Annotated in this window: 37 protein-coding genes and 5 tRNA genes (2 of these 42 running past the window's edge); 38 read left to right on the forward strand and 4 right to left on the reverse strand. The window is 31.5% G+C overall.

All coding sequences use genetic code 4. The features are described 5' to 3' along the window. The 37 genes from hemW to H3143_RS00990 form a co-directional block, all read left to right on the forward strand. Window positions 1-910 carry the 3' portion of a radical SAM family heme chaperone HemW gene (gene hemW, locus H3143_RS00810; RefSeq protein ID WP_182078942.1) on the forward strand. It extends 137 nt beyond the left edge of the window, so the window shows 910 of its 1,047 coding nt (coding positions 138-1,047); its start codon lies beyond the left edge, outside the window; the stop codon is at window positions 908-910. 106 nt (window positions 911-1,016) lie between these two features. Beyond that, window positions 1,017-3,968 carry an AAA family ATPase gene (locus tag H3143_RS00815; protein ID WP_182078943.1) on the forward strand — a complete coding sequence of 984 codons (2,952 nt, stop codon included), beginning with the start codon at window positions 1,017-1,019 and terminating at the stop codon, window positions 3,966-3,968. Next, complete coding sequence (gene ftsY, locus H3143_RS00820; protein WP_182078944.1) at window positions 3,968-5,014, forward strand: signal recognition particle-docking protein FtsY; 1,047 nt, start codon at window positions 3,968-3,970, stop codon at window positions 5,012-5,014. The genes H3143_RS00815 and ftsY overlap by 1 nt, the downstream gene beginning before the upstream one ends. Beyond that, entirely contained in the window at window positions 4,995-5,315 is a 321-nt protein-coding gene (locus tag H3143_RS00825; RefSeq protein WP_228444801.1) for a DNA-binding protein, read from the forward strand. Before ftsY ends, H3143_RS00825 begins: the two co-directional genes overlap by 20 nt. Before the next feature lie 57 nt (window positions 5,316-5,372). Then, window positions 5,373-5,999, forward strand: a complete 627-nt coding sequence (locus H3143_RS00830; RefSeq protein WP_182078946.1) for an MPN555 family protein chaperone — start codon at window positions 5,373-5,375, stop codon at window positions 5,997-5,999. Then, window positions 5,999-6,283, forward strand: a complete 285-nt coding sequence (locus H3143_RS00835) for a DUF3217 domain-containing protein (RefSeq protein ID WP_182078947.1) — start codon at window positions 5,999-6,001, stop codon at window positions 6,281-6,283. Before H3143_RS00830 ends, H3143_RS00835 begins: the two co-directional genes overlap by 1 nt. 51 nt (window positions 6,284-6,334) lie before the next feature. Then, window positions 6,335-8,017, forward strand: a complete 1,683-nt coding sequence (thrS, locus tag H3143_RS00840) for a threonine--tRNA ligase (RefSeq protein ID WP_228444802.1) — start codon at window positions 6,335-6,337, stop codon at window positions 8,015-8,017. Window positions 8,018-8,028: 11 nt separating this feature from the next. Beyond that, window positions 8,029-8,853, forward strand: coding sequence for a hypothetical protein (locus tag H3143_RS00845; protein ID WP_182078949.1), 825 nt, complete (start codon window positions 8,029-8,031; stop codon window positions 8,851-8,853). Window positions 8,854-8,966: 113 nt separating this feature from the next. Further along, complete coding sequence (locus tag H3143_RS00850; protein WP_182078950.1) at window positions 8,967-13,343, forward strand: hypothetical protein; 4,377 nt, start codon at window positions 8,967-8,969, stop codon at window positions 13,341-13,343. Next, the gene (locus H3143_RS00855; RefSeq protein ID WP_182078951.1) at window positions 13,343-14,152 is read left to right on the forward strand and encodes a phosphotransferase; all 810 of its coding nucleotides are present in this window, start codon (window positions 13,343-13,345) and stop codon (window positions 14,150-14,152) included. Before H3143_RS00850 ends, H3143_RS00855 begins: the two co-directional genes overlap by 1 nt. Before the next feature lie 92 nt (window positions 14,153-14,244). Further along, the gene (locus H3143_RS00860) at window positions 14,245-15,129 is read left to right on the forward strand and encodes a P30/P32 family tip organella adhesin (RefSeq protein WP_182078952.1); all 885 of its coding nucleotides are present in this window, start codon (window positions 14,245-14,247) and stop codon (window positions 15,127-15,129) included. A gap of 161 nt (window positions 15,130-15,290) precedes the next feature. Then, the gene (locus H3143_RS00865) at window positions 15,291-18,689 is read left to right on the forward strand and encodes an adhesin P1 (RefSeq protein ID WP_182078953.1); all 3,399 of its coding nucleotides are present in this window, start codon (window positions 15,291-15,293) and stop codon (window positions 18,687-18,689) included. Between the two features lie 23 nt (window positions 18,690-18,712). Beyond that, window positions 18,713-21,910, forward strand: coding sequence for a cytadherence protein A (locus tag H3143_RS00870; RefSeq protein WP_182078954.1), 3,198 nt, complete (start codon window positions 18,713-18,715; stop codon window positions 21,908-21,910). A 213-nt stretch (window positions 21,911-22,123) separates the two neighbouring features. After that, the gene (locus H3143_RS00875) at window positions 22,124-24,844 is read left to right on the forward strand and encodes a cytadherence protein B (RefSeq protein WP_228444803.1); all 2,721 of its coding nucleotides are present in this window, start codon (window positions 22,124-22,126) and stop codon (window positions 24,842-24,844) included. Window positions 24,845-24,850: 6 nt separating this feature from the next. Beyond that, complete coding sequence (locus H3143_RS00880; protein ID WP_182078956.1) at window positions 24,851-27,439, forward strand: cytadherence protein C; 2,589 nt, start codon at window positions 24,851-24,853, stop codon at window positions 27,437-27,439. Window positions 27,440-27,516: 77 nt separating this feature from the next. Then, window positions 27,517-28,776 carry a histidine--tRNA ligase gene (hisS, locus tag H3143_RS00885; protein WP_182078957.1) on the forward strand — a complete coding sequence of 420 codons (1,260 nt, stop codon included), beginning with the start codon at window positions 27,517-27,519 and terminating at the stop codon, window positions 28,774-28,776. Window positions 28,777-28,786: 10 nt separating this feature from the next. Further along, window positions 28,787-30,538, forward strand: a complete 1,752-nt coding sequence (gene aspS / locus H3143_RS00890) for an aspartate--tRNA ligase (protein ID WP_182078958.1) — start codon at window positions 28,787-28,789, stop codon at window positions 30,536-30,538. 10 nt (window positions 30,539-30,548) lie between these two features. Beyond that, the gene (locus H3143_RS00895; protein WP_182078959.1) at window positions 30,549-32,717 is read left to right on the forward strand and encodes a RelA/SpoT family protein; all 2,169 of its coding nucleotides are present in this window, start codon (window positions 30,549-30,551) and stop codon (window positions 32,715-32,717) included. A gap of 7 nt (window positions 32,718-32,724) precedes the next feature. Continuing rightward, window positions 32,725-34,347, forward strand: a complete 1,623-nt coding sequence (locus tag H3143_RS00900; RefSeq protein ID WP_182078960.1) for a CTP synthase — start codon at window positions 32,725-32,727, stop codon at window positions 34,345-34,347. A 10-nt stretch (window positions 34,348-34,357) separates the two neighbouring features. Beyond that, on the forward strand, window positions 34,358-37,285 hold the full coding sequence (locus tag H3143_RS00905) for an MPN396 family protein (RefSeq protein WP_182078961.1): 2,928 nt from the start codon (window positions 34,358-34,360) through the stop codon (window positions 37,283-37,285). Between the two features lie 7 nt (window positions 37,286-37,292). After that, window positions 37,293-37,829, forward strand: coding sequence for an adenine phosphoribosyltransferase (apt, locus tag H3143_RS00910; RefSeq protein ID WP_182078962.1), 537 nt, complete (start codon window positions 37,293-37,295; stop codon window positions 37,827-37,829). Window positions 37,830-37,914: 85 nt separating this feature from the next. After that, the gene (locus H3143_RS00915; protein ID WP_182078963.1) at window positions 37,915-38,700 is read left to right on the forward strand and encodes a hypothetical protein; all 786 of its coding nucleotides are present in this window, start codon (window positions 37,915-37,917) and stop codon (window positions 38,698-38,700) included. A 60-nt stretch (window positions 38,701-38,760) separates the two neighbouring features. Further along, complete coding sequence (locus tag H3143_RS00920) at window positions 38,761-39,291, forward strand: MG319/MPN454 family protein (RefSeq protein ID WP_182078964.1); 531 nt, start codon at window positions 38,761-38,763, stop codon at window positions 39,289-39,291. Window positions 39,292-39,324: 33 nt separating this feature from the next. Beyond that, a complete protein-coding gene (gene greA / locus H3143_RS00925; RefSeq protein ID WP_182078965.1) occupies window positions 39,325-39,804 on the forward strand; it encodes a transcription elongation factor GreA in 480 nt (159 codons plus the stop codon). Window positions 39,805-39,895: 91 nt separating this feature from the next. Then, window positions 39,896-39,981: transfer RNA gene (locus H3143_RS00930), tRNA-Tyr, on the forward strand. Window positions 39,982-39,984: 3 nt separating this feature from the next. Further along, window positions 39,985-40,059, forward strand: a tRNA-Gln gene (locus H3143_RS00935). A 5-nt stretch (window positions 40,060-40,064) separates the two neighbouring features. After that, window positions 40,065-40,139 (forward strand) — tRNA-Lys (locus H3143_RS00940). A gap of 9 nt (window positions 40,140-40,148) precedes the next feature. Next, window positions 40,149-40,234: transfer RNA gene (locus H3143_RS00945), tRNA-Leu, on the forward strand. Between the two features lie 4 nt (window positions 40,235-40,238). Next, window positions 40,239-40,312: transfer RNA gene (locus H3143_RS00950), tRNA-Gly, on the forward strand. A gap of 453 nt (window positions 40,313-40,765) precedes the next feature. Then, window positions 40,766-42,226 carry an APC family permease gene (locus H3143_RS00955; RefSeq protein WP_182078966.1) on the forward strand — a complete coding sequence of 487 codons (1,461 nt, stop codon included), beginning with the start codon at window positions 40,766-40,768 and terminating at the stop codon, window positions 42,224-42,226. 105 nt (window positions 42,227-42,331) lie between these two features. Further along, a complete protein-coding gene (locus H3143_RS00960) occupies window positions 42,332-42,805 on the forward strand; it encodes a ferritin-like domain-containing protein (protein ID WP_182078967.1) in 474 nt (157 codons plus the stop codon). A gap of 328 nt (window positions 42,806-43,133) precedes the next feature. Beyond that, window positions 43,134-45,227: an FIVAR domain-containing protein gene (locus H3143_RS00965; RefSeq protein WP_182078968.1), complete on the forward strand. Its 2,094-nt coding sequence runs from the start codon at window positions 43,134-43,136 to the stop codon at window positions 45,225-45,227. 129 nt (window positions 45,228-45,356) lie between these two features. Next, window positions 45,357-45,575, forward strand: a complete 219-nt coding sequence (locus tag H3143_RS00970; protein WP_182078969.1) for a hypothetical protein — start codon at window positions 45,357-45,359, stop codon at window positions 45,573-45,575. Further along, window positions 45,554-47,575: an FIVAR domain-containing protein gene (locus H3143_RS00975; RefSeq protein ID WP_182078970.1), complete on the forward strand. Its 2,022-nt coding sequence runs from the start codon at window positions 45,554-45,556 to the stop codon at window positions 47,573-47,575. Before H3143_RS00970 ends, H3143_RS00975 begins: the two co-directional genes overlap by 22 nt. A gap of 1,476 nt (window positions 47,576-49,051) precedes the next feature. Further along, complete coding sequence (locus H3143_RS00980) at window positions 49,052-50,974, forward strand: P68 family surface lipoprotein (RefSeq protein WP_182078971.1); 1,923 nt, start codon at window positions 49,052-49,054, stop codon at window positions 50,972-50,974. 449 nt (window positions 50,975-51,423) lie between these two features. Next, window positions 51,424-53,292, forward strand: coding sequence for a P68 family surface lipoprotein (locus H3143_RS00985; protein WP_182078972.1), 1,869 nt, complete (start codon window positions 51,424-51,426; stop codon window positions 53,290-53,292). A gap of 385 nt (window positions 53,293-53,677) precedes the next feature. After that, window positions 53,678-54,121 (forward strand): dUTP diphosphatase, encoded by a 444-nt coding sequence (locus H3143_RS00990; RefSeq protein WP_182078973.1) that lies wholly within the window; start codon window positions 53,678-53,680, stop codon window positions 54,119-54,121. An 82-nt stretch (window positions 54,122-54,203) separates the two neighbouring features. Here the strand turns inward: H3143_RS00990 and tsaB are convergent, their stop codons facing one another. The 3 genes from tsaB to H3143_RS01005 are packed head-to-tail and all read right to left on the reverse strand — an operon-like array spanning window position 54,204 to window position 56,626. Continuing rightward, window positions 54,204-54,779, reverse strand: coding sequence for a tRNA (adenosine(37)-N6)-threonylcarbamoyltransferase complex dimerization subunit type 1 TsaB (gene tsaB, locus H3143_RS00995; RefSeq protein ID WP_182078974.1), 576 nt, complete (start codon window positions 54,777-54,779; stop codon window positions 54,204-54,206). Between the two features lies 1 nt (window position 54,780). Then, window positions 54,781-55,719 (reverse strand): RluA family pseudouridine synthase, encoded by a 939-nt coding sequence (locus H3143_RS01000; protein WP_182078975.1) that lies wholly within the window; start codon window positions 55,717-55,719, stop codon window positions 54,781-54,783. Further along, window positions 55,712-56,626, reverse strand: coding sequence for a signal peptidase II (locus H3143_RS01005; RefSeq protein WP_182078976.1), 915 nt, complete (start codon window positions 56,624-56,626; stop codon window positions 55,712-55,714). Before H3143_RS01005 ends, H3143_RS01000 begins: the two co-directional genes overlap by 8 nt. A gap of 132 nt (window positions 56,627-56,758) precedes the next feature. Between H3143_RS01005 and H3143_RS01010 the strand changes: the two genes are divergently transcribed. Next, window positions 56,759-57,340: a DJ-1/PfpI family protein gene (locus H3143_RS01010; protein ID WP_182078977.1), complete on the forward strand. Its 582-nt coding sequence runs from the start codon at window positions 56,759-56,761 to the stop codon at window positions 57,338-57,340. An 83-nt stretch (window positions 57,341-57,423) separates the two neighbouring features. Here H3143_RS01010 and H3143_RS01015 read toward each other — a convergent pair whose 3' ends face one another. After that, window positions 57,424-57,671 carry the end of an alpha/beta fold hydrolase gene (locus H3143_RS01015; RefSeq protein WP_182078978.1) on the reverse strand. It continues 568 nt past the right edge of the window, so the window shows 248 of its 816 coding nt (coding positions 569-816); its start codon lies beyond the right edge, outside the window; it ends in the stop codon at window positions 57,424-57,426.

Here is a 57,671-nt window from a genome sequence, read left to right on the forward strand (position 1 = left end):
ATTTAATGATGAACAATTTTTAAGCATCTATTTAGGAGGCGGAACGCCTAACGTTTTTGATGACGAATTATTAGATTATTTCTTATCAAAAATTAAAAAATACGCGGCAAAAACGTGCGAATTCACTATTGAATGTAATCCAGATTTAGTAACCAAATCACAAGCACAAATCTTAAAGAAAAATTTAGTGAATCGAGCATCGGTTGGAATTCAGATTGTTAACAATAAAATTTTGAAATACCTTAACAGAACTCATGACATAAATCATTGTTATGAAGCGATCCAAAATTTATATGATGCAGGCATCACTAACATTAATATCGACTTAATGTATGCATTGCCTCATATGACAAAAGACGACGTTCTAGAGAATGTTAAGTTCATTAAAAAAACCAAACCTAATCATATCTCTTTTTATGGTTTGGATCTAAAACCTGGAGCTTATTTAACTAAAACACCTTATGAGATTGATTTAGATCAAGAAGCGATGCAATTAAGGGTAATGAAAGCTGAACTAAATAAGATCAACTACAAGCGTTATGAAGTAGCTAATTGATGCCGATTAAAGAAGTATCAATCAGTCCACAATAAAGCATATTGATTAACTAAAGATTATGCAGCGATTGGCTGAGGTGCTCATGGATTTGAAAACAAAGTTGAATACTATTACGATGGCTCAATTCAACAATGAGAAATCAAGAAAAACCCATTAACTGATGATCAATTTTATCAACGTGTTTTAATCATGGGTTTAAGACTAAAAGACGGTATTGATATTACTAAGGAACCATACAAAACTGCTTATGAAAAATACCAAGACAAATTGAAGTTTGTAACGATCAAAAACAACCATTTAAGAGCAGATAACATCGATCTTTTAAACAACTCAATCATCGATATTTTGGAATAAATATTAGTAATAATACTAATAAAAAGAAAGCAAATTTTTGGTGCTTTATTTTCTATATAATCTTTATACTTACAAACTATGTAAGAATTGAAAAAGGTTATATGATATGTTATTTCTAAAAAAATTTCATGCCCAAGGGTTCAAATCTTATGCTGATAACATTAGTTTCACATTCGATGAACATGTAACAGGAATTGTTGGTCCTAATGGGTCTGGTAAATCAAACGTTGTTGATGCCTTGAAGTGAGTTCTTGGCGAACGTTCGATGAAGAACCTAAGAGGTAAAACCAGTGATGACGTTATCTTTTTTGGGTCACAAGCAAAACCAGCATCTAAGTTTGCTGAAGTAAGCTTAACGTTTGATAACTCTCAAGGTTACTTACACGATAAACGTAAAGAGATCACGGTTACCAGAAGAGTGTATCGTGGTAGCGGGGTATCTGAATACTTAATTAATAATGAACCATCATCACTTAAAGAGATTAATGATATCTTTCTAGATTCTGGTTTAACTAAAGGTTCGTTATGTATCATTTCACAAAACACCGTATCTAGTTTTATTGAAGCTAAACCAGAAGATCGAAGACAGATCTTTGAAGACGCTGCTGGGATTGGAAGATATGCCAAGAAAAAACAAGATGCAATTAGACAGATCGCAAGAACCAACGATAATTTAAAAGAAATAACAACAATCGTTAACGAATTAAATCGTGATCTTAAGAAGTTAAGTCAACAAGCTGAAAAAGCTAAGTTGTATGCTGAAACAAAAGAAAAACTTAAAGATCTTGAAATAACCCTATCAGTTAATGAATACTTAATCTCACAAAAAGAGATTCAAGCATTATCTGAACAGATTGCTGAAATCGACGAACGTTTATTAAAAAACGATCCTCAATTGCAGATCAATCAAGAAAAGTTAGAAGCATTTAAAAAACGCTATAACAGTGCTGATCAAAATGTTCAAAAAATTCAGGACGAATTACAAAAAATCTACGATGAAATCGTTCTATTAGAAAAACGTAATGTCTTTAATGATTTGCAACTAAAATCAGATTTAGATTCTAATGATAAGAATAAAAAGATTAATGCGTTAGAACAACTATTAAAATCATCTGAAGAACAATTAAAAAAATACTTTGATCTAATCACAACTTGAGAAGAAGAATTAAAAGAAAAAGACGTTGATAAAACTGATTTAGCTAATGAACTAGAAAACCTAAAAAAATCATTAGCATCTTATCAAGTTAAACGTTATGAAGCTAACTTGCAAGTTCAGTTTTATCAAAATCAAAAGATTAATCAGTTCGCACAAGATGCTGGTGTGCGTACGGTATTAAATAATAAAGATGCGATTGGTGGAGTTCATGGTGTTGTTCAAGACTTTATTCAAGTTGAACCTCAATTTGAAGTGGCGATCTCAACTGCTTTAAATAAAGCTGCTAAAAACATTATTGTTGATTCAAACCAAGACGCAATTAATGCTGTTAATTTCTTAAAAGCTAATAAAGCAGGAAGAGCAACCTTCTTACCACTAGCTAACTTAAAAGATCGTGATGTTAAAGCAGAACACTTAGAAGTATTAGAACAAGTTGAAGGTTATTTAGGGATTGCTGCAAACTTAGTTAACTATCACGATCAATACGATCCAGCTATCCGTGCTTTATTAGGTCAGATCATTATTGCTAGTGATCTTGAAGCTGCTACTAAAATCTCTAAATTCACATACCAACTTTATCGGGTAATCTCACTAGGTGGAGATATCGTTAATGCTGGTGGGGCAATCACTGGTGGTGCTGAATCAAAGCAAACTCACAGTTTATTTAATCTTGATGAAAAGATTGATACACTTAAAAACGAACTATTAGTTGCTGAAAAAAACATTAATGAACTTAATAAAAAACTAGAGTTCTTAAATGCAGATTATCTAAAAAAAGATAAAGAATACAACGAACAAAAGATCGCAGTTCAACGTTATCAAGATCTAATTGTGATCGAACAAAAGAAACTTGATGATTACAAGATCCAATACGAACAATTAACTGACAAAACCTTTGATGGTAAAGATGTTAAGTGAGATGATAAAAAGATCAAAGATAAACTGTTTGATCTAGAAACTAAAAAAGCTACTTTAGTACAAGATCTAAAGATCAATCAAGAAGCTAAAGATATGTATCAAAAACAAGTTAACCAACTTGAAAAAGATGTAACTGTTTTCTATAAAGAGATCGATGAAGATAAAAATGATAAACTAAAAAGAAGAGAACAACTAACTAAACACGAAAACATTATCTATTTAGCTAAATCTAAGATTAATGAAGCTTATAATATGGCGATTGAGTTTGCGATTGAAAACTACAATAAGCCATTGCCAATCTCTTTATCTCAAGCACGTAATGAAGTCGTTAAGCTTCAAAGCACCCTAAATAATTTAGGGGCAATTAATATGGAAGCAATCCAAGAGCTTGATATCAAAAAAGAACGATATGAAAAACTTTATGGTCAACAACAAGAATTAATTAATGCTCGTGAACGCATTAATGAAGCAATCGTTCGATTAGATGAAAAAGCAATCTATGAATTTGATCAATTAATTAATAACCTTAACCAAGAATTACCTAAAACATTCTATTACCTATTTGGTGGTGGTAATTGTGAGATTAGATATTCTAATCCTGAAGAAAAACTAACCAGTGGGATTGAAGTGTTTGCTTCACCTCCTGGGAAGAATATTGGTAACTTAAATTTACTATCAGGTGGTGAAAAAGCTTTAGTTGCACTATCAGTTTTATTTAGTATTCTTAAAGTATCTTCATTCCCACTGGTTGTTTTAGATGAAGCAGAGAGTGCACTAGATTTAGCTAACGTTGAACGTTTTGCTAATATCATTAAGAACTCTTCTAATCAAACCCAGTTCTTAATCATCACTCACCGTGAAGGAACAATGGTTAAATGTGATAAGTTGATTGGTGCAACGATGCAAACCAAAGGTGTTACTAAGATGTTATCAGTGTCGTTACACCAAGCTAAAGATATGGCTGAAGAAGTTGAGAGTGAATAATGAGCTTTATTAAAAGATTATTTAGTAAATTTAAGAAAAAGCCTGACACCGTTGAAGAGATCAAAAAGAAGAATCAAGAAAATTCTTTATTTGAATCAACCCAAGAAAAGTTTGATGATGGCTTAAAAAAGAGTTCAAACTCTTTTTCAGAGATCATCAACCAACTATCAACTAAATACGTAAATATTAACGAAGCATTTTATGAAGATCTGTTTGATGCATTTGTTCAATTAGATATTGGATATAATGCAACTAAAAAGATCGTTGATGCGATCGTTGAAGAGATCAAATACCAAAAAGTAGTTGATGCAACTCTAATCAAACAGATCATTATTGATAAACTGTTTGTTTATTACATTCAAGATAGTGAAGTAAATATTGATCTAAATTATCAAGATGATCGACAAAATGTCTTTTTAATTGTTGGGGTGAATGGAGTTGGTAAAACAACATCGATTGCTAAGTTAGCTAACTACTATAAAAAGCTTAATAAAAAAGTGTTGTTGATAGCAGCTGATACATTTAGAGCTGGAGCAATCCAACAACTAAATATCTGAGCAGAACGATTAGGTGTAGATATCTATAAAGATGAATCTAAGAAAGATCCTGCTGCAGTTATTTATGAAGGATTAAACTTTGCTAAACAACGTGAGTATGATTTAGTAATTTGTGACACTTCTGGAAGACTACAAAATAAAGTTAATCTAATGAATGAACTTAAAAAAATCAATAATGTGATTGAAAAGTTCATTGGTCGCAACGTTGATGAAACGTTGTTGGTACTAGATGCTACAACAGGTCAGTCTGGTCTAATCCAAGCTAAGGTCTTTCATGAAGTAAGTAAGATCACGGGAATCATCTTAAGTAAGATGGATTCATCTTCTAAAGGTGGAATCATTCTTGGAATCAAAGATCTATTTAATATCCCGGTTAAACTAATTGGCTTGGGTGAGCAATTAGACGATCTTGTCAGTTTTGATCTGCAAAAATACTTAATTTCATTAACAGCTAATCTAAATCTTGATTATGAAAAAACAAGCAATTAGTTTTGAAGAATGAAATCTGCTAAATGAACTGTTCTCTTACTATCACAAGTTGTTATCTGATAAGATCAAACTCTATTTAGAAGAGTTTTTAATTAACAACTTGTCATACAACGAGATTGCTACCAACTACCAGATCTCAAAATATGCTGCTTATGATCAGATCAAAAAAGGGATCGAACAATTAAAGAACTACGAACAGTTATTGTCACTAAATCAACTATCAAAACAAAGACTTAAGTTATATGATCAGATTCAAGATAGTGATCTAAAACAAGCATTACTAATTCTTGAACAAAAATAACTTATTTAAAAATATTAAAATTAATAGATTGAATAACAACATAAGGTAAATAAAGATATGTCATCAAAATTAAAATTAATTAAACCAATCGATTACGCTCATGAAGTAAAGATTACCCAATTCTTCATTGATCCAGCTATGATGGAACAACAACGTCAAAGAATTAAGGCTGCGTTACCTAAAGAAATGAACGACGAAACAATGATGCAATATGAATTGTTACAACTAAGTATTAAGGATAATGTGTTCTCAGCAATCATGAACTATTTGGCTGAACACTTTGAGTTTGAAATCGACCAAGAAGAAGTTAAAAAACTAGTTGAACAACTTAAATCTAGTGGACTTGGTGCTCAAAGAGAAGAGTTATTAGCTAATATGGCTGATAAGATTGTTAAGAAAGGTTTAATGTTTGATTACTTAGCAGAACAATGAAAAGTTAAAGTGTCTGATCAAGAAGTAAAAAACATGCTAGACATCTACTATGAGAAAACTAACCAATCAATCCATGATGTTTTAAATGATTCACAAAAATTTGAATCAGTACGTTCATCAATCTTTGAAGAAAAGATGGTATTAAAAACAATTAGTATGTTCTTAATCCGCTTTAATATGCAAAATCCTAATTATATGGATGATTCACAAGAAGAAAGCCAACCATCAGCTGAACAAAAGAGTGTTAATTAATGCTTAATACTGTTTTAATCGAAGGTTTAATAGATAGCTATAAGTGATCTAAGAATAAAACAGGTTTTTATGTAACAATTACACAAAAACGTAAATTTGGTAACCAAACCTATACTGATTATTATGTTATCTATGCTAATGATCAATTAGGTTTGGAACTAGAAAAATACGTACTTGAACACGAATATCTTGCCATCAAGGGTGTTTTGACAACTTATCAAGATAAGAAAACTAAAGTTTGAAAAACACAGATTCTAGCTGAGAAAATTTTAGTCAGAAAATAACAATATCAATATATGCTTAACTATTTTAATACTGCTTTACTAATGGTTCAAATGATCTTGAAAAAACAAGATCCTTTGATTAAGTTTGGTAATATGTCAGTTAATGATCAAGGGTTTTATCTTGATTACTTATCAGAGAGTTTAAATATTAACCCAGAAGACTTTAATAAGCTAATTAAGTCATTAGCTAAACTGTGTTCATCAGCTAAACCGATTGCTTTATCTAGTGTTGATCTTAAAAAAGCTAATGAACTATTAAGTGATCAACCTTATCTATTAGAACTAATTAATGAAGCTAATCAAGATACAGTTAACTTAGTAACTGTAGATAATCATCATTATTATCTACCATCAACTGAACTAGTTGATAATACTAAACTTGTTAAGGCGTTTAATTTCCAATCAGTAGGTGGAGCTTATTTTAAGGGTGATAAAGATAATGTTGTAATGGTAAGACTAAATGGTTTTGGGTTTGAAAACGACAAAGTGATGCAAGACTATTTGGAGATCATTGAAGAACAAAAGCAACGTGATCACCGTCGCATTAATAAGATCCTAGAATTATTTACCTTTAATCCGTTAGCGGGTGCTGGGATGCCGATCTGATTACCAAACGGTCAGATCGTGCGCCAGTTAATCGGGGATTATGTTCACAGCGTGCAAAAGAAATATGGTTTTATGGCAGTGAACACCCCGATTCTAGGTAATGTAGATCTTTATAAGAAATCTGGACATTACAATCACTATGCTAAAGATATGTTTCCCGAGATTGCTTTATTAGATGGGGACAAGATGATGTTAAGACCGATGACATGTCCACATCACTGTTTGGTATATCTAAATAAGCAACGCAATTATTATGATCTACCAATGCGTTTATCTGAAGACGCATTATTACACCGTTATGAAGCTAGTGGGGGATTAACGGGTCTTGAACGGGTAAGATCAATGATGTTATTGGATAATCACATTTTCTGTCGATTAGATCAGATTAAAGCTGAGATCTTAAATGCTTATCAAGTAATTAAAGAAGTGATTGGCACCTTTAATCTGAAGTTCCATCGCATTGATCTATCATTACATGATCCTAATGACAAGCAAGGATTTATTGATAATGAAGAGATGTGAGCTAGATCTGAGAACCAATTAGAAGATGCACTTAAAGATCTTGGTTTAGAATACACCAAGCAAGTTGGTGAAGCTGCTTTTTATGGTCCTAAGATTGACTTCCAAGTAAAAACAGCACTAAATAAGATTATTACGGTATCAACAATCCAATTGGATTTCTCATTACCTAGTGAAGAGAAGTTTGATATTAAATATAAAACTAAAGATAACACCTTTGAGCAAGGTGTGATTATCCACTTAGGGATTATTGGAACATACGAACGATTCGTAGCAACCCTATTAGAACAAACTAAGGGTGCACTTGATTTATGACTAGCTCCAAAACAAGCTGTGATCATTCCAGTTAATAACTCAGTTCATCTAGAAGGTTGTAACCAGTTACTTGATAAGCTGTTATCTCATGATCTAAGAGTAAGTGTTGATAGTCGTGATGAGCGACTAAATAAAAAGATCCGTGATCATCAAGTTAATAAGATTCCAGTGCAGATCATTGTCGGAGACAATGAATTAAAAAATCCAAACCTGATCACGTATCGATTATATGGAAAAGAAGATTCCAACCAACTAGAATTAACCAAGTTCATTGAGTTATTTAAAAAACCTTAATTAGTTATTCAATGGATCAAAACAAACTATTAATAATCGATGTTGACCAACATCTGGTGTATGATCAAGGTTATGATATTGATCAATTAACTAAAACCATCCAAGAATTAAAAGAACATTTTGAGATCTTAATTAGTTCATCTAGTTGGTTCGAAAACATTATCAATTTTAATAACCTAATTAAATTAGGACTAAATGACATTAGTTATTTAGCAGCTAACGGGGCTTGTTTAAGAAAAAAGAGTGATCAGAAATTCTATTATGAAGCATTCTTTAAAAAGAATGATTATGACTTAATAAATCATTTAGCTCTAATCAAACAATCGGGAATCTTAGTTAAGGGAGCAAGTGCTATTGATAGTTATGATAATGTATTAGCAACCTATATCTTAAACTACAACACGATCAAACAAGCAAGAATGCGTTGAAAAGATCAGATCGAATGAAACAACGATTATAAGAGTTTTGATCAAGAAATCCAAAAGATGTTAATTAACCAGATTTATCTGTTTAATATTAAAGAATGGATTAACTCCCCAGATTTTAACCAAACGATCTTAAAACACGACCGGTTTAGTTTTATCCAACTTAATCAAACTGATGGGCTATTTATTAATAAAGAGATTAATAAGTATTCAACAATTAAAAAGCACTTTCCCAATACCTTTTTAATCTACTTGTCCTTACATAACCAAATTGATCTAGCAACCAGTCAACAATTCAATTACTTAGTAGTGCCAAATAATGTTGATCAAAGTGTTTTACAAAGTGCACATTTTGTCTTTAAACCAAATGAACTAAATCTTTTAATAGACAACTTAAAATCGATAATTTAACAAGATTTTTATTATTTAATAATAAGTAAAACTCTTTAATCTCAATCCTTAAAAATAATTTAATATAAAGATATATTGAATTTAAAACTTGCGTTTAAATAAATGAGTGAGCAATGATAACCAATCCTAAAATATATAAAAAAATCCTTAGTAATCTAGCAAAGTTAAAAAAGAAAGCATTCACTAAATATGCTGCTTTTGATTTTAACTTTGCTTATGACAAGAGTGGTAAGGTCTATCTTGTTGGGATAGATAATGAAACCAATCAAACCTTTAATCTGATTAAACCAGTCTTTAAATTCTTAAATAAACCATTACCAGCTGAATTATATGGTTTAGATCAACAACCATTTTATTTTGTTAATAACCATCATTATATTGATGCACTAAACCGAGATACTGGTGAACAAGAACTATTAAGATATAACGCGATTGACCAATCATTAGTTAACGCTCAAACTAATGATGCTGTTGATCCGGCTTTTTATAGTGATTTAGAAGGTTATGATCTTGATTTAACTCAATATGGTGGTTCGTTATTAGATTTAGGTGATGAGATCATACCAGTTGAAGAACAACCAGTTGATGAAGAAGTGGTTGGTGAAGAACAACTAGGTGAAGAAGTTCCAGTTGAAGGACAAGAAGAGGTTGGTGGTGCAGCTGAACAAGCTCAAGGTGAACAACCAGTTGATCAAACTAACGTTGAACAAGTTGATCCAAATATGGAACAACAACAAGTTCAACAAGCTGATCCTAATGTAGATCAAGCGCAATATGACCAACAAGGGTATGATCAAGGATATGACCAACAGGGTTATGATCAACAACAATACGATCAACAAGGTTACGACCAACAAGCTTACGATCAACAACAAGCTTACGACCAACAAGGTTATACTGATCAAGCTACTGATTATGCTTATGATGATCAACAATACACTCAACAACAATCTGATTATGTTGATCAAAGTCAACAGTATTATGATGAAACTCAACAATATGACCAACAAGGTTATGATCAAGGATATGATCAACAACAATACGATAATACTCAACAAGTAGACCAACAGGGTTATGATCAACAGTATGATGATGCTCAACAATATGATCAAGGTTATGATCAACAATACACTGATCAAGCTTATGACCAACAAGGTTATGATCAAGTAGCTGATCAACAATACGATCAAGGATATGATCAACAACAATACGACGATCAACAACAATTTGATGATCAACAATTAGATCAACCAGTTCAAGAAGTTCAACCTACACAACAAGTAGAAGATGTTGTTGATACTGTTGCTAATGAACCTGTTGTAGAAGTTCAACCAGAAGAACAACCAGTTGAGGTTGCTAAACCTGAACCTACTAAACCAGCAGCTAAGCCAGCACCTGCAAAACCTGAACCTACTAAACCAGCACAAGCTAAACCAGGAGAAGCTAAGCAACCAAAACCTGGTAAGAAAACTGTTAAGTATGCAATTAAAAAACCAGATCCTAAACCAGAAGAAGTTAAGGATGAACCGGTTGTAGAAAATGCAGAAGTAATAACTCCAGTTGATCAAGTGGTTGATCAACCAGTTGAAGCTGCTAAAGTTGAAAAAGAAGAAGTTGTTGAAGCTACTAAGATTGAAAAAGAACAACCAGTTGAAGCTGTAGAAGCTCAAAAAGAAGAAGTTGTAGAAGTAGCTAAAGAAGAGAATGAAGAACCAGTAGAAGTTACTGAAACTCAAGAAGATCAACCTGCAGAAGTTGAAGCTAAGAAAGAAGAACCTACTGAAGCTGAAGCAGAAGAAGCTAACAAAGAAGAACCTTCTCCAGCAGTTGATGCTGATGATGAAATCAAATTAGCTGAACCACAACCTGTTAAGAAAAAAATCAACTTAGACGATCTACAACAAATTCCAGTTGAGATCAAATTACCTAAGTTTGATACTCCTAACTTAACTCAACCTACAGCTGCTTCTGAACAAAAAGTAGAACAAGTTGTTCAGTTTGAAGTGCAACCAGTTGATGTTGTGACACCTCAAGCACAAGAACCTGTACTTGATCAACCATTACCTGAGTTTAAGTTTGAAGAAGATCAAGAAGTTGTATTAGTTTCACCTGAATTAGATGATCGTTACGATCTAATTGAAGAAGAAGACGATGACTTCTTTGTAGATAAGTTCAAACTAGAAGACATCAAATTAAGTGATGTAGTAGTTAAACAAGAACCAATTAAAGCTGAACAACCTGTTCAACCAGCTCAACCTGCTCAAATTGTTCAACAACCAGTTCAACCAGTTCAACCAGCTCCACAACCTGCTCCACAGCAAGTAATAATTGAAGCTATCCCAGCTCCAGTTCAAGTTCAACCTCAAGTTGTTGCTCCACAACTAGAGATCTCTAAACTAGAAGAACTTGTTGAGATCAAAGAAGATACTTCACAATCATTACATAAATTAGAAACCCTGATTGATGAAAACAAAAAGATCATTGATCAATTCAAACAACTTAAAGAAGAAGCTAAAAAATCTAATAGTAATATCGACCTAGAAAAAGTTGGGAACCAATTAGTTGATTATTTAACTAATAAGTTAAATGAAAAAACACTAGATTCAAGTAAATCTCAACCAAGCTTAGCTGAACAAATTAAGTTAGAAGAAACTAACAAGAAGCTGGTTGAACAACTAGTTCATGAACAAGTAAAACAATTAGTTCATGAACAAATTAAAGATGTTGTTCCACAACAATCATTACAATCTAAGCGAGAAATAATTGAACAATTTATTGCTCACCAACCTAAAGAAGCTGCACCTAAACCATTCTTTGAAGAATCAGATGATCTATTAGCAACTTTATCTAATAAATCAAAACAACGATCTTCTGAAAATTTAGACTTCTTAGTTCAACAAGTAGTTGATGATGAAGAAGATGACTTACCACCACCTACTAGCTTTGAAAAACGTTCAAACCAAAACGTTCGTCAAAAACTAGATGAAATTAATCAAGTTGAAATTGAAGAAGCAGATGAACCTCAATTTGTTCGACCACAAAACTTAAGCCACCCTCAAGTTCCTAGCCATCAAGCTCAAGCACCAAGACAGCAAGTTCAACCTGAACAATTAAATCAACAACAGTTTGTTCAACAACAAACTGTAAACCAAGTAGAAACACCTACTCAACAAGTAGAAGCTACTACTCAAAGATTATTCTCTGAAGCTGATTTCCAAGTTCCTTCACAAAACTTAAACGAAGTTCAAACTCCGACTCAAAGATTGTTCTTAGAACCTGAAATCCAAGTTCAACCACAAGCTTTATATACAGCTGCTAGAGAACACGAGCAAGTTCCTCACAGACAATTACACCAGCAACAACCTACTACTAGAATTCAACCTGAACCACTACCAGGTCCTGCTAGAGTTGATTATCGTTCAACTAAGCAGATACAAGATCATTATCAAAACCAATACGATCAAAGAACTGAACAATATAACCAAAGAACAGTTGGTATTGGTTCACAAGATCCTTACTATGATCAAGGTTATGAACAACCTGGTTTATATCAAGATCAACAACAATATCCACAAGAGCAATATCTAGATCCAAGATTTGCTCAACAGCCTGATCCAAGATATCCACAACAAGTTGATCCAAGATTCCCTCAACCAGTTGATCCTAGATTCCCTGAACAAGCTCAATCTAGATTCTCACAACAAGGACTTGATCCAAGATTCCCACAAGAAATGGATCCAAGATTCCCTGAACAAGGATTCGAACCTGGATTTGAACAACCAATGGATCCAAGATTCCCACAACCTGTTGAGCCTAGATATCCTGAATCGCTAAATCCTAGATTTGAACAATCAATGGATCCAAGATTCCCGCAACAAGAACTTGAACCAAGATTTCCTCAACCAGCTGAACCTAGATATCATCAAGAAGCTTTCAGAGAGTTTGATCGTCAACTTTCAGCTAACCAAGAGTTTAACAACTACCCACCAAGCTTTGAACCTAGAAGGGATTATCAACCTTATCAACCAAGAAGATCTAGTTATGAAGTTCGTAAACCATTAGCTTACGAACTTAATAGACAACCTTCTACACCAAGATATCGACAGTTACCTAACCGCTATAATGAGTTTGAGCCTTCTAGAACACCAGCTTATCCAACTAATAGATCAACACTAAGACCTCAAAGTGACTTCTTAAGATTTAGAGAAGGTTATGGTTATGATTATGATCGACCATCAACTCAATACTACCGATCTAATTACGACACATATATTAGAGAAGTAAGAAGACCTACTAGATCACTAGGTATGATGGAAGCTGTTCCTTCACTAAGACCTAGACCACTACCTGCAAGAGCACTACCTCCAAGAGGACCAGCTAGAAGTGCTTATGGGGTTAGAAGGGTTTCTAGAATGCCTTCATTAGCTCCAAGGGGTTACAACCAACAACCAAGAGTTAGAAGAGTACCAGTATCAAGAGGCTACTGATAATGGATAAATCAAAAAATCACGCACTAGATTTTTTCATTAAGCATACTGATTATTCAGCTAATCAGGTGATTAGAATTGAACCGATTCATAATGGGTTCACTAATCAATCTTATTTAGTTGAAACTAATGATAAGAAAAAATATCAAGTCAGGTTTGCTTTAAATAATGAACTAGTTAGTCGAACTAATGAATATCAAGTAATCACCTTATTAAAAAATGACCTATTCATTTATTTTGATCAATCAACTGGTGATTGCATCAAAAAATGAATTGAAGGTCATGAAGTTGATTACTTTGATAAGACTAGGTTAGAAAATTTAGCTAAAGCAATTAAAAAAATTCATCAAACTGATCTAGGTAATAGTTCAATCTTACCGATTGACTATTACACTGGGATAGAAAATGCTAAATTAGCTACCAGACACAAAAAGCTTTATGTTTATCTAATTAATAAACATAAAGATCTAGAAAAACACTTAACCCATTCAGATCTGAATGCTCATAATATGTTGGTAGATGAACACAATCAGATCCACCTAATTGATTTTGAATGGTCAAGAATTAATAATGCTTATTTTGATCTAGCCAATATGGCTAGAGAATCATTAAACCTAGATCAAGCCTATTATTTAGTTGAGTGTTATGGCGGGCTTGATCTAGAGATCTTTAATGAGTTCTTAATTGTTAGTTGTATCTTTGCATTAATCTGAACTTATAATATGACTCCTACCGATAAGATCTTATCTTATCGTAAGAGTGTAGAAAAACGGTTAGATTATTATTTACAGTCTTTTGTAGTCAACTTATAAAGATTCAAATTTTAAAATCGTATAATATATATGATCTGTAAATATAAAAAAGTTCATAAAAAAATTATGTTTAGTAATAATAGATAACAAATATGTTTAGTTTTAAAAAGTTAAAGTCCAAACTTGTTGGAGTTAGCTTTGTGTTCTCGGGTGTTGCCGTACTTGGAACCACAATCGGTCTAAGTAGTGAACACAAATACGAACATTCACCAACACTAGTCTTACATGATGGTGAATCTAACTCCGTTGGTCCTAGAAAAATTACATCCGAACCTTGGTTTTATCCAGTTGTAGGTGCAGGTGCAGGGTTGATTGTGGTTTCATTACTCTTAGGTTTAGGAATCGGGATTCCGATAGCTAAGAAAAAAGAAAGAATGATGATCCAAGAACGTGAAGAGCACCAAAGGATGGTTGAGTCGCTTGGAATGATTCAAGAAGAAAACAAAACTGAAGCAGTTGAAACTACTGCTGCATTACCAAGTGAAGAAGCTAATGTTAGTGAACCTACTCAAACATCAAGTGTAGAAGCAGTCACTCCTCAACTAGGTGTTGGTCAACCTGGATTTAATCAACCACAGATGGCTCCTCAATTTGGTGCAAACCCTCAACAAAGAATGAATCCGCAAGGATTTGGTGCTCCAATGGGACCTAACCCAATGGGTCAAATGCCTCCACGACCAGGGTTTCCTAACCAAATGGGTCAAATGCCCCCAAGACCAGGGTTTCCAAACCAAATGCCTAACCAAATGGGCGGTATGCCCCCAAGACCAGGCTTCCCGCCTAACCAAATGGGACAAATGCCCCCAAGACCAGGTTTCAGACCACAACCTGGTGCGCCTAATCAAATGGGCAATCAACCAGGACCTGGTTTTCAAGGTCCACCCAATGGTCCTAGAATGAACTTCCCTAACCAGGGAATGAATCAAGGAATGCCAGGACCAAGACCTGGTTTTCCACCACAAAATGGACCTAGATAAAACAATAAAAAACCAAATATTAATCTTATCAACTAAAATAATAAAGATATTTAGACCAAAATATTATTATTAAATCCTTATAAACTTTTTATAATTTATATAATGATTACCAAAGCTTTAGATAACCTAAATATTTGTTAACATAGTAAAGAATTGAAATCGTGAAAAAACTTATTTTTAAATTATCAGTCGGAATAACTCCTCTTGCCTTAATTGGTTTAGGTAGTTTTGGATTAGCACTTCATGGTGCTAAGCCAAATAATTTTAAACCAGTTAACCAAGCAGATGAAATGGCTAATGGCCAATCTAAACTTTTAGAAAAAGCTAGAAGATGAAGAAACTCTAACTTTACCTCACTTTCAGTTGATGGTTCTAATGCTGGAGCATTAGTTTTAACTGGAACTAAATCAATTAGCAGAATTGATTTATATGGTAACGTACTTTGAACGTTTGATCCTAGTAATAGTGATCTAACTAACAAAGTAGGGTTTTATGATTCTAACAACCGTTTAACACCTTTCTCAGGTAGTACAGACTTTAATGTTAGTGATCTAAGCTCTAAAACAGTGGTAGAAGCTACCCAAGATCAAGAAGATCCTAATGTGTTCTACTTATTATTAATTCCAGATGCTGCAGTTGCTCAAGAACAAAAGACTAAAGATCAAGTATTTGAAAATTATTATATGGCGGACCCTACACCTGTTGCACCTGTAGCTGGCGGTGAAACTGGAGCTCAAGGTGGTGAAGCTGGAGGAGCAGGAGCTCCTGCAGCAGCTGCTGGAGCGGCTGCTGTACCTGGAGTTGGTGGACCTGCTGCAAGATCAGCGAGTTCAGTTACTAGACTTGTAGAAGATGGTGATACAGGAATGGCTGGAATGACACCTGGTTCTGCTACACAAAACATGGTTATAGGTTATGAAGATCCTACTAACATGATCCCTAAACCTAAAATGTTATTAGATAGTTCTGAAGATTATCAAACTATTAATGCTAACAAATCTTACAGCAGCATTAACGCTCAAAAGAATTTACAAGGTGTTATTGTAAAAGTTAACGAAAATTTATTTAATGCTGAAAATCCTTACGCAATTGAAAACATGGCTTTCATTACGCCTAAGGATATGGTTGATAATTACCCATCAACTTGAAAACAAGGTTCTAGTAACGGTAAGATGTCTAACGTTACTAAATTCTATCAACATGATAATCCTATGGCTCAAGATAATCTATCTTTCAGAGCTAAATACTTCCCTGCACGATTACAAACTCAAATTAATACACCTTTAGTTGATAGTTCATTCTCACCATATGAACACCCTGAATGATATGAAGGTGATCAATTCGTAATGCCTTGGATGCAATACATTACTAACTTAGGTGGTCTATATGCTAAAGATGGTATGGTATACCTATTTGGTGGTAATGGTACTTGAGTTAATAATGAAAGTGCATTAAGTATTGGGGTATTTAGAACTAGATTTGAATCTAGAACTGCTGATGCTCCTGGTAAAGTTAAAACTGTAGGTTATCCTTATGGTGTACTATTATCAGCAATTTCATCTGATGCTGCTAGAAACCAATCTCCAAGTCTTGCAGGTTTAGGGCAAGACCCTGGTTATCACTTTGTACCTAGATTAGCTGTTGGTGGGGTAAGTTCACCTAAAGGTGCTAATGGTAATATCTTCTTAGGTTCAGCAATTACTTGAGGAACTAATGGTGGTAATATCTTAGATACTAAATGAGACAGTCCAACTGTGATGAGAAATGCGCCGACTACTTTCGTTACTGTAAATAATATGGGAACAGTAGTTTCAACCGGTACAACAACTGGAAATCAAGCAAATACAAATGGTATGCCAATGCCCACTGGTGACGGAAATGAAGCTGTTCCGGCTAGATGATCAAACTCATACGATTACAACTCAACTAGATTTGCTGCACTAATCAGCAAACCTGCTGGTGGTAACACTAAACAAGTTGAATCATTATTTACGACTGCACTTAAATTAGATACATTAAATTCTTTACCTGATCAATTTACTCAACAAAATAACGTATTCTTTAGTTATGCAATGTTAGATGGTCGTCAATGAAGTCTTGGTACTCACAAAGACAGTTCTTGATTAACAACTAATATGCTTAATAACTTCACTGCTAATACTCAAGCACAATTAGGTACTACTAGTGAAAACGCTAATCCAAGAAACGTACTAAACGCTTTAACAACTGCTAAAGGGTTTGATCGAAGAGATATTGGTAATGTAGTTTATACATTCTCTAATAACACTAATAATTACACTTATTACTATCAAGTTGGTAGCACGATTACAACTTGACCAGAAGTTGGTGTAAATTATAAGACTAGTGCTAATATTAATTTCTATGGTTTAACTAGAACTGATTTTGGTAGTGTGACTCAAGTTCCAAGTCAAGACAACAACCAATCTGCTTCTAAACTAAACGGTGCTTACTTATCATCTACAGGTGATTCAGCTGGTTGATACAACGGTTCAATCTATGTTAAACAAGCTAACTTCACACCAAGTAGTCAAGGTTATACTTGACAAGACTTCAAAGGTTTAACAACTACAGCTAGTAATGCAGTTATTTCTAACTGATCTAAAGCTGGATATAGTATTAGACCAGATGATGATACAGTATTTAGTGTTTCTAAGATTCCTTTTGATAAACAAATTGATGCTGCGATTAATGTAAGATCACTTGATAGTTACTACGTACAATTACAAGGTGATACTTCAGTAAACTCTGTAGCAAGACTTAGTCCTGAATCAACTGCTTTAGCACTAAACAATACTAGAATTACTAACCCATTAACTAACCGTGATGATGTAATTGGACAAGGTGCTTTTGTAAGTAGAAATGATATTCCATCATCATTCTTTGAAAACAAGATTAATGATCTTGTTACTGAACAAGATGGTGTTGAAGTATTAGATCCTAAGTTTATTAACTCTATTTATAGATACACCCCTCCTCAAAACAATCCTGATATTAAATTAAGATTATTAGTAATTGATCGTTCAAGAGCTACTAATGACTTCATTAAGTTATTACCTCAAGTAAAAGTTGATGGTCAATTCGTGGCTGTTCCACAAGCTAACAGTGTGTTTGTATCAGACCAAGAATTTACTGGATTTAATGCATTACCTGGTTATGTCTTACCAGTAGCGATCTCAATTCCGATCATTATTATTGCATTAGCATTAGCTTTAGGTTTAGGGGTTGGTATTCCGATGTCGCAAAACCGTAAGATGTTAAAACAAGGATTTGCGATTTCAAACAAAAAAGTTGATATCCTTACAACTGCAGTTGGTAGTGTGTTTAAACAAATTATTAATAGAACTTCTGTTACCAACATTAAGAAAACTCCACAAATGCTTCAAGCTAATAAGAAAGCTGGACCAGCTAAACCAGCTAGTGCTTCTTCACCTGCTGCCAAAAAACCGGCTTCACCAGCTAAACCATCTGCACCAGGATCAAAACCAGCAGCACCAGCTAAACCAAAAGCTCCAGCAGCTCCAACTAAGAAAGTTGAATAATTGAAGGTAATATATTAAAAGTTATGAATATTTCTAAAAAACTTAAAAGTTATACATTAATAGGTGGATTAGCTGTATTAGGAACGCTTGGTTCTGCTAGCTTTGGTTTCAAACAAGCAGAAAAGTCTTATGATAACCCTCAATTAGTTAATCAAGCTAAAGAATTAGATGCAGGCTCAATTCGACTTAATGGTCTTGGACAAAACGGTTCTTTATTCAACACCGTTTTAAGAGATGTTGATGATAACTTCATTACATCTGTAGATGGAACGATCGTTAAATTAGATAGTTTTACTAAACCATTATATGGTTTAGATCTAAGTGATGATTTTGCGGGTTATAAAGTTAAGCAAATTGTTGCAGATTATACAACTAGTAGAAACCGCTTTGATCAAAGACAAACAAGAGCTTATTATGCTTTGTTAGTTAATGATGATGCAAATGTTCATTTAAAGAGAATTAATCAAAATCCTAATCGAATTGGTACTTCTAATAATAATTCAAAATACGTAATTGGTGGAGTTGATAATCCTGCTCACGTAATTAGATTTACTGATGATGGAACTAAACTTAACTTTACTAAGCAAACTCAAGGTGAAATCGTTAATGATTTCATTTTAGATGCTCCGTTATTACCTAAAGATTTAGCTCCAGATTGATATAACTTATATATTCAAAGACAGATCTTACCCAACGACGTAAACACTGCAGTTGTTCCTTGACCTGTTGGAAGAGTGAGCGGTAATAGTGCAACTGATGGATCATTTGATTTTGGTAACGGTGTAATTGGAACAATGGATCCCATTGCTGCATCTAAAACTCCAACTAGTGATCAGTCGATGATGTTTGATTCATCTAAAGCTCCTAGTTCTATGAATAGATACGATTCTGAATTAAACGTTAAACACAGAATTAAAACATCATTTGAATTAGATGAAAAATTCGTTTATCCTGAATGAACTGGAACTGAAAAGAATGATAATCTAACAAGATTAGCAACAGCACCTACTAGTAGCAATAGAGATTTAAATAATTATTACAATCTTAATATCCCGGGAACTCCTAATGTAACTTTAAAAGAAGACTCAGTTAACGTATTTTCAAGATTATACTTAAACTCAGTTAACTCTTTATCATTCATTGGTGATAGTATTTATATCTTTGGTACTTCTGATTTACCATCATTATGATACTATGCATTCCCTACTAGATTGTCTGATTTAACTACTTTAAATCAAGTTAAAGCTAATGATGCTGAAGCTTCAGCTACAGACTCTGGAACAATAACTAATGGGAATATGGCTACTGCTGGTGCGACAGCTGCTGATGGTGCAGGTGCTGGAGCTGGAACTGTAACACAACCTGCAACTGGAGACGCTGCAGCTAACACAACAGTTGCTAACCCTATCTTAAGCACTTTCCGTAGTTTTGGAATTGATAGCAAACCAACTTCTGTTAACAAAATTGATGAAACCAATTGAGCAGATCCTAACGTTATTGAAGCTAGAATATATGCTGAATATAGATTAGGGATTTCAAATGAAATTTCTGAAGTAAATGCTGGTCGATTTATTGCTAACACAATTGGTGGTGTAGGATTTACATCAACGGGTTCAAGAGTAGTTTTAAGAGCTTCATTTAACGGTGGACAACCAACTGGAACTTTCCAACCTTTCTTATACGTATTTGGTTACTTAGGTTACCAACAAACTAGATTCGGTGATTTCTGATACGGACAATACAAATTATTAAACAACAGCCCTTACGACGTATTAGATGCTGCAAGAGCTGCTACTAACCCTGATCTTTCTAGAAGAAACTCATTAACTTATCCAACTAACGGTGGATTTTTAACTGAGGCTGGTGCGAGAAACTTCTCTAACACTCCATATTTAAGACAAACAGGTGAAGGATCAGCAAATCGTGCGATCTTCCAATCTGCTTATGCTGACAGTACTTATCAATACATTCAATCTGTTTTAGGATTTGATGGGATTAGAAACAACCTAAACGTTGGTGTTAAAGCAACCAGTTTCTTAAACTCTAATAGACCTGATGCAAACGGTCAAGAAATGGTTGTTGCATCAACTTATCTAAGATCACAAATCGGATTAGCTAGAACATCTGGTATGGCTGGTGCTCAACAATTTGGTACTACCCACCAAACTATCTCTGTATCACCTGGTGATCAGTTCTCATCTATTAAAAACATTAGAACAATCATTCCAGGTAATGGATTATGATACTTCATCTTTACTAATGATGCTAAGAAATCAAGTGTTTATACATTAAGATTACCTGATTCAAGCAACCCTAATGCTTCAAGTTCATTCAGTCCAACTAGTTTAATTGATGTTAATGAGATAGGTGTAATCTTACCATTATTAGATAACTCATTCTATGCTGTAGATAATTCTGGTAAAGTTGAACTATTCTCTGCTAATCCTGGTTCTCCTGGATCATTTACTGAAGTAAGTACATTTAACTCTAATTTATCTGATATTGCCTTCCAAGGTTCTGGTGCAAGATATACATCTGATTTCTGAGGAACTATTCAATTCAAATCTGATGAATTCTTAATTCAAAATGGATTTACTAGTCAGATTGCTAGAAACTTTGTAACTAACCAAAGTTTCTTAAACAGTTTAGTTGACTTTACTCCTGGTAATGCTGGTGCTGAATATCGTGTTGTAGTTGATCCTAATGGTAATTTAACAAACCAAAGTTTACCTCTTAAAGTTCAAATCAAATACTTAGATGGTAAGTTCTATGATGCTAGATTAAAGAACAATAATTTAGTAACCTTCTCTTATAATAACTTTGCTGCACTTCCTACTTGAGTTGTGCCTACAGCAATTGGTAGTACTTTAGGGATCCTTGCAATCATGATCATCTTAGGATTAGCAATCGGTATTCCACTAAGAGCTCAAAGAAAATTACAAGACAAAGGGTTCAAAACAACCTTCAAAAAAGTTGATACTCTGACTGCTGCGGTTGGTTCAGTTTACAAGAAGATTATTACTCAAACTGCTAACGTTAAGAAAAAACCTGCTGCTTTAGGTTCTGGTAAAGCGGGTGCTGCTAAACCTGGTGCAAAACCAGCAGCCAAACCATCAGCAGCTAAACCAAGCGCTGCTGCTAAACCAGCTGCTAAACCAGCTGCTAAACCAGCTGCTCCTGCTAAACCAAGTGCTCCTAAACCAGCTGCTCCAAAAAAATAAAAAATAAAACTTCTTAGTTTTTAAAAAAATAACCTCCCTGGAACTGATATAGCTTAACACCTATATCAAAAAAGGGTGGTTGTTTTATGTATAATAATTACATAGTCAATTTACTTATAAATATAAGTAAATAACCAATATAGTTATCATTTAAAAAAGATAATGCTAAAAGCTCATATCAAAAGATCGCTTATTCTTTTTATTATCTTGCTAATGAGTGTGATTAGTTTGGTTTTTGTTGGTCTTTTTAATATTAAAAGACCAACAACAAACCAAGTAAAATTGATTAATCAATCAACTAATCTAATTACCAATCAACCTAGTGATCAAGTAATAAGAAGATTTTCATTAGATACGATTAGATGAAATGCTAATGCTAATTTTTCATCATCTCATACAAGAGATGGGGGATTGTTAGTAATTGCAGCTGATGGGCAATTAGAAAAGATTGATAGCTTTGGTTATTTAAAATGAAGACTTAATCTAAGAAATATTAATGCACTAGCTAGTGTTGATGATAATAACAATCTAGTTTATAGTGATAATCGAATTGTATTAAAACCACTAGACCCTGCTTTTTTAAATAGTATTTCTAAAAAAGTGGTAGCTGAAGCGATTCAGTCTAAAGAAGATCCAACGATTTATTATGTATTAGCTGTAAGTGATCAGATCTTAAATAATGATGTTAAAGATCAATTATTTAGTTTTCAGCAATTAGCTACTGATCTATCTTCTCAAGGTGTAGTACTAAAACTAAAAGAAGATCCAACTCAGATCAATGATCCGGTTGGGATCATTGATTATGCAACGATCTCACCAACTGATTTAACTAAAAACTACCCTACTAGTTGAAAAACTAATACGTTATCCTTATATGGTAGTAGTGGTAGTTTTACTAAAGCTGATCATCCTTCTTGGTTTAGTAATGATTCTAATTTTATCTCATTACCATGGTTACAATATATTACTAATTTAGCTAATCTTTATGAATATAAAGATAATCTCTTTATCTTTGGTGGGAATGGTAATTGGATTAATAACGATCAAGCTGATCGTAAGCAAGCAGCTAAATATTTATCTATAGGTGTATTTAGGATTAAGTTTCATAAAAATTTAGCTACTCGACCAACTGTAACAGGTTATCCTTATGCTTATTTATTAAGTTCATTAACGTCTAATGATCCTGATACTAGAAAATTACTATTAGGACAAAATAGTAATTATACGTTAGTACCAAGGATTGCAGTTGGAGGGGTAAAACAAGGATTAGGTCCAAATAAGAATAGTGTATTCTTATTTGGGAGTATTACTACAGGTTTAAGTAATACTGATGATGTAAACCAAGTGGTATTAAATTCACCTAATTATTCCACTGAGCAATTGGCTAGACTTAACACTTTAACCTCAACCCCACTTAGTGCTAATAATGCGTTAAAAAACTCGGTTGGTCCAAGAGCACTAATTGGGTTATTCTTTAATTTAGATGATCTAATTAATTTGCCTGATCAGATTGATCAGTCAAATATCAGTAGTACGTATTATCTAAATCAAAACTCTTATCCGTTTAGATTAATAGCACCTTGAACAACAAGTGTTGCTCAACCTAATATTGATGCTTTAAATGTTGCTAGTAATAATAAATCAATAACTGGAACATTATTTAATTTAACAATCCGTCATGGGTTTAGAGAAAACGATCTTGGTGGTTTAATTCAGCTTGATGATAATAGTTATGGGGTTGCAATCGGTCCATATATCTTAAGACTTTATTTACCTTCATTAAATCGGACGATCGCCACTAAACCTAACTGGTTATATCGATTATCTAGTACTGATTTTATTACCTTTGATATTAACAGCCCCCTAAACTTTGATCCGATCTTTAGTTTTAAAGATTTTAGGGGCATTGGGGTTGTTCATAGTAATAAATCTTATTTATTTAGTTTATTTGCTCCTAATTCATTAATTACCACCACACCAAAGTTGTATTATTCAACTTTTAGTGATCAAATGAATAGTAATCCCAACTTTGATGTGATGATGATTAATAAAACTAATGGGATCTTGCAGTTTATTAACCGCGATGGGTTAGCGCTACAAAACACTGACTTCTCATTTAATCTTTATTCAGTCAATAATGATGATCTACAAGATAACGGGATTGTTAATCCCGTTACGCAACGCGTTAAATTTTTAGGGAGTGGTAGTTTTAATCAAGCTAAGAAGCTTGATTTAATCAGTACTAGTTTAAATGATCTATTTGAATTAGATAATAATGAAACGATCCTAAAACCAGATCGGATTAAACAGATCTATAATTATTTTCCACCTAGTAATGATCAAGATTATCAATTAAAATTAAAAGTAATTAATCTTAACTATGATCAAGGAACTTTTAAGTTAGTTCCTTATGTGTTTGATAAACTAACTAATGATTATCAGATCATCCCTGATCATAGTAATGGCTTAACAACTAATGATAGTTTTCTAAGTTTTAAGAAATCAATCGGAATTGATGAGATCTATTTATATGTTGGTATTGGAGTACCAATCGTAATCTTATTAGTTAGTCTTGGATTAATGACACTAGTTGGAATGGCGCTAGTAAGAGAACGTAAACGATTGATTAGATCGTTTAGAACCAATAATCTTAAAGTTGATGGTTTAGTTTTATCAATTGGTTCGGTGTTTAAATCGTTGATCCATTCTTCAAAACGATTTAAACGGTTGTTGGCTAGTGATAAAAATGAAACAGCACAAAAACAACTTGATCAAAAAGTTACTCATTCTACATCACCAATTAATAACCAGCAAACGCCAAATAATCCCAACCAACCATTTAACCCAAATCAAAACAACCAAGGACGGGTTAATTTCTCAAACCTAAGAGATTACAAAGCTAAAACCAAAATGATCAGTGAAGATGAATACTAGATAGAAATGATTAAAAAACAAATAGGACAAGACAAGATAAAATACATTACTAAGATTGTTATCAGTCTTATCTTATTGTTGTTCACAATTTTAGGTATAAGTTCGACTTTTGATCATTCTAATAAGTCAAACAATCATAATATTTCATTAGTTAATCAAGCTCAATTAGTAGCTGATAACAATCAATCATATCAACAAATCAAAACTCAAAATAATCATTATGTTACTAACAGTAATAATGATTATTTTGTCTTAACTAAAACTGGTGTAGTTAAACTAGATGTGTTTGGTAATGTTTATTATAACTACAGTTTTGCCAACAACTTCATAAACTATGAAGCTGTTGATTTTGTGGCGGATTCACTAAAAGATGATTATTATTATCTATTGATCAAAAACCCAGTTGTAAGTGTTAATGGGAATGATCTAAACACATTAAGTGTGAGTTCTCCTGCATATGTATTACAACTAAAAGATGAGAACAACACACTTAATGTGATTAAGACTTTTCAATTAGGTGCGTTTAGATTTTCTAGAGATATAGCAACCCTATACAGTCGCATTGGATTTGAACTAACTCCTACTAGCACAAACTTAGCCGGACTATTAGATAAACCAATTAATAACACCTTGATGAATAATATCTCAGCATTTTATGATCATGCGATTAGTAAACTGGTGTTTATTAATAATCGTATAGGGGTGTTTGGTAGTAGTAATGAGTTATCATTATGGTTTTATTTATTTAATGTAAATCAAACCAATGATTTTACTAATAACACCGATGTTAATCTAATCACCATCTTCCCCCAATTATATGGAATGACCAATCTGAATTGGTCATTAAATAATAGTATTAATAATGCTAATCAAGCTACTAATGCGCAGTTTGTTATTAACAACATTAGACTATACACCCCAGCTTATTATGTAATTGGAGCTAATGTTGTAAGACAAAATCTGGGGAATCAAAACGGGTTATTGAATTCCCAACAAACTGCGATCTATTCTTTACATCTAGGATTAGTCCCAGCACCATTAAGTGCAATCAGAAACAATAACCAGTTTGGTTATAAGATTAGTTCAACCTACTTTAATGCAGATAACCGTAATTATTCCAATCTGTTTGTAAGTGGAGTGATCAGTCAAACTAAAGTTGCCCAGATCACTAATAACGTTAATATCTTAAATGAGTTCTTTAGTTCTTCTTATACGCTAAGATTAAATACATCAAATCTTAGTAATAATTCTCAAACTGCTTATTCTTATTCTGTTCAAGAAGATGATGTTGATCAAAATAATAGTTATCCCAACCTTGTTGGTATCTTATTAATTAAGAATGAAATCATAGGGTTTTTATACTCAGCTGATAGTTATAATCTGATTGCTCAGATTAACTATCAGCTGATTAGTGATGATGTCAGTATGGCTAACTTTGATCTATTAACTAATATCTCACTAAAAGATAATGATTGATATTTAACCTTTTTTGATCCAAGACAATCAACTAGTTGGACTAATATTATTAGTCCAACGATAAGTCAGACTAGTAATGGCACGCTAGCCATTAATTACACTAAGATCTATCAAGCAGATCAACCTGGAACAATTTTCTTAACTTTAGTTCTAGGTAATAGTGCATTCTATACTTTAAGTAATGAGAATAATAAAGTTGATCTGAACCTTGTGTTTTATGATCAAAAAACACAAGGTTTTAGACAAGCAAGTTTTTTTAAGAACGGTGTTCCTAGTTTTGATAATGTTCCAGGTTCTGATGGATCAAAACTATGGGGAAGAATTAGTTTTAAACCAGATTCTTATTTAGTTAAACAAGATCTAAATACCACAAGTGCTATGAGATTAAGCAATAATACTTTATTGCTTAATAATCTATATGAATACACTCCTGGTGAAATTGATTGAAAACCAAGAGTGATTCCCACTGCACTTGATGATTCAATCTTAAGATTATCAATCCAGTTACCTTATTTTGATGGGAACTATTATGGTTCTAATCAGAGATTAGTTAACTTATCGTTCCCATCATTTATTTATGATAATCTAAATGCTTATCCTTCTTATGTGATACCAACGGTTGTGGTATCAGTGGTTGCAATTTTTATATTAATAATTGCATTTGTCTTTTTAATTGTTGTTAATATCTTAAAAACTAAGAAGATTTCTGTTGATCTATTTAGAAATGCTAATCGTAAGGTGGATAAGCTTAATGATTCGGTAAACATTATCTATGAAAAGATTGAGACTAAATTATATAGTGCTCAATCTGAACCTAAGAAGATTGCTAATAATCAAACTAGAGTGATTCATCCGCAGTTTAGGAACCAAACTGTTGGGATTAATCCCACAAATGTGATTAATCCTAATGTACGACCTGGGATGCCTAGAACCCCTTATCCTAATCAAACAAGAGCTTATCCTTATCAACAAACTGGTTTTGTTCCCCCAAATCAACGCCCACCGTTTAATAATCAAACAAGACAGTTTACTCCAAGACCTCCACACCCTAACCAAACAAGAGCAACACCAACTCAACAATATGGTTTTTATAACCAGAATAAAAAACCAAATAAATAGATTTAATTGAACTAAATAGTAATTTAGTTCTTTTTTTTATAATTATAAAAACCTACTGTGGTTATATCTTTAGATCAATGAGTAATAAACAGATAAATGCTGTTAGAGGAACAACTGATTGGTTTGATAACGAGATGATTTTATTTAATGCGATAAGTAATAAAATCATAACGTTATCAAATCTATTTACTTATCAACGAATTAAAACACCAGTTTTTGAACATGCTGAGTTATTTAGTCGTAATCTAGAACATTCTGATATTGTTAAAAAAGAGTTGTACCAATTCGTTGATCGATCTGATCGTAAACTAGCTTTACGACCAGAAGGAACTGCTAGTATTATTCGAGCAGTTAATGAGCATAAATTGTTAGATCAAAAACCTTTACCATTAAAGCTTTATTATCTTGAACCGATGTTTAGATACGAACGCCCTCAAAAAGGAAGAATGCGTGAGTTTTATCAGTATGGGATTGAGTTTGTTGGTGAATTAGATCAACTAGATTATGTGCAAACAATTTTGTTTGCAAAAAAGATCTTAGACAGTTTTAATTTTGATTGTGTGCTAAATCTTAATTGATTGGGAAACTTTGATTCACGTAAACGATGAGTAGATGAATTAAATAAGTATTTTAATCAATACAAAGATCAATTAAGTGAACTATCTGTTTCACGATTAAACTCTTATGGAGTGTTAAGAATTCTAGATGATAAAAATGAGATTAAAAAGGATTTTGTTAAATCAGCTCCAACAATTGATCAGTTTATTTCATCTGAAGAACAAGAACAATTTAAACAATTATTAAAACAACTTGATGAGTTGGGAATTAAATACGAATTTAATCCAACACTTGTAAGAGGGCTTGATTATTATTCTGAATTAGTTTTTGAGTTTATTGTAGCTAACAACGATCAAGCTCAAAGTACGTTGATTGGTGGTGGTTGTTATCAAAACTTGATTGAAGAACTAACCAATAAACCACTTAAAGCAATTGGCTTTGCTTTAAGTATTGAACGGTTTATTAGTTATCTAGATGAACAAACCAAACAAGTATTAATTAACCAAGATCAAAAACCTAGATACTTATTAATTAATTTAGCAACTGATAAACAGTTAGATACACTTAAGTTATCTCAAGAACTAATTGATCATAACTATCAAGTTTATTATCATCACAAACTCAATAAACTTGATAAGGCAATTAAGTATGCTTTAAGAGCTAACTATACTCATCTCATCATTATGGGTAATGATGAATGAAATAATCAAACAATGACAATTAAAGATTTAACTAGCCAAACCCAACAAACTATTAAATACAAGGACTTTATTAAATAACTATACTGATATGCTAAAACCACTAGACTTTACTAATCGCAAACCAATTATTGAATTAAAAAATGATTCATTACTCAACCAAGATGTCGAAATCGTTGGTTGAGTAAAAAACGTTCGGAAGTTAGGTAACTTTAACTTCATTGAAGCGGCTGATAAATCAGGTTTAATCCAAGTATTTGATAAAGCTAATGAGTATGCCAACTTATCAAGAGAAGATTTAGTTTTTATTAAAGGCAAGTTGCAGCTTAAAAAAGCTGCTAATCCAAATCTTGAACTTGGAGATCGTGAACTGTTAATTAATCAATTAACAGTGATTTCAAAATCTAAAACTCCACCATTTTTAATTGAAGATGAAACCGACGCACTTGAAGAAGTTAGATTAAAATATCGTTATCTTGATCTAAGAAGACCGGTGTTGCAAAAAAATATGAAGCTTCGTTCAGATTTTTTTCTGACCGTAAGAAACTTCTTAGCCAAGCAAAACTTCATTGAGATTGAAACTCCGATCTTATCTAAAACAACTCCTGAAGGTGCAAGGGACTACGTAGTGCCTTCAAGACTTGGTCCTAATATGTTTTATGCTCTGCCCCAATCAGCTCAGATCTATAAACAACTATTAATGATCAGCGGGTTTGAACGATATTTTCAAATCTCTCGATGTTTTAGAGATGAAGATTTAAGAAAAGACCGTCAACCTGAACATGTTCAGATTGATATGGAAGTTTCATTCATGTCGAAGGAACAGTTCTTTAATTTAATCGAAGAAATGTTTATTCATATCTTTGATCAATTAATGAATGTTAAGATTGAACCAAACTTCATGAGAATGAAGTTTGATGATGCGATGAACAGATATGGAACTGACAAACCTGACCTACGATTTGGGTGTGAACTAATCGATGTCAGTTCCGCTTTCATCAACCACGATTTTAGTGTTTTCAAAAACTTTGCATCTAAAAACCGACTTAAAGCAATCGTTTTAGATGAAATATTAATTTCATCTAAAGAACATAAAGTTCTAGAAAAATATGCTAAGGATAACTATGCTAAAGCATTAAGTTGATTTAGTTATGAAAACAACCAAATCGTTGATGGTTCGATCAAACGATTTATTAATCTTGATGATCTAAAAAACCTAAGTTTATTAGATAAAAAAGGAACAATCTTTTTTGTAGGTGATGATAATCTTGATGTGATTAATAAATCACTGGGTGCTGTAAGAAATCAACTTAATGAGTTGTATCAATTAGCTAATGAAGATGAATACAAATTCTTATGAATTGTTGATTGACCATTATATGAATGAGATGATAAAACTAATTCTTATCAATCAGCTCATAATCTATTTACAGCACCAGATGAAAAGTATTTAACAACTTTTAATCAAGATAAAGCTAATGCTAAAGCAGCTTCATATGATTTAGTACTAAATGGGTTTGAACTAGGTAGTGGAGCAATTAGAATTACAAATCCATCACTTCAAAAAGAAGTAATGAGTTCATTAGGTTTATCTGAAGAAGAAGCGAATGATAAGTTTGGTTTCTTATTAGATGCTTATAACTACGGAGCTCCCCAACACTGTGGGATTGGACTTGGTTCAGATCGATTGTTAATGATCTTAACCAAGTCTAAATCAATCAGAGACGTGATTGCTTTTCCTAAAAACAACCAAGGATATGATCTGATGAACAATTCACCATCTGAAGCTATCAACCAAGAATTCTTGGATGAATTGTATTTAGAGATCAAAGACAAAAAATAACAACAAGATCATGGATTTTCAATCAGTTAATAACCGCTTAGAAGATTTTAAACAGATCTTGATTAAGAATAATTATTCTGAAGCAAGTATCAAGAAGTTTTTATCTGCTTATGAGTTTGCTAAATTCTGACACGGAGAACAAAAACGTAAGAGTGGTGAACCTTACATCATCCATCCATTAGAAACCTCGATTAAATTAGTGGAATGAAGGATGGATGATGATACGATCATTGCTGGGTTATTACATGATTTATTAGAAGATACCAATGTTGATAAACGTTTGATTTCATCAACGTTTAATAATAATGTGCTCGATCTTGTTAAAGCAGTTACTAAGATCTCATCTGAAGCCAAGAAAAACCGCGAAGGTTTATTATTACATAAAAACGAACTAGATTACACGATTCGGGTTTTTAGTTCGATCTCAAGAGATTTAAGACCGATTATTATCAAGATTGCTGATCGGTTTCATAACCTATCAACAATCCAATATCTTAAAAGTGATCGCCAAAAGATAATTGCTCAAGAAACGTTTGATATCTACGCGCAAATTGCCGGACGATTGGGGATGTATTGGATTAAAACCCAATTACTTGATCTTACTTTTAAGATCATCAATCCAATTGCATTTGATGATACGCAATCATTAATTAATGCGCATAAACTAATTAATTCTTTAAAATGAATTAGTTTTGAACAACAGATCAAAAAGATCTTAGATGGTAACCATCTTAATTACGAACTAACTTCAAGAATTAAGAGTGTTTATTCAACTTATCAAAAATTACTTTATCGTCATAATAGTCAAAACATCAAGAATGTTCATGATATTTATGCATTAAGAATCATCGTTGAAAACGAATTTGATGTTTATCAAGTCCTAGGACTTGTACATTTGAACTTTAAATATATTCCTAGATTATTTAAGGATTATATTTGTGCTCCTAAAAATAATTTATATCAATCAATCCACACAACTGTCTTAGTTGATGGGACATTAATTGAAGTTCAGATACGAACCAAAAATATGGATCGTAATTCTAATCTAGGACTAGCGTCTCACTGAGCTTATAAATTAAATATTGACATCAGTGAAACTGATGAATATAAGACTGAAGTATTAAATCGATTTCAAGTTGATATCTTTAATGAAAAACGAGCTAGAGATCTAACTTTAATTAAAGATCTAACTAAAGGATCTTTAATTGATGTGTTGGTATCTAATAACAATAAGAACTATTCATTATCATCTTCAGTTACTGCACTTGAATTAGCTTATCGGGTTGATCCTAAACAGTTTATCTTTTTAGATAAGATCAGATGTTCAAATGACAACATCTTATTTGATAAGATCCTAGAAGATGGAGACGTTGTAAGTTTTGAATACAGCAACGAGATCAAGATTAATGAGAGTTGGTTAAAACGAATTAAAAACCCCGCGATTAAAAAAGAATTAATCGCGATTATTGAACAATTAAATCAGTATGAAGATTCTGAAAAAGAGTTCTTAGATAAGTTAAGAAAATATCTTAAGAAGAATATTATTTCAAATAATGAGGTTCTAGAACGCGTTAAGATCTTAGGGTTTAAACGATTAAGTGATTACATTAAATATGTAAGTAAGGTTAACTTTAAAGACAATGAACCTTATGAATATTTTTCTAAAAACTTTAATTGGAAAAAGATTCTTAAAAAACTAAAGGTACACAAACCCAAGTGGTTGTTTCTTAATTCTTATTTTAAAGAGATCCCTGGAATTAATTTTGCAAGTATCAAGATCAGTAATTGTTGTTCAATCTTACCTTATATTCCTTCAGCAGGATTGATTCAAAAAAACATTCTTAATGTTCATTCACCAAATTGCAAGAACATTAAGAAGTTAAGCAATGAAAAGATTATTGCACTTAATTGAAGTGAAGAAAAGTTAGCAGCTCGTCCAAGGTTGTTTAGAAGTTTTGTTAAACTTCAAGGGGCTTGGAGCGGAAATGTTGTCAATGATATCTTATTAATAATTATTAATAATAATGCCAAACTCTTCTCACTTAATGTCAATAAAGATAAGAAGACAAACACATTTGTAGCTGATCTTGGAATCTACGTCCAAGATATGCGACATCTAAATTTCATTATGGATGAAATTACCCTAAAAGATATGTCGTTTAATTGAAACTTATTATAATTAATGAATGATTACTAAAAAGACTAAATTTATCTTTGTTTCTGGAGGAGTTTATTCTTCAGTCGGTAAGGGGTTGATTGTTGCATCGATCGCCAGTATTTTCAAACACCAAAACTTTAAGATTAATATCTTAAAGTTAGATCCTTATCTGAATGTTGATTCAGGCACGATGTCACCATATGAACATGGTGAGGTGTTTGTCACATCAGATGGAACAGAGACTGATTTAGATCTAGGTTATTACGAACGTTTTTTAGTTCAAGATTTAAACTCTCGTTCATCAATCACATCAGGTAAAGTTTATTTTAGTGTGATTGATAAAGAACGTAAGGGTGAGTATTTGGGTAAAACGGTTCAATTAATTCCCCATGTAACAAATGAAATTAAAAGACGGATCGCACTAGCTGCAGTTGATGAAAACAATGAACCTTATGATTTAGTTTTTTGTGAGATCGGTGGTACGATTGGTGATTTAGAATCATTACCTTTTATTGAAGCAATCAAACAGATTATTCGTGAAAACGAAAAGCATGATACAGCATTTATTCATGTCGTGCCAATCATCAGCTTATCTAATAGTGAACAAAAAACTAAACCGTTACAACATTCTTTAAAAGAATTAAACAATCTTGGCATTAATCCTGATTTTTTAGTAATTAGATCTAAAGACGCTTTAGATATAAAAACCAAGTTAAAGATAGCTAATGCAACCTATTTAGATAAAGATCATATCTTTAATTCGGTTGATTTAAATAATACTTACTATTTACCAGATTATTTAAATCAACAAAAGATTCATGAAAAGATCGCTAACAAGTTGCAGATCGCAATCGATTCAAGTATTAAGTTATCTGCATGAAATGATCTAGTTAATAAGATTAATAATCAAGATAATGTAGTTAGAAAGATTGCCATCATTGGTAAATACACCCAATTTAAAGATGCTTATCTTTCTTTAATTGAATCAATCAATTTAGCTGGTTATCATAATAACGTTAAGTTAGATATTAATTGAATTGAATCATCATCATATGATGATGCATCTTTAGATGAGATTGTCAACAAACTTAAAGATGTTCACGGGATCATCGTTCCTGGTGGGTTTGGTTCTAGAGGTGTTGAAGGTAAGATTAAGTTTATTCAAGTAGCAAGAACCAAAAAGATTCCATTCTTAGGAATCTGTCTAGGAATGCAGTTAGCATGTGTTGAGTATGCTAGAAATGTTCTGGGAATGACAAACGCTAATTCACTCGAGTTTAATGAATCAACTCCTTATCTGATCTTTAAATTAATGAATCCTAATGATCATAACTATGGTGGTAGTTTAAGATTAGGTGATTATTTAGTTGATTTAAAAGATGCAACCCTAACTAAAGCAATTTATCAACAAGATAATATTAAAAGAAGACACCGTCATCGTTATGAATTTAATAATGATTATCTAGATAAATTTGATGACGGTGAATTTGTTATTTCAGGTATATATAAAAAAGAAAACTTGGTTGAAACAATCGAATTAAAGAATCATCCGTTCTTTGTTGGATGTCAATATCACCCAGAGTTTTCTTCGAAAATAACCGCTGCTGAAGCGTTGTTTGATTCGCTAGTTAAAAAAATCAAAGTGCTATAATTTATTAGTTATGAAAATAAGTTTTGACTATCTATTAAAAAGCTTTATCATCTTTGTTCTATTGGTCTTATCGATCGTTGGGATCACTTTTGGTAGTATAAAAACTGCAGAGTTAACGCCCAAAGGTCGTTTTTATAATGGTGATATTAATACGACAATCTATTTTTCACCATATGAAATGAAGACTGAAGACAATCAAAATAATGCGGTTGAATTAAACCAAACTTTTGATTTTAGTCAGCCTAGAAATGTTGATCAAACTGAATTAATTCCCCAACAAGCTTGAACTAATTTAGCTAATAGTTATAGTCAAAAATTATTTGCCTTAGGGTTTTCTGAAATCAATGTTGCTTTTAAAGATAACGTTCCCTTACCAGCTAATAATAAAGTTGATCCTTCTTGATTAAATAGTAATAATACGTTACCGGCATTGGAGATTTCAGTTAATAAAACACTTGAAAAAACACCTAATGAACGTGAACGAATCTTTGATGAAAGATTAAAAAGAACGATTCAAACTACACTTAATAATCAGTACAGTTTAAGTCTTGAAACTACTGATGGTTATGTTTTATTAGATAATAATGAGATCATCAAAGATTCGATTCGAGTAATCCAACCAAGTGCAACAAGTGTTAACTCTGGATTAACGTTTGAAGTGAAATTAAAGAATAATCAGAAGTTTGCTTCAAATTCTGATAATAGTAACCAAGTTTTAGAATACTTTAATAGTCTGATTCCGATGACTTCAGACTATTTCACTTCAAACGGTCAAGGTAGTGTTGAAGATATAAGAAACCGTTTATTCGTTTCAAATGATACGACTAATGTTTTGGGGAATCGAAACCTAGTATTATGAAACGACAAATTAGGTGCATTAAACTATGTTAGAAGTATCTTTAATGTGGTACAAAACTCTAACCAATGGTTCGCACTTAGTAATACTGAACAAGCACTATGAAACTTCTTACATGCTACTGGTGGATATGAACCTAGTGCTAGTGCAAAGAATTTAGTTGCACCATTTAAATCAGCTAATGATATCCAACTAAATGATCTTTATTATATTTATGCTGAACCAAAAGCTTATGTAGCAGCTTCAGCTGATGCTAAAGATAAACCAGAAGAGATCACAACCCCTCAAGGTTCAAGAAATATTAGAAGTTCAACACCAACTGATTTTAGTGGGTTATTCTCGCCATTCATTCTATATGAATTAAGAACAACTACCGTTGAAGGTTCTGAATCACAACTATTAAATAATTTATTTCCAACTAATATCACCATTAATAATAATGGTGATGCAGTATTAAGTCTTACTCAAAGACTTAATACATCTGCTACTTATGTTAACTTTGATTTTAACCAAGCTAATAGTTTAGCAACCTTAATCAAACAAAGTAGTCCTAATCATGAGTTTTATGTTGTTGATAATAGTTCAACGATTAATCAACCGTTGATTAATAAAACAAACATTAATCTAACTCAGTACCAATCAGGGTTCTTGGCTGTTGGAATTATCTTATTAGTTCTATCGTTAATCATGATTGCTGGGTTTAAGATTCAAGGATTCTTTGGAATCTTTGGATTAATCTTATCAAGCGTTATCACCTTCTTAATCTATTCAAGATTTAACGCGTTTGTTGATCTATTTAGTTTTGTTGGTTTAATTGGAGTGATTATCTTTAACTTCTTAGTTCAATTATTTATTAACTTAAATTTCAAGCGTAATGTAAGTAATAAGATTTCAATCCTAGAGTCGTGAAGATCTACCCATAATAAGACGTTCTTAAAAGCTGTTGATCTTTACTTGATCTTATTGGTAATCGGCTTATTCATGTCGTTTATTTCGAAATATGAATCACAATCAATTGGAATCTTATTGATTGTTTCAAGTCTAATTGGGTTTAGTCTCAATTATGGATTAACTGTCTTATTAGTTAAGATCTTTAATTCGATTAATAATTTCTCACCTAAGTTTTACTTATACAAACACACTTATAGAAATCTTGATTCAATCTCTGGTAACTTATCAAAAGATGCAATGGCATTTAATGATCTAGTAATCACGATTGATGAACAAGTCGATAAAACATTTAGTAAGCACTATAAATACCAAATCATGAACAAACGTTCATTAATTGCTTTATTACTATTTGTTGCGCTAATTGGATTAGGTGCTTTTGCACTATCTAATTTAACTAACCGTACATTCTTTATTAATAGTGATAGTTTATATGATTCATTAAATACGATCCTAATTGCATTAGGATCAACAACACTAATTGGTTTAGTTTACTTCTTATTAAGATATCAATGAATTGTCATCATTGGATATATCTCGCATGCATTAGTTAACTTTGCTGTTATATTAGGTGTATTATTCTTATCTAGAAATATCGTTAGTAGTGAATTTGGTTATCTATTCTTATTAATCAGCTTATTTAGTTATATTTATTCTTTAGCTAACTTTGTTTTTGTAACAACTAACCTATATACTTACTTCAACTTACAAGAGATTTATCAACCTGATTCAGTTAAAAAGATTGTTAATAACTCTACTGTTACAACAATTGATCTATACGTATATTCAGTAGTAATCTCAACCCTAGCTTATTTCATCTTCTATGGTTTAAACTATGGTGGTGGGGGATTAAATTTAACCAACGAGTTTAATACCCAACTAGTTTACTTTGGAGCGTTTAGCTTATTTAACGTTTTATTAATTAACATTAATGCGATCTTCTTACTTAACCCATTAATTGGGTTATTGATGATTAAAAAATCTAATACCAACTCGATTTATTGATCTAAAGTTTCACTTAAAACTAAACAAGAAGAAAAGAATCTAGATCTTGTTGATGAACAACTAGTTGATGGAATCAACTTACATAAACGTGCAACTAGAGTTGTCTATAATGAACCTAAGAACTCATAATTAAAATATGAAAACTGAACTTATTAATCGATTAAAAAAAGCAATTGTCACAGTACCAGATTTTCCTAAACCTGGAATCTTGTTTTATGATATTACACCAATCTTATTAGATCCAGAACTATTTGATCAAGTGATCAATGTGATGGCTGAAGTGGCTAAAAAATCTAATGCTGATATGATTGCTTCTCCAGAATCTCGTGGATTCTTATTTGGGGTGCCATTAGCAAACAAACTTAAATTGCCATTTGTTTTGGTAAGAAAACAAAACAAATTACCACGAGCTACTTTTAGTGCTTCTTATGATCTTGAGTATGGTAAGAATAACGTGATTGAGATCCATCAAGATGCGATCAAACCTAATTCAAAGGTAATGATCGTTGATGATTTATTAGCAACTGCAGGTACAGTTGATGCAATCTCAAAACTTGTCAAGCAAGCTAGGTCTGAAGTTGTTTCATATAGTTTTTTAATCCACCTAAAAGATCTTGGTGGCATTAAAAAACTAGACCAAACTAAACCAATCGATTACATCCTAGAATACTAGATTAGCTTATTATTCTAGAACAGATCAAAAATTATAGTAATAAATAATTTACTATAATAATAAGAATAATTACAAGAGACAAAATATGTTTAACAAACAGTTTATATCAAACTCCTTCTTACAACAAGAAGCTGGTTTTGTTAAGAAAGCGTTCTTAAAATCCCATCTATATGCTGGGATTGCTTTCTTATTATCTTTTTTTGCAGCACTAATTATTACCACAGTTGCTCAAAGAACGGGACTAAATAACTCACTTGGATTTTTAGTTGCTTCAAGTGTTAGTTTAGTTGCTGGCTTTTTAATCGTAATCTTCTCATCGTTTTGATTAAGCGTTCATCGTTCAATGGGTACATTAATTAGCACCTATGTAATTACATGAGCACTTCTTACCTTTGGTTTAAGTGGGGTATTATTATCAGTTGGTCAATATAATGATATCCAAGGTTTGCAAGGACTAGACTTTACCCAAATTAATACTGCACTATTAATTGTTGGTGTTGTATATATTGTTACTTCATTCTTAGGTTATAAGATGAGTAACAAAGCTGGGTTTAGATTAAGTAAATTCTTGTTTGTATTATTTATTGTTAGTACAGCCCTGATCATAATAATGAATATTGTATTCATTTTTGCATTTAATCAAGGTGTCTTTAGTCTTTATTTCTTAATCATCACAATCGTAAGTCTTGTCTTTTCAGTATTATCATTAATCTTGTCATCATTTATGACAAGAAAGATTGCTGAATCAATCCAATTAAGTGATAACGAACAATTAATTAATAATTTTATTGCTTACACTTCATTCATTCTATTCTTTAGATTATTCATTCTATTCATTGATATCTTAAGATTAATGAGTTTTAGAAGATAGCAAAATAATCTTTGATTATTTAATCCAAGATAATATAATTTAGTGGAATATAGATTATTTATGAGCGATACCAAACCACCACTTCTACAGCGATTTTTAGTGAGTTTAGCTTTCTTTATCTTCTTTTTAGTATTACTATTTGGCTTTATTTATTTATTTTTTAGCTTCTTGTGATACGATAAAGAATTTAATCCAGCAAAGCTGTATAACAATTTTTTCTCAGAACAAGCACTAAGCTGATTTAGACGAGATAATAGTTTTGAATGGGGAAGTGCTAGTTATCGTCAGTTTGCAACGATGTTACCAGACCCAAACAGTCCATTTGGTAAGATCAAAAACTTCATCCCGGTTTTGTATAACTCTGACAGTTTTTTAGGAACTGATAATAACCAACTAAAAGCAGGATTTTTTGGTTATTTCATTCCGATCGGAATGAGTTTTGTCAGCTCATTAGTAATTAGTCTAATCATTTATGCGATCGTTAAAGCAATCATTCGCTCATTTGTTAAGAATAATGAAAGAAAAAAACGATTAAAACAAAGACAAGCAGCACAAGCTAGAGCACAACAAGAAGTTTATCCTAATGCTTAGTTAGATAAATAGAGATATTAAGAAAAATTAATTATGGCAAAAACAAAAAAACACTTATTAACCCAAGAAGGTTTAAAGAAATTACAAGCTGAATTACGTTCGTTAGTAGATGTTAAGCGTAAAGAAGTAATTAAATTAATTCAAGAAGCGCGTGAACAAGGTGACCTATCTGAAAACGCAGATTATGATTCAGCTAAAGCGACTCAAAGTGAGATTGAAAGCAGAATTACTGAAATTCAAGATATCTTAAATCACTATGAGATCATCAAAGAAGTTGATACAAAAAACAAACGCGTAATTGTTGGGGCTAAAGTAACAATCCACGATCATTCAGATGAATGTAATTATACGTATGAGATTGTGGGTCCAATTGAAAGTGATCCAGCTGAAAATAAGATCTCACACGAATCTCCAGTAGCTAAAGCAATCATGGATAAAAAAGAAGGTGAATCGGCTGAAGTGATCGGGATTGAACACCCTTATAAAGTGACAATCAAAAAGATTGTTTTATAGATTAAATTACCAAGCTAAAAAATTTATTAAATCCATAAAGTTCTAATCAAAGTTTTCTTAATTTTTATGTTATAATTTTATGGGTAATAACGGGTAGGTAGCGAAGTGGCTAAACGCTTCTGACTGTAAATCAGACACCTTTTGGTTTCGGCGGTTCGAATCCGTCCCTGCCCACCATATTGGAATGTAGCCAAGCGGAAAGGCAATAGACTTTGACTCTATCATGCGATGGTTCGATCCCATCCATTCCAGCCATTTATGACTCACTAGCTCAGCGGTAGAGCATTTGACTTTTAATCAAAGGGTCCCGGGTTCGATCCCCGGGTGGGTCACCATTTTTTATCGCCCAAGTGACGGAATGGTAGACGTACAGGACTTAAAATCCTGGGGTAGCGATACCGTGCCGGTTCAAGTCCGGCTTTGGGCACCATTAAGCGGGTGTAGTTCAATGGTAGAACTGCAGCCTTCCAAGCTGTTAATGTGGGTTCGATTCCCATCACCCGCTCCATTATTGAATCATTTTATGGTCACTGTTAAAATAATTCAATAATTGATATTCATAAAAATCCTAAAAATTCAGCACTAAAGTCGGGTGCTGATTTTTTTATGTTTCTAAAGAAATTTATGGTTTTTATTTTTGATTTAAGGTTAAAAATCTTTAATAAATAGGTTGGGGTTTAACGTATAGACTTCTTGATATAGATTGCTATAGCGTAATTTTACACGTACATAAACCATTGAAATTTGAAATAAATTAAGCATCGATTTTGTAATTAATTCAACTACACAAACTTCATGAATTTAGGTATAAAAATAACCAAAATTTTCTTATATTTGTTAGTTATTTCGGACAATTAATTGCATTTAAATAGATGTTAAAGTAGAACAAGCGTAATTTTTCCCACTTTCGTGAGTTTTTGCATATAATGTTTTTAATGACTAAAAATATTTAATAACTTTTATGAATAAAAAAACGTTTACTAACAAAAAAGCATTTAGTGATAGGACGTTCGCGTTATTAACAATTAACTACATTGTTGGTTTTGGTTTTATTGCTACAATTGCTGGTGTTGTTAATCTTGGATACTGAGCGCTATTAATCTTATTTATTAATACGTTTATTGCAACAGCAACTGCGCTTGCTTTTTCAAGATTGATCAGTGCGTTTCCTAATGAAACAGGTGGATCAATCTCATTTGCTAAAAAAACTAATTATAAGTTTTTAACTGCTTTAACTGGTTTTCACCAGTATGTTCAAGTGCCATTGTTTTCAGCGACTGGTCCGTTGTTCTTAGTGCAAATTGCTAGAGTATTTACTCAAGATGAAACACATCTTTGAATTGTTCGGGGGGTTTCAATTCTTTTTTACATTGGTTTAATTCTGATCGTATTTTTAAGAGTAAAAATATCTAAATGATTCATTTTTGCTACAGCAATCATTAAATGAATCACACTTGGAATTGGTTTTATTGGTTTAGTTATTTTAGTAGCTAGAGAAAACTCTAACCTTGTTGAAAACTTTAATAATGTTAAGAATGTTAATGCTTACCTGATCTTTTCAACAATCATCTTCTTCATGTTTGCTTACGGAGGGGTGGAAACAACTCCTAATCTTGCTAAAGATGTACAGTTTAAGAAGTTTTCTAAAGCTTTAATTATCTCAATCGTATTAATTGCTTTTTTCTATACGATCGCTTACATTTTATTCTTAAATATCAAACCAGATTCAATTAAAGACGGATTTATTCAAGTTTATCGCAGTGTAATGGGATTAACTGGTGTAGGAATCTTTATCATTTACTTGTTGTTCTATAATATCTCAAGTACGATGACTAGTACACTAGCAAACCCTAAAGTATTAGTAGGATTTGCTCAAATTGGTCTTTTACCAAAAGCACTAACTAAAACTAATCGTTTTAACCAACATCAAAATGCGATCATAACTAATACTGTAATAATTATCGTATTTATGATCTTCTTTACGTTGTTACCAGCGATTGCTAAACTCAATACCCCATTTTTTAGTGAAGTAATTAATATGGGGACGATTGCTTTCTTATTACAATATCTTTTAACGTTTGTTACGATCTTCATTTTGGTTAAACAAAAGAAGATGCCTAATATCAAATGATATGAGTTAGCATTCTATGGTCTAGCGGGATTATTTATTGTTGTTCCATCAATAATCTACTTATTCCCATTCTTAGTGGGAGAACAATGAACAATTAATAATACGATTGTGATCTCTGTTTATGCATTCTTCTTTGCTGTATTCTTAACTTACTTCTTTGTAGCCAAATATAAAAATAGAATTAATTTAGATGCTAAATTAGAAGAACCACAAGAAGAAAAAGTAGAAGAAAACAAAGTTGATGTAAATCAATTAAATCCAAACTTAAATGAAAATAAAGGTACGGTATAGTACCTTTATTTTTTTATTAGAGTTGATCTTGATTTAGTTTTGTGGGATTATAGCACAACCTAGCCACATGATAAAATAATAACTACATAAAAGGGGTTAAATATTATGCAAAAAAATATTGATGATTTATTGACTTTACAAGCTTCATTGCTTGTATTAGAAAATAAAGCTAGAAACTTTCATTGAAGTATTAGAGGTCATGATTTCTTTCCAATTCATGAAGAGTTAGGTAAACTTTATGAAGAAACTACTAAGAAAGTTGATTTAGTGGCTGAAAAGATCGTAATGTTAAATGGTTATACTAATGGTAGTTATGAAATGACTTTAGAAAAGTCATTAATTAGTAAAGATGTTTCTATGTGTGTTGGTAATAGTGCGATCTTACCTTCATCTAAAGAACTATTTAAAATATTACAAAACGATCTTAAAACTATCTTAGAGTTTGTTGGTAAGATGGAAAATGTTTCTTTCCGTGTTCAACCAATCTTAGATGAGATCATCTTATTCTTAGATATGTGATTGTGAAAGGTTAGTAAGTCTTTAGAGCTTAATTCTTCATGTAGTTGTCAGGGACATTAAAGTTTTAGACTAATTAAACTTAGAGAAAAGAAAAATCTTGTTATTGAATAACAAGATTTTTTATTTGTTTGTATGAGGGTTTGTTTGAGTTAGGAGTTATCGGTGCTTAGATAATATGAGTGCCTTGGTTATTGCATAAGAACTAAAAATATACAAAACCCTTATTTTCTAGAAGAAGAAGAAGAAGAAGAAGAAGAAGAAGAAGCACCTATACGGCTCGGGATTTTGCTAGGTCGGTGAAAATCAAACCGATTTATTACTTATTGAACTTTATATATCTGTTCTTGATGTAGATTCTAGTTTAAATCTTTCATCAAGTTAACTTTAAGTGAAAAGAAAGAACATTTTAAAGTTTGTTAGTTTATTAGGTATTGGTTCATTTGTAATGTTAGCAGCAGCGAGTTGTTCTCAAGCAACTAACGCGACACAAAATCCAAGATCTGCTACTCCAAATGATGGAAACACTAATCCAAGCAGTGGTCAAGGAATGGTGGATGCAGCTGCTAGAGAATTAAGTGTTGCTAAAGCTTCTTTAACAACGTTAGTTGATTCCGAGTCTAAAACTACTGAACTTTATACAGATTATGCAAAGATTCAAAAGACTTTGAAAGAAGCGTTCGCAACTGCTAGAGCAGTTCTTGGTAAATCCGATTCAACAACACAAAGCCTTAATGATGCTAAATCAACTTTAGATTCAGCTATTTCTGATGCTGAAAAACAAAAAACAGATTTTGATGAAAAGAATGGAGATTTAGTAAAAGCTTATACTAGTTTGAAAGATGCGTTAGCAAAAGAAACAACTCTTTTGGAATCTGTAGAAGGTCCTAATTACGAAGCAATCAAAAACAATCTAGTTACATTATACGCACAAGCTAGACCTATCGTTGAAACTACTTTAATTCCTATCACTGGAGAATCTCCTAAAGTAGATGATGTAACTAAAGTTAGTATGACTCTTGCTAATGCAGTAATGAGAAATAATGCTTGAAAACTAAATGCCGATAATTTAGTTAGTAGTTTTGTTAAAAGAACTTTAGCTAAAAAAGATTTAACAGCTGGAGCTAATCAAACAAACACTATGCCTCAACCAGGTAACTATAGTTTTGTAGCTTATAGTGTTAATATCGGAACAGACGATGCTAAAACAGGTTCAAGTAATAGTAATAATAACACTACACCTAACTGAAACTTCGCACAAAGAGTAGTTTGAACTGCACCTGATAGTGGAGCTACTGTAACACCAATATCTAATACTGAAGAAAACTCTAAACCTTTAACAGATGTTTCATGAATTTATAGTTTAACTGGAGCTGAAGCTAAATATAAATTAACAATTCCTTACTTTGGGGTTTCTAAGAATGCTTACTTATATTTCCCTTATAAGTTAGTTAATATGAATGACCAAGTAGCTCTTCAATATAAATTGAATGAAGAGGATGCTAAAGTTGTTGAGTTTGGAATGATGAATTCAGAGCCTTCTGGAGCTTCAGGACCTTCAGCTGGAAGAGGAGATTCTGAAACAGGTATCGTTAAACCTTCAGGGTCAGAAGAAACAGGTGCTGATCAAACTATGGCTTCAACTCCTATAAGAAACGCAACTCCAACAGTTGATGACATTAAGATCTATAAAATCGAATTAAAAGATTTAAAGTTTGGTCTTAATACTGTTGAATTCAGTGTTCCAATGAATGGTGAAGATAACATGATGAAAGTAGCTCCAATGATTGGTAATATGTATATTACTTCATCTAATGCTAAAGCTAATGAAGATAAAATTTATGCTGATCTATTTGGAAACAGTTATAACCAAGAAAATAGTTCAACAGCTGTTACTGTTGATCTATTAAAAGGTTATAGTTTGGCTGCTAGCTATAATACATACATTCGTCAATTTACTAATTTAAAAACTGAAAATCCTGTATATTTAGTTGGATTAATCGGGGATGGTGTACCACGATTTACAGAGATAAATAAAACTGATCCAACAAAGTTAGCAAACAACACAACTACTCCAAATACAAATGGTGAAAGAAGAACATTTACTATCTACGTAAATGCTCCACAAGCTGGTGAATATTCTATTAGTGGATCATATATTTCGTCAAGTAGTGAAATGAGATCTATAAAATTTTCAGCAGGTGATATGACTACTACTACCAATAATTCTGTAACAGTTAGTTTTAAACAAGCTAAAGAGAATTTCACTTCATTAGAAACGTTCAATACAGCTGATGAAGCTACCATGACTACTACAAGTGGTGATATGAAAAAAACATTAAATCTTAAAGAAGGTCTTAACAAGGTAGTTATTACTAAAGGTAGCGTTGATGGTACTCCTTTCATAGGCAATTTAACATTTACTTTAATGAATAGTGCATCAAACAGCAATTCTCAAGGTGTTGGTGCTGATAAAGAAAATTAGTAAAAATCCAAAAATGTTTATATTTGAATAAAACGCTAAGTTAGTTAAATAAAATTATTAGTACCAGAATCTATAGTAGGTTCTGGTATTTTTTTTGATAAATAACACTAGCCCTGTGATGGATCAACTATGGAAATTATTCAAAACCCTTATTTTCTAGAAGAAGAAGAAGAAGAAGAAGAAGAAGAAGAAGAAGAAGAAGCTCCTAGACGCCTTGTGGTTTTGTGAGATCGGAGAAAATCAATCCGATTTATTACTTATTGAACTTTATATATTCGTTTTTGATGAAGATGTTTTTTATACAAATTCATCAAGTATAGCTTTAAGTGAAGAGAAAAAACATATTAAAGTTTGTTAGTTTATTAGGTATTGGTTCATTTGTAATGTTAGCAGCTGCTAGTTGTAGTCAAGCAGCTAACACTACACAAAATCCTAGTTCTAGAACTGAACTTGGTGGCGGTAGAATGATGGACATGTCTGGTGGTAATGCTAATACAAATAGCAACCAAGGTATGATGAATTCTGCTGAGACAGAATTAAATCTTGCTAGAGCTCAATTAACATCACTAATTGATTCTGAGAATCAAAATATTGTAATGTATGAAGATTACGCAAAGATTCAAGCTACCTTGAAAAAAGCATTCACTGATGCTAGAGATATTCTTGTTAAAACTGATTCAAACGCTCAAAGTCTTAAAGATGCTAAATCAACTTTAGAATCAGCTATTTCATCTGCTGAAAAAGAAAAAGCGGATTTTGATAAAGAAAATAGTGAATTAGTAACTGCATATAATAGTTTAAAAGAATCATTCAAGAATGGTGAATCTATTGTAGATACTTTGACAGAAGCAAATTATTCTGCAATTAAAAATAATCTTAACGACTTACTAAAGAAGGTTGAGCCTTTTATTAGAGCAACCTTGATTCCTGTTACTGGAGATACTCCCAAAGCTGAGGAAGTAACTGTCGCTAACACGCCTCTTGCTACTGCAATTAGATTAAATGCACCTTGAAAAGTAAATGCTGATCGTTTAGTTAATAGTTTTGTTAAAACTGCTTTAGTTAAGGATGGTTTAACTGGATTAACTGATAGTTATAATATGGCACAACCAGGTAACTATAGTTTTGTTGGTTATAGTGTTCCAGTAGACAGTGTTAATTGAAGCTTTGCAAGAAGACAAGTGTTTGAAAGTCTAGTTGCTCCTTTAGTAACTCCACCAGCAGAAAATGGAGTTCCACAACCTGCTCCTTTAACAGATGTTTCATGAGTTTATAGTTTATCTGGTGCAGCTAGATATAAACTAACCTTCCGTTATTTTGGAGCTAATCAAGATAAAGCTTATTTATATTTTCCTTATAAGTCAAATATGATGGATATGGAGAATAATTCGACTATGTTTGGACTTCAATATAGTTTAAATGGTGGCGCTGCTCAAGAAATTAATTTTGCACAAACTCAAGATTCTCATACAGGTGGTGGATCTAGCGGAACTGATGAAGGTATGAATAAATCTTCTGAAATCAACTTATTACCAACTGTAGATGATATCAAGATTGCTAGAATTGCTTTATCTAATTTGAAATTTAATTTAAATGAAGTTGAATTCAGTGTTCCTGAAGGAAAAGTTGCTCCAATGATTGGTAATATGTATATAACTTCATCTGATAGTGATGCTAATAAGAGCAAGATTTATTCAGATATATTCGGTAACACTCTTAATAACGAAAATAGTCCAACATCTGTAACCGTAGATCTATTAAAAGGTTACAGTCTTGCTACTAGCTACAATACCTATATTCAAAGATTTACAACTTTAAAAGAAGGTGATAGTGATGCAAATATCTCTAAACCAGTTTATTTAGTTGGATTTATCGGTGGCGCTCAACCACGTATTGGAAGTCAAAATATTCAAGTGTCGTCGTTTAAAAACGGAAATGAACACCCTAACGAAATTAACGGGAAAAGAACGTTAACAATTTATGTAAATGCCCCATCTGCAGGTGAATATAATATTAGTGGATCATATATTTCTGCAAATCGAACGATGGGTACAAATGATGCACACAGAATGGATACAGTAAGATCATTAACGTTTAAGACTAAAGAAGAAAATTCTCTTACGATTAATGTTATGTCAAAAACACATTTCATGTCTTTAGAATCATTTGATACAAGTAATAATTCTACTAGTGTTGGTACAACCCATGAAAATAGCGTGACGAAAAGAACAATTAAACTGGAACAAGGTCTAAATAAAATAGTTCTTAGTCGTGATACAGGAGATACTCCATTTATAGGAAATTTAACATTTACTTTAAGTAGTACTCCACAAGCCAATGCTAATTAATAAGGTTATGATAAAGTAAATTAGTAATAAATCAAATGAATGTTTATACTTTAAGAAAACGCTAAGTTAGTTAAATAAAATTATTAGTACCAGAATCGTAATAGATTCTGGTTTTTTTATTGTTAATAGGTCGGGTGGGAATTAATTTGTTTTTAAACAATACCTTATGCAACTAATTACTTTATAAGATAAAAACAATAAATAAATTATCGACTGTTATTGCTTTTAAATTGAATGAACGAGCTATATAAATAAAAAAAACTCACTCGAAAGGAGTTCGAATGAGTTAAGATAGATTGATTTATTTGTTATTAATGAATTTATATAGCACGACCCTTCAACGAGTTATACGTAAATATTATACACAAGATATTTGAGTTGTCAATAATGTTTAGTATTTTTTTTACAAAAAACAGCAGGTTGTGAATAATAGATTTTTATAGTCTCTAAAAACACACTAACAAAATGTTTTTACAAACTTTAAAAATAAGGAATCTATTGACTAATCTAACAATAATAGCTTTAGAATTCAAGTATATAAAATAAAAAACTCACTCGAAAGGAGTTCGAATGAGTTAAGATAGATTGATTTATTTGTTATTAATGAATTTATATAGCACTACCCTTCAACGAGTTATACGTAAATATTATAACTGATATTTTTGATCTGTAAAGTATTTTTTATAAAAATTTTTAAAAATTTTTAATTCTTCCAACTTTATATACTCACTCATTCCTTTTATTTATAAGGGTTATAGGTACTAATAATGTTTAAGAAGTTAATGTCATTAAATAAATAAGGAATGTAAACAAAACCACTAGTTAAATACAGATCATCTTTCTGTTGATCTGTTAACTTATTATCTTCTTTTATAAGTTTAAGGATCTTCCTACGAACAATATAAATATAAGAAATGATTAAAGCTATAAATAAAACTATTAATAAAACTCCTGGATAGAGCAAATATGTTGCTAGAATCTCAGTTTATGGTTTAGGAGTTTCTTTTCCTTGCAAGAAGTAAATAACACCAAATGTAGTCAATAGTGCTCCGATAAAAAATGTTATGTAGACAAGAAAAGAAACTATAAGGCGAATGATCGCTAATTTTTTAAGTAGGTGGTAATTTTCCATCGTTAGTTAGTTGAATGAAGTAAGTTAATCTAATTATGTTGTAAATATTTTTTAGAAAATGAGTAGACATAAAGACAATTGAAAAAGTTAACATTTCTAAACAAAATTTTGCTGTTTTTCTTTATTTCACAGATTAAATTTTATTTTTTAAACGATATAAATTTTGAAAATCAATTACTCATCATTTTCTTTGCAAGACTATTACTAAAAAATTTTAATATTTTTGGGTAACCAATAATTGACATTTTAGCGTTCTATGTAAACAAATCAATAATTAGCGGTGTAGATTAAAACAAGGGAAACCAGATTCAAAAAATAATCTTAAATAAAGATAGGAAGAATTTATGAGAAAAAAAACTAAATTTTATATGTATTCCGTAGCTGCTTTCAGCTCTTTAGGAATACTTTTATCTTCTTGTAGCACAGCAGCAACAGGTGCAGCTCGAGGTCAATCAGCAAGCACTCAAGGTGGTGGATCAGCAAGTACAGCTCCAAAAGGAGCGTTTGATGATAAGATCGTTATTCAAACTGCACAAAATAGATTTTTTCCACTAATGCACGCATTTAGTCAAATAGTTGATCTATATAACAAGCAATTTGCTAACACTCCAGGATTTTTACCTGTTGAATTACAACAAAGTGAAATGACTAATGCTACAAGTGAAGCACAATTAACTAATAATGTTGTAGGAAGTATTCGCTCTAATTCGCCATTAGTACCAAACATTATTTTAGCTAACCTAAACTCAGCTTATCGAATTAATAGTTTTAATCGCTTATTAGATTTATCAAATAACCCAATTATTAACGAAAACTATTTCGATAGTGATATCTACAACAACTTTAATAAGATACCTGGTGCTACAGAAAATAGCGATAAAGTTTTTGCAATTCCATTTAACTTAACAACTACTGACAGTTTAGTATTTAATAAGCCTGTAATGAACTTGCTGTTCAAATTAGTTAAAGATGGTGGTGGAATGGTAGATGAAAATTCTGAAATCTATAAAGAACTTAAGATGGAAGAAGGTTCTATGGATAAGATTCCTGCTAATAAAAAATGGAAAAATCTAGAGGTTCAAAATAATCAAGTTTATAAAGATGTAAAGGTTAGTGATGATACCTTTTCAAACCTTGAATCAATGTTTGAATTTGCTAAGAAATTTACAGACGGTCTTAAAGTAAAAGCAAACCCAGAAGCTACAGGTCAACAAAAAGATCTAAAAGTATTTATGTTAGATTTTGGTCCAGCTGTTTATCAAAAATATCTGTGATCGAAATTAGGTAATTCAAGACAGTCTTGATTATGAAACCTTAAAGTTGAAAACAATCAATTTGATTTAGATTTTTCTAATCTAAGAAGAACTACTGATAAAAATACAATTGGAACCACTTACGATTTCTTTAAGAATAGCTATACAACTTTAGGATTAAACGATAATCAAGTTTTAAAATCAATTTATTTTGGAACTGGTGGAACATCTGATTGAACGTCATGAGATATTAGAACATATGATACAGCTTTCGGTATCGCTCCACATGTAGGATGAAACCAATCAGTTTTATCTCCTTTCACAATTAGAACGTTTAGAGCTAGTAGAGAAGCTGTTACTCAACAAGAAATCGATAACGCAAAAACTAACTTTGCACCAGCAAGTGATGTTTTATGAAAGACTCAATTAACTAAATTAGATAAAAGCAATCCAAATAGAAACACCTTCTGAATTGGAGGTTCATCTTTAGTTGGTATTTCAACTTCTAAACAAAGAGATGAACAAACTAAGAAATTCTTAGAATGATTATTCAATAATGACACCAGAATTAATGTGCCAGATTCTCCATTAAATAACCTATCAGTAAATCAAATCTTAAACAGTGTTTCTTCTTACGATTTAACTTCTAAAGAAGCTTTATCTGAAACAGCTCAAAAAGCACTTGAAGCTACTATTGCTAAAGAACAAACCGAAGTTGATAAAGTAAAAGGCAACCCAACTCCAGAAACATTCAGTAATCCCGACTGATCAAGAATTTATTTAAACAAGGGTGCTTTATCAAGTTTAACGGACTGATTAACATTCAAAAAAGAATTAACTTCGGATCCTTCTAATAACTCAATTGCTTTCATTCATACTGATGATACAGCAAATCGAATCCTATCTATTCTTAACGGTGCAGTTTCAGGAATTACGAGAGCACCTGAAGCAACAAATTTAACTAAAGAAAACCTACTAACTCAAATTAATGGTGCTTTAGGATCAACTAATTAATAGATAAAAATAATACTTTAACAATTATCAAGTATTTCATAGTATTTTCGCTAAGAAATGCTTGATATTTTTTTGTAAATAAAACAAATTTAACGGTAAAAACGATTCATTTTACAAAGAAATATTACCAATTATTAAAGACATATTATTTGTCATTTTTAAAATAATTTTGTCGAAGAGTCATTCATTGAGATCCTAAATTTAATAAATTAAATTATCTCCATCTTCAATCCATACATTAGTTAAGACCCTTTGAAAAATGTTGCAATTTTCACATCACTGATTAATTTATTTTTCAATACTAGTTATAAAAAATATTGATTTCTGGGTAACCAATAATTTTCATATCAAGTTTTTATATGACCGAACGAACAATTAGAGGAGTAAAGTAAAAGGAGGAAAATAAGATTAAATATAAATTTAATCTAAAAATAAGATAGGAAAAATTAATGAGAAAAAGAAATAAATTTTATATGTATTCCATTGCAGCTTTAAGCTCATTGGGAATATTTCTATCGTCATGTACTGGAGCAGCACGAACTGCACCAAAAGGAGAATTTGACGATAAAGTTGTAATTCAAACTGCACAAAACAGATTCTATCCATTAATGGCAGCATTTAGCCAATTAGTTGATCTATATAATAAAGAACACGCTAATACACCAGGTTTTTTACCTGTTGAATTACAACAAAGTGAAAAGACCAATGCTTCTAGAGAATTACAATTAACTAATAATGTTGTAGGAAGTATTCGTTCTAATTCACCATTAGTGCCAAACATTATCTTAGCAGATTTAAATGCAGCTTATGAGATTAATAGATATAATCGTCTATTAGATTTATCTAATAGTCCAATTATTAACGCTAACTATTTTGATAGCGATCTTTACAATAACTATAACAAAGTTACTGGATCTGATCAAAATGGTAATAAAGTTTATGCTATTCCTTTTAACTTAACAACTACTGATGGTTTAGTATTTAATAAACCTGTAATGAGTTTAATCTTTGACATGGTAGAAAAAGGTGGTGGAACTGTTGATAAAACTTCTGCAACCTACAAAGAGCTTCATCTAGATAATTACATGACTAAATTAGCAAATAAAAAGTGAAGCGATTTGATGGTAAAAAGTGCAGATGTTTATAAAGATCTGTCTGTTAATGATAAGACGTTTTCAAACCTAGAATCAATGTTTGAATTCTCTAAAAAATTTACCGATGGTTTACAACTAAAATCTAATCCAACTGTTACTGGCCAACAAAACGATTTAAAAATCTTTATGATCGATTATGGTTCAACTATTTATCAAAAATATCTGTGAGCTAAATTAGGTAATTCTAAAGAATCTTGATTGTGAAATCTAAAATTAGACGGTAACCAATTCGATTTAGATTTCTCTAACATAAGAACACCTGAAAAACAAAAGATAATTGGTGACACTTACGATTTCTATAAGAACAATTACACATCATTAAACTTAAATGATAAACAACTATTAAAATCAATTTATTTTGCAACTAATAGAGGAAACGATTGAGCTGGATCAAATATTAGAGACTTTGATACAGCCTTTGGTATTGCTCCTCAAGTAGCATGAAACCGTACAGTTGTATCTCCTTATGTAATTAATAGATATAGAGATGATGCTAATAAACCTGTTACTCAACAAGACATTAATAACGCTCTAGCAAAATTCCCAGCTGAAAACGAAGTTTTATGAAAAACTCAAGTAACTAAGTTTGATCAAAATAATCTAAATAAAAACACATTCTGGATCGGGGGATCTTCTTTAATTGGGATCTCAACTTCTCAACGAAGAGACGAACAAACTAGAAAATTCCTAGAATGATTATTCAATAACGATACTAAGATCAATGTACCTGATTCTCCACTTTACAATCAATCAATAAATCAGATTTTAAATACGGTTTCTTCTTATGTTTTAACTTCTAAGCAAGCTTTATCTACACAAACAGAACAAACACTTAAAGATAACATTGCTAAAGAACAAGCTGAAGTTGATAAGATTAAAGACAAACCAACAGTAGAAAACTACAATAATAAAGACTGATCAACAATCTATTTAAACAAAGCATCTTTAGCTACACTACAAGACTGATTAACATTTAAATCAGAATTAACTAAAGATCGTACTAATAATTCAATTGTGTCTATTAACACAAATGATAAAGCTAATGGAATTCTATCTATTATAGATGGTGCGATTTCAGGAATTACTGCATCAGAACAACCATCTAATTTAACTAGAGAAAATCTACTTAAACAGATTAATGATGCTTTAGGTCCAAATAATTAATAGAGCAAAATAACACTTAAACATTTATCAAGTATTTCATAGGATTTTTACCTAAGAAATACTTGATATTTTATTTAGAAAAATAAGAGGAATTTACGGTAAAAATGGATAATTTTAGTAAATAAATTTGATATGAGAAAAGGCTAATTCTTTTTACAATCATGTTTATTAATAAGAATGAAAATTAAATGTACAGTTTCAACTCAATCGTATTTAAATCTATAGTAAAGACTTTTAGAAGACCATAAAAATTCAACAACAAAAGAACTATTAATATTGAGTTAAATGACTGTTTTAAATCAAAACACTATTTTTAAAAATTATCATTAATAATACTTGATGGAAAAGTTACTCAATAATAAATAACTAAGAATAGGAAGCATAAATGATAACAATTAAATACACCATTGAAAACGAAGGTAATTACACCTTAAAAAAGGCATATGATGGTGATGGTGGATATGATATTCAAATACCAAACGATTTAACTATTGAATCATTAGAAACCAAAATCATTGATACAGGAGTTATCTTTGAATTACCTCATAATATTCATGCTCAATTTATGGTGAGAAGTTCAGTAGCTAAAAAAGGAATTATTCTAGCTAACACGATAATTGATAGCAATTATCGTGGACATACATTCTTAATAATTACTAACGCTAGTAAAACTACTCAACACTTTAGTGCTGGAGATAGAATCGCAAGCGTAATGTTTATTGATACTAGAACTATAGATGCAAATATTAAACTAGATAAGGTGTTACCAGATGAAATAAACAAAATAACTTCTAGATCTGATAAAGCATTTGGGTCTAGCGGAAAATAAATAATTGATTTAAAAAAATATAAAGAAAAATCGGCAAAAATGCCGATTTTTTGTTTTTAATATGACTTTTATTGTTTCTAAACTATAACGGGTCTTTCAAATAAATTGGTTTAATATTTTCTAGTTCTGTTAATTCAAAATTGTTGATGTTATTGATTAAGTTTTCAAAAATATCTACGTTAGTGAAATTTTTGAAAAGGGAAAGATCATTATTCTTTTTGCATAAGTTTTCATATTCTTCATCATCTACGATTTTTATCGTTCCTACGTTGCCACGATAAATACTTACATATTGCTTATTTGATTTAGCATCAATACATGAAATTCCTTCTCCATAAGGAACTTGAATCTTAAGATTTGAAATCGTATAGACTTCTAATGATGGATCAACTGTCTTTCATGTTTTGGCTATATTTGTTCCAACTCTTACCCCACTAAATGAACCTGGTCCAAGTGTTACATAAAGTTTTCTAATCGATTTAGTTTTAATCTTATGTTCTGCTAAAAAATCTTCGATTTTACTAATTACAATATCAACTAAATTCTTATGGATTTCAATAGAAGTGTAATAATAGATCTCTTCTTTTTCACTATCAAAGATAGCAAGATTGATCTTATCTAAACAAGTGTCGATAAATAAAGAATATTTCTTTAACATACTAATTATCAAATAGTCCTTTTAGTTCTTGGTTTAGGTCAAGATGAACATCGAATAGTTTTTTCATAAAAACTTCATCAGGTTTTACTTCAAAGAATAACGGTACGTTAGTTGTTGGGTGAGTCAGTTCTAATTGATAAGCATGTAAAAACTGCTTATAATCAGTTCTTTGTTCTCCTTTAACTCCGTATAGTGGATCGTTAACAATATTATGTTTGATGAAATCCATGTGAACACGGATTTGGTGAGTTCTACCTGTTAATAACTCACATTTGATTAGTGCATACTTCTTATTTTGATCAAGTACGTAAATCTTTGTAATCGCGTTCTTAGGGTTTTTGGTGTTTTCAACCCCAAACTTTAAATCATGATCTTTTAGATAACCGATTGGTGCATCAATTACAGCTCTTAATTCATTAAACGGATAATGAACGATCGCTAAATAATAACGCTTCATTGTTCTTTTAGTTATCTGTTCTTGAATTTTTTCAAGCGCTTTAAAGTTCTTTGTAGCAACAATTAAACCCGTTGTATCTTTATCTAATCGGTGAGCCAAATAAACCTTTTGTTTATTGTTGTGATACATCAAACAATTCAATAAAGTATCAGGTTCATTATGAGTTGTTGGATGAGACAACATATTAGTTTCTTTATTAACAATAATTAGATCATCGTCTTCATAAACGATATCTAATTTTTTGTTAAAAGGTAAGATCTCATTACTTACTTTATTAAAGATACTTTCATCATATTCAAGTTCAACTACATCGCCAACTTTAAGAACAAAATTGTTCTTATTTACCAGTTTTTTATTAACTTTAACTAAATCATTAAGAATTAAAAATGATGTCTTATTCCTAGATAAATCTAGGTTATAAGTTAAGAAGATATCTAAACGAATTTTTTCGCTATCGTTATTAACAAAAGTATGTTTAGGCATTGTTTTCTACTTGTTTACACTTCTTAGTGTAATAGCACTTTTCATTGAAACGTGAACAAGCTAGAAAACTAACTTGTTTGTCGTCAACTTTTTTAATCATTTCATTTTTACAGATTAGACAGTTTTCTTCGTTTTCTACAGAGATTGGTTTAGCATTATTAATTAGATCAATGTATTCACACTGTTCATTTGAACAAATCACTTCTTTTTCATGAATCATCATTTTATGATCACAAAAAACACATTTGTGATCATCTCATTGATTTCATTTACTGCGTTCTTGTTCAGGAACGCTCTTTCAGCCATGAAGTTGTTTGTTAGTTGTTGAACTTGACTTCTTATATTTATTCTTTAAATCCATGAAGACATCTACAACAAACATGACAAAGATTAAAACAAACCCTGTAACAATACAGATATCAGAGAAGTTAAAAATTGCTGATGATTTAAAGAATTGGAAATAGTCTAAAACTGAATTGTTTTCAACCATTCCATTACTTAAAGTAATTGGAATTGATCGATCAATCACATTTCCCAACCCACCAAATGTGATTAAGGGTAACAATCCAATTAAGGCTTTATTTTTGGAAAAAATAAAGGTAATCAAAAAGATGATTGTTAATAAGATCTGTAACAAATAAGGTACAACAGGATTTTGATTAAATAAAGAAAACCCAACACCTGAATTGGTAATCACATTAATCGTGATAAACCCATTAGATGAAGTATATCCAATCCCCAGTTTTAAGAAATAATCCCTTAAAACAAAAACAATTAATAAGATAACAAATCCCATTAGTACTAGAATGGGATATTTGATCTTGATTAGTTGTTTGGTATTTGCAGCCTTGAACTGTCTAATTAGTGTATCTTTAGTTTTACTAAGATATCTTTTAAAAGTATACATGGCAAGATTTTAAAATATTTTGATTTTAAAATATATAATTACCTTTTTTATAAATGTTAAAATATTATCAATATTATGTGAGATAGAGCTATCTTTAGAGCAGTTTTGTCTCTAATGATGGTGATGATATAAATGAAAAAAAATATTAAAAGACAAATCAGAATCGCTGCAATAGTTGCCACTGGAGTTGATGATTTAGAATTGATCATTCCAACAGATCTATGAAGAAGAGCTAGATTTATTGTTGACTACATTTCAATTGAAAAAAAGAATAGTGTTACTTTAGCACAAGGAACATCAATTAAGTGTGGATTGACAATTGATAAGTCTAACTTAATGCAATACAATGCGATTTATCTACCAGGAGGGTTAGGTTGTAAACGTTTTGGTGATGACCAAAAGTTAACTCATTACTTAAGTAAGTTTAATGAAAAAGACCAAACTACTCCACGCTATATTTTAGCGATTAACGAATCACCAGTAATTCTTAAAAACCTAGGTTTATTAGATAACAAAAAAGTAGTAGCTAATAAAGAACACAAAGATATCATTGGATCTAATTTTGATTCAAAAGTAAATGTGTTGTTGTCTGATAATATCATAACTGCAAGAGCAACTGGTCACGCAATGGATTTTGCGATTGAAACAGTTAAGATATTAGCAACTAAAAAAGAAGCTGATGATTTAGCTAAGATGATTTCTTACCAAAGATAGAAATCGTCTTTTTTATCTGATAACGAATTAAGAAAAATATGAACCATATGTATGGTTCATATTTTTATTTGTTGTTGTTAATTCTACTTCTCAAAAGTTGGATCAACGTTTTTAATAAAACTTGACATCAGTTGATAAAATTCTTGTGGGTGTTCGTAAAAAGGTAAGTGGCCTGAGTTTTCAATAAAAGCAAACTGAATATTTGGATTTAACGCTTTGATGTGGTTATAAGAATCATTTGGAATCACAATCTGATCTTCTTTACCAAAGATGATTAACATTGGTTTAGTAGTACTCTTATAACCAATATCACTTAGTTGACTCATCTCTT

The sequence above is a fragment of the Mycoplasma tullyi genome (genome assembly GCF_014068355.1).
GTDB lineage: Bacteria > Bacillota_I > Bacilli_A > Mycoplasmatales > Mycoplasmoidaceae > Mycoplasmoides > Mycoplasmoides tullyi.